The 57,671-nt window shown below is 58.6% G+C and carries 49 protein-coding genes, 1 tRNA gene, 5 pseudogenes and 1 riboswitch (2 of these 56 running past the window's edge); of the genes and pseudogenes, 14 read left to right on the forward strand and 41 right to left on the reverse strand.

Going from position 1 to position 57,671, the window contains the following annotated elements:
* Both LRP59_RS07150 and LRP59_RS07155 read right to left on the reverse strand, forming a co-directional pair.
* A pseudogene (locus LRP59_RS07150) lies at positions 1-130 on the reverse strand (TetR/AcrR family transcriptional regulator) (its annotated part extends 164 nt beyond the left edge of the window); the annotation flags it as partial.
* A gap of 214 nt (positions 131-344) precedes the next feature.
* Positions 345-597 (reverse strand): annotated as a pseudogene (locus tag LRP59_RS07155) (hypothetical protein).
* A 131-nt stretch (positions 598-728) separates the two neighbouring features.
* Between LRP59_RS07155 and LRP59_RS07160 the strand changes: the two are divergent.
* Positions 729-1,289: pseudogene (locus tag LRP59_RS07160) on the forward strand (flavin reductase family protein).
* Between the two features lie 281 nt (positions 1,290-1,570).
* Here LRP59_RS07160 and LRP59_RS07165 read toward each other — a convergent pair.
* The 30 genes from LRP59_RS07165 to LRP59_RS07305 form a co-directional block, all read right to left on the reverse strand.
* Positions 1,571-2,071 carry a hypothetical protein gene (locus LRP59_RS07165; protein WP_002521796.1) on the reverse strand — a complete coding sequence of 167 codons (501 nt, stop codon included), beginning with the start codon at positions 2,069-2,071 and terminating at the stop codon, positions 1,571-1,573.
* A 34-nt stretch (positions 2,072-2,105) separates the two neighbouring features.
* Positions 2,106-2,178: transfer RNA gene (locus LRP59_RS07170), tRNA-Ala, on the reverse strand.
* Between the two features lie 68 nt (positions 2,179-2,246).
* Positions 2,247-2,918, reverse strand: a complete 672-nt coding sequence (locus tag LRP59_RS07175) for a histidine phosphatase family protein (RefSeq protein WP_002521797.1) — start codon at positions 2,916-2,918, stop codon at positions 2,247-2,249.
* Positions 2,915-3,319 (reverse strand): ribosome silencing factor, encoded by a 405-nt coding sequence (gene rsfS / locus LRP59_RS07180; protein ID WP_148378310.1) that lies wholly within the window; start codon positions 3,317-3,319, stop codon positions 2,915-2,917. Before rsfS ends, LRP59_RS07175 begins: the two co-directional genes overlap by 4 nt.
* The gene (gene nadD / locus LRP59_RS07185) at positions 3,316-3,984 is read right to left on the reverse strand and encodes a nicotinate-nucleotide adenylyltransferase (RefSeq protein WP_002533110.1); all 669 of its coding nucleotides are present in this window, start codon (positions 3,982-3,984) and stop codon (positions 3,316-3,318) included. Before nadD ends, rsfS begins: the two co-directional genes overlap by 4 nt.
* Positions 3,984-4,106 carry a hypothetical protein gene (locus tag LRP59_RS12020; protein WP_002521800.1) on the reverse strand — a complete coding sequence of 41 codons (123 nt, stop codon included), beginning with the start codon at positions 4,104-4,106 and terminating at the stop codon, positions 3,984-3,986. Before LRP59_RS12020 ends, nadD begins: the two co-directional genes overlap by 1 nt.
* 47 nt (positions 4,107-4,153) lie before the next feature.
* A complete protein-coding gene (locus LRP59_RS07190; RefSeq protein WP_002513853.1) occupies positions 4,154-5,401 on the reverse strand; it encodes a glutamate-5-semialdehyde dehydrogenase in 1,248 nt (415 codons plus the stop codon).
* Positions 5,402-5,449: 48 nt separating this feature from the next.
* Positions 5,450-6,625, reverse strand: coding sequence for a glutamate 5-kinase (proB, locus tag LRP59_RS07195; RefSeq protein WP_002513854.1), 1,176 nt, complete (start codon positions 6,623-6,625; stop codon positions 5,450-5,452).
* Positions 6,618-8,135 carry a GTPase ObgE gene (obgE, locus tag LRP59_RS07200; RefSeq protein WP_002513855.1) on the reverse strand — a complete coding sequence of 506 codons (1,518 nt, stop codon included), beginning with the start codon at positions 8,133-8,135 and terminating at the stop codon, positions 6,618-6,620. The genes proB and obgE overlap by 8 nt, the downstream gene beginning before the upstream one ends.
* A gap of 103 nt (positions 8,136-8,238) precedes the next feature.
* Positions 8,239-10,002, reverse strand: coding sequence for an MDR family MFS transporter (locus LRP59_RS07205; protein WP_032499686.1), 1,764 nt, complete (start codon positions 10,000-10,002; stop codon positions 8,239-8,241).
* Between the two features lie 94 nt (positions 10,003-10,096).
* Positions 10,097-10,705: a TetR/AcrR family transcriptional regulator gene (locus LRP59_RS07210; RefSeq protein WP_002513857.1), complete on the reverse strand. Its 609-nt coding sequence runs from the start codon at positions 10,703-10,705 to the stop codon at positions 10,097-10,099.
* An 82-nt stretch (positions 10,706-10,787) separates the two neighbouring features.
* A complete protein-coding gene (locus tag LRP59_RS07215) occupies positions 10,788-11,447 on the reverse strand; it encodes a hypothetical protein (protein WP_002513858.1) in 660 nt (219 codons plus the stop codon).
* A gap of 169 nt (positions 11,448-11,616) precedes the next feature.
* Positions 11,617-11,886, reverse strand: a complete 270-nt coding sequence (rpmA, locus tag LRP59_RS07220) for a 50S ribosomal protein L27 (RefSeq protein WP_002513859.1) — start codon at positions 11,884-11,886, stop codon at positions 11,617-11,619.
* An 11-nt stretch (positions 11,887-11,897) separates the two neighbouring features.
* Positions 11,898-12,206 carry a 50S ribosomal protein L21 gene (gene rplU, locus LRP59_RS07225; RefSeq protein WP_002513860.1) on the reverse strand — a complete coding sequence of 103 codons (309 nt, stop codon included), beginning with the start codon at positions 12,204-12,206 and terminating at the stop codon, positions 11,898-11,900.
* 160 nt (positions 12,207-12,366) lie between these two features.
* Entirely contained in the window at positions 12,367-14,991 is a 2,625-nt protein-coding gene (locus LRP59_RS07230; protein ID WP_002513861.1) for an Rne/Rng family ribonuclease, read from the reverse strand.
* Between the two features lie 272 nt (positions 14,992-15,263).
* Complete coding sequence (locus tag LRP59_RS07235; protein ID WP_002513862.1) at positions 15,264-15,998, reverse strand: TIGR03936 family radical SAM-associated protein; 735 nt, start codon at positions 15,996-15,998, stop codon at positions 15,264-15,266.
* Between the two features lie 2 nt (positions 15,999-16,000).
* Positions 16,001-17,953 carry a TIGR03960 family B12-binding radical SAM protein gene (locus LRP59_RS07240; RefSeq protein WP_252236834.1) on the reverse strand — a complete coding sequence of 651 codons (1,953 nt, stop codon included), beginning with the start codon at positions 17,951-17,953 and terminating at the stop codon, positions 16,001-16,003.
* Positions 17,954-17,998: 45 nt separating this feature from the next.
* Entirely contained in the window at positions 17,999-18,415 is a 417-nt protein-coding gene (gene ndk, locus LRP59_RS07245; protein ID WP_032496520.1) for a nucleoside-diphosphate kinase, read from the reverse strand.
* Positions 18,416-18,448: 33 nt separating this feature from the next.
* Complete coding sequence (locus LRP59_RS07250) at positions 18,449-18,835, reverse strand: DUF4233 domain-containing protein (protein ID WP_002533113.1); 387 nt, start codon at positions 18,833-18,835, stop codon at positions 18,449-18,451.
* Positions 18,832-20,277, reverse strand: a complete 1,446-nt coding sequence (locus LRP59_RS07255; RefSeq protein ID WP_002513866.1) for a folylpolyglutamate synthase/dihydrofolate synthase family protein — start codon at positions 20,275-20,277, stop codon at positions 18,832-18,834. The genes LRP59_RS07250 and LRP59_RS07255 overlap by 4 nt, the downstream gene beginning before the upstream one ends.
* On the reverse strand, positions 20,274-20,630 hold the full coding sequence (locus LRP59_RS07260; RefSeq protein ID WP_002513867.1) for an RNA polymerase-binding protein RbpA: 357 nt from the start codon (positions 20,628-20,630) through the stop codon (positions 20,274-20,276). Before LRP59_RS07260 ends, LRP59_RS07255 begins: the two co-directional genes overlap by 4 nt.
* A gap of 117 nt (positions 20,631-20,747) precedes the next feature.
* Positions 20,748-20,990: a preprotein translocase subunit SecG gene (gene secG, locus LRP59_RS07265; RefSeq protein ID WP_175577692.1), complete on the reverse strand. Its 243-nt coding sequence runs from the start codon at positions 20,988-20,990 to the stop codon at positions 20,748-20,750.
* 157 nt (positions 20,991-21,147) lie between these two features.
* Complete coding sequence (gene tpiA, locus LRP59_RS07270; protein ID WP_002513869.1) at positions 21,148-21,927, reverse strand: triose-phosphate isomerase; 780 nt, start codon at positions 21,925-21,927, stop codon at positions 21,148-21,150.
* The gene (locus tag LRP59_RS07275) at positions 21,927-23,135 is read right to left on the reverse strand and encodes a phosphoglycerate kinase (protein WP_002513870.1); all 1,209 of its coding nucleotides are present in this window, start codon (positions 23,133-23,135) and stop codon (positions 21,927-21,929) included. The genes tpiA and LRP59_RS07275 overlap by 1 nt, the downstream gene beginning before the upstream one ends.
* Before the next feature lie 122 nt (positions 23,136-23,257).
* On the reverse strand, positions 23,258-24,265 hold the full coding sequence (gene gap / locus LRP59_RS07280; protein ID WP_002513871.1) for a type I glyceraldehyde-3-phosphate dehydrogenase: 1,008 nt from the start codon (positions 24,263-24,265) through the stop codon (positions 23,258-23,260).
* A 233-nt stretch (positions 24,266-24,498) separates the two neighbouring features.
* Positions 24,499-25,488 (reverse strand): DNA-binding protein WhiA, encoded by a 990-nt coding sequence (whiA, locus tag LRP59_RS07285; protein ID WP_002513872.1) that lies wholly within the window; start codon positions 25,486-25,488, stop codon positions 24,499-24,501.
* Between the two features lie 56 nt (positions 25,489-25,544).
* A complete protein-coding gene (gene yvcK / locus LRP59_RS07290; protein WP_002532171.1) occupies positions 25,545-26,513 on the reverse strand; it encodes a uridine diphosphate-N-acetylglucosamine-binding protein YvcK in 969 nt (322 codons plus the stop codon).
* The gene (gene rapZ, locus LRP59_RS07295) at positions 26,510-27,385 is read right to left on the reverse strand and encodes an RNase adapter RapZ (protein ID WP_002513874.1); all 876 of its coding nucleotides are present in this window, start codon (positions 27,383-27,385) and stop codon (positions 26,510-26,512) included. The genes yvcK and rapZ overlap by 4 nt, the downstream gene beginning before the upstream one ends.
* 18 nt (positions 27,386-27,403) lie before the next feature.
* Positions 27,404-29,422 carry an excinuclease ABC subunit UvrC gene (gene uvrC / locus LRP59_RS07300; protein ID WP_002513875.1) on the reverse strand — a complete coding sequence of 673 codons (2,019 nt, stop codon included), beginning with the start codon at positions 29,420-29,422 and terminating at the stop codon, positions 27,404-27,406.
* A gap of 192 nt (positions 29,423-29,614) precedes the next feature.
* Positions 29,615-31,264, reverse strand: coding sequence for a hypothetical protein (locus LRP59_RS07305; RefSeq protein ID WP_148378304.1), 1,650 nt, complete (start codon positions 31,262-31,264; stop codon positions 29,615-29,617).
* A gap of 177 nt (positions 31,265-31,441) precedes the next feature.
* Here LRP59_RS07305 and LRP59_RS07310 point away from each other — a divergent pair, with 177 nt between their 5' ends.
* Together LRP59_RS07310 and LRP59_RS07315 are read left to right on the forward strand one after the other, a co-directional pair.
* Positions 31,442-32,188: a histidine phosphatase family protein gene (locus LRP59_RS07310; RefSeq protein WP_002513877.1), complete on the forward strand. Its 747-nt coding sequence runs from the start codon at positions 31,442-31,444 to the stop codon at positions 32,186-32,188.
* 15 nt (positions 32,189-32,203) lie between these two features.
* Positions 32,204-32,611, forward strand: a complete 408-nt coding sequence (locus LRP59_RS07315) for a Rieske (2Fe-2S) protein (protein ID WP_002513878.1) — start codon at positions 32,204-32,206, stop codon at positions 32,609-32,611.
* Between the two features lie 14 nt (positions 32,612-32,625).
* Here LRP59_RS07315 and uvrA read toward each other — a convergent pair whose 3' ends face one another.
* A complete protein-coding gene (gene uvrA / locus LRP59_RS07320; RefSeq protein WP_002533116.1) occupies positions 32,626-35,592 on the reverse strand; it encodes an excinuclease ABC subunit UvrA in 2,967 nt (988 codons plus the stop codon).
* 244 nt (positions 35,593-35,836) lie between these two features.
* Here uvrA and LRP59_RS07325 point away from each other — a divergent pair, with 244 nt between their 5' ends.
* Both LRP59_RS07325 and LRP59_RS07330 read left to right on the forward strand, forming a co-directional pair.
* Complete coding sequence (locus LRP59_RS07325; protein WP_002532174.1) at positions 35,837-36,478, forward strand: maleylpyruvate isomerase family mycothiol-dependent enzyme; 642 nt, start codon at positions 35,837-35,839, stop codon at positions 36,476-36,478.
* A gap of 45 nt (positions 36,479-36,523) precedes the next feature.
* Positions 36,524-37,180, forward strand: a complete 657-nt coding sequence (locus LRP59_RS07330; protein WP_002513881.1) for an MBL fold metallo-hydrolase — start codon at positions 36,524-36,526, stop codon at positions 37,178-37,180.
* Positions 37,181-37,188: 8 nt separating this feature from the next.
* Here LRP59_RS07330 and LRP59_RS07335 read toward each other — a convergent pair whose 3' ends face one another.
* On the reverse strand, positions 37,189-38,178 hold the full coding sequence (locus LRP59_RS07335; protein ID WP_002513882.1) for a TerC family protein: 990 nt from the start codon (positions 38,176-38,178) through the stop codon (positions 37,189-37,191).
* Positions 38,179-38,368: 190 nt separating this feature from the next.
* Positions 38,369-40,474: an excinuclease ABC subunit UvrB gene (gene uvrB, locus LRP59_RS07340; protein ID WP_002513883.1), complete on the reverse strand. Its 2,106-nt coding sequence runs from the start codon at positions 40,472-40,474 to the stop codon at positions 38,369-38,371.
* A gap of 661 nt (positions 40,475-41,135) precedes the next feature.
* Here uvrB and LRP59_RS07345 point away from each other — a divergent pair.
* Positions 41,136-41,887: pseudogene (locus LRP59_RS07345) on the forward strand (hypothetical protein); the annotation flags it as partial.
* 1 nt (position 41,888) lies between these two features.
* Complete coding sequence (locus LRP59_RS07350; RefSeq protein ID WP_002532178.1) at positions 41,889-42,263, forward strand: ATP-binding cassette domain-containing protein; 375 nt, start codon at positions 41,889-41,891, stop codon at positions 42,261-42,263.
* Here the strand turns inward: LRP59_RS07350 and LRP59_RS07355 are convergent.
* Complete coding sequence (locus LRP59_RS07355; protein ID WP_002533667.1) at positions 42,162-42,398, reverse strand: hypothetical protein; 237 nt, start codon at positions 42,396-42,398, stop codon at positions 42,162-42,164. The genes LRP59_RS07350 and LRP59_RS07355 overlap by 102 nt on opposite strands.
* Positions 42,399-42,744: 346 nt before the next feature.
* On the reverse strand, positions 42,745-42,984 hold the full coding sequence (locus LRP59_RS07360; RefSeq protein WP_002532179.1) for a hypothetical protein: 240 nt from the start codon (positions 42,982-42,984) through the stop codon (positions 42,745-42,747).
* On the opposite strand from LRP59_RS07360, the gene LRP59_RS07365 reads away from it, so the two are divergent.
* The 7 genes and pseudogenes from LRP59_RS07365 to LRP59_RS07395 all read left to right on the forward strand — a co-directional run bounded on the left by LRP59_RS07365 (position 42,932) and on the right by LRP59_RS07395 (position 52,948).
* Positions 42,932-43,915, forward strand: a complete 984-nt coding sequence (locus LRP59_RS07365) for an ABC transporter substrate-binding protein (RefSeq protein ID WP_002513887.1) — start codon at positions 42,932-42,934, stop codon at positions 43,913-43,915. The genes LRP59_RS07360 and LRP59_RS07365 overlap by 53 nt on opposite strands.
* Positions 43,912-44,955 (forward strand): iron ABC transporter permease, encoded by a 1,044-nt coding sequence (locus LRP59_RS07370; RefSeq protein WP_002513888.1) that lies wholly within the window; start codon positions 43,912-43,914, stop codon positions 44,953-44,955. The genes LRP59_RS07365 and LRP59_RS07370 overlap by 4 nt, the downstream gene beginning before the upstream one ends.
* Before the next feature lies 1 nt (position 44,956).
* Positions 44,957-45,766, forward strand: a complete 810-nt coding sequence (locus LRP59_RS07375) for an ABC transporter ATP-binding protein (protein WP_002513889.1) — start codon at positions 44,957-44,959, stop codon at positions 45,764-45,766.
* A pseudogene (locus tag LRP59_RS07380) lies at positions 45,763-49,595 on the forward strand (cobaltochelatase subunit CobN). Before LRP59_RS07375 ends, LRP59_RS07380 begins: the two are co-directional and overlap by 4 nt.
* 155 nt (positions 49,596-49,750) lie before the next feature.
* Positions 49,751-50,164 (forward strand): hypothetical protein, encoded by a 414-nt coding sequence (locus LRP59_RS07385; RefSeq protein ID WP_002513891.1) that lies wholly within the window; start codon positions 49,751-49,753, stop codon positions 50,162-50,164.
* The gene (locus LRP59_RS07390; RefSeq protein WP_002521818.1) at positions 50,164-51,957 is read left to right on the forward strand and encodes a VWA domain-containing protein; all 1,794 of its coding nucleotides are present in this window, start codon (positions 50,164-50,166) and stop codon (positions 51,955-51,957) included. The genes LRP59_RS07385 and LRP59_RS07390 overlap by 1 nt, the downstream gene beginning before the upstream one ends.
* A 10-nt stretch (positions 51,958-51,967) precedes the next feature.
* Entirely contained in the window at positions 51,968-52,948 is a 981-nt protein-coding gene (locus LRP59_RS07395; RefSeq protein WP_002513893.1) for an ATP-binding protein, read from the forward strand.
* A 452-nt stretch (positions 52,949-53,400) separates the two neighbouring features.
* Here the strand turns inward: LRP59_RS07395 and LRP59_RS07400 are convergent, their stop codons facing one another.
* From LRP59_RS07400 to LRP59_RS07415, 4 genes are all read right to left on the reverse strand, one after another.
* Positions 53,401-53,922, reverse strand: a complete 522-nt coding sequence (locus tag LRP59_RS07400; RefSeq protein ID WP_252236835.1) for an HtaA domain-containing protein — start codon at positions 53,920-53,922, stop codon at positions 53,401-53,403.
* Entirely contained in the window at positions 53,922-54,956 is a 1,035-nt protein-coding gene (locus tag LRP59_RS07405) for an HtaA domain-containing protein (protein ID WP_312845848.1), read from the reverse strand. Before LRP59_RS07405 ends, LRP59_RS07400 begins: the two co-directional genes overlap by 1 nt.
* A gap of 97 nt (positions 54,957-55,053) precedes the next feature.
* Positions 55,054-55,130: riboswitch (cobalamin riboswitch) on the reverse strand.
* Positions 55,131-55,495: 365 nt separating this feature from the next.
* The gene (coaE, locus tag LRP59_RS07410) at positions 55,496-56,182 is read right to left on the reverse strand and encodes a dephospho-CoA kinase (RefSeq protein WP_002513895.1); all 687 of its coding nucleotides are present in this window, start codon (positions 56,180-56,182) and stop codon (positions 55,496-55,498) included.
* A 28-nt stretch (positions 56,183-56,210) separates the two neighbouring features.
* On the reverse strand, positions 56,211-57,671 hold the 3' portion of the coding sequence (locus LRP59_RS07415; RefSeq protein WP_187361744.1) for an amino acid ABC transporter ATP-binding/permease protein. 210 nt of this gene lie beyond the right edge of the window; 1,461 of the gene's 1,671 nt are visible here — the last part of the coding sequence; the start codon falls outside the window, past its right edge; it ends in the stop codon at positions 56,211-56,213.

Genomic DNA, 57,671 nt, shown 5'->3' on the forward strand with positions numbered 1-57,671 from the left:
CAGTAGTGGCGACGCTGATAACGACGGCTTCTTTGCTGCCGAAGTGTCGGTAGAAAGTCATGGCGGAGACGTCAGCGGCCTCGGTAATCTGTTCCACGGTCACACTGTCAAAACCATCCCGGGCAGGGATGCTTCTCTAATGGCGCGACAAGTGGCGAGTTTTTTGCGATCGCGACGGTGTAACGAGGAGCGTGGAAGATGCCCGGGCGGCTCAGTGACCGAAGCTTGACGAGCCGCATGACCGGCTGATTGGTGCGGTCGAGCAATTAGCCTCGGGTGAGGATTAGGCTCGGTCGTCCTCGAACACAATTCTGATTTTCACCAAGCACCATGAGGCTCATGAGCTAAGTCTTGATGCTGCCCCTGGTCCCGGCGTCCTGCCGGGTCGTGTTCCCACTACCCCAAGGAACCCGGGTCACCGCCTCACCATTCGGGATGCGCATCGACCCCATCACCGGAGTAACCAAACTCCACCCCAGCGCTGATGACCGCACCCCCATCATTGCCGCCGCCGACGGCATCGTCACCGCCGAACAACGCATCGGCAACGTCGTCTCCACCGGCTACTCCCCCGGTGGCCACTACAGCTACGCCCACATCGCCGTCAAACTAGGCAACCAGCCATGAACATCTTCCTCGACGTCAACGCCCTCGACGACCAGATCTAATCACGTCAACGCGCACGCCGGCGCGTGGGGCGGTACCACTGCGCGGCGGGATAACCTGATTTGGTGCAAACTGACCCGTTCGCCGTCCTGCCGCTCGATAAGTGGAAGTGACATCCCTCACCCCTTGCCGGACAGATCGTCTACGTGCTCACATGCTCCGCATCGGGTGAACTCGACCTTGCACCCACAAGCTGGGTCCAAATGGCGGGCTTCAACGGGCCGTTACTGAGCTTGGGATGCTCCAAGCAACCTTGGACACATAACAACATCATGACCACCGGCCACTACACGGTGAGCTTCCCCACGGTCGAGCAGACGCGCTGCGCTGGGGCAATCGCACGGACTCCACGTGCCGAACGGGTCGCGGCGAGCGGTCTCACGCCAGTGCCGTCCTCCACAGCCGGAATCCCGCATCTGCGCGAATGCCCGGCTTACTGCGAATGCGGGCTGTACCGCGAAGTCGTGCTCGAAGGCGATGAGGTGCTGATCCTCGACCAGATCCGCCGTTTAGCCGTCCACACCGATGTAATCGGTCTAGGATGGAGCGGGATGTGCTCCCGTCTGGCTCCCGGATTTTTCCTGGAACCCGGAGTTACGGGAACTCTGGCTCTAGAGGACTGACCACTTCTCCCGACAACGAAAAGCGCGGTAATTCGGCAGTTAAACATGCCCCGCACCACAAGCGGAGGCCAAGGCGCACCCGCTTGGCAGACCTTCCTGATGTCCTGCCAGTCCGGGGCTTCTGACGGCAGAACTTCTGCTCATGAGGAGCTTGTTGTGATAAATCTTGTTACTGCTGTGGTGCCAAACCTGCCGTTGTTGCTCCGCTAGATGTGGACATCACCCCGAAGTTCGCACTCGGTGATCCTCGCCAAACGCGCCGAAGCCGAGACCGAACGCACCTACCAGCGCAACTCCCTGAGCCCAGCCCAGGCTGAGCACGTCCGGAAAGTCCTCAACGACGTCTTCGACCAGCTCGAAGGATCCAGCGAAGACGAACCCTGACCGCCCAGCGCGACAAGCTCGAAGCCGAACGCCTCAAACTCGTCCAAGCCCACTACGCCGACGCGATCCCCCTCGACCTCCTCAAAAGCGAACAAGACCGCATCCGCGCCAGCCTCGACCAGATCACCACACGGCTCGACAACCTCACCGACACCTACGCCGACGCCCGAACAGGCTTGGACCAACTCACCGACCTCCTGGTAGATCTCGACGACCTCTACAACAAGTGCGAACCAGCAGAACGACGCATCCTCAACCGAGCCCTGTTCACCCACATCACCATCGACGACGAAGAAAACGCCACCTACACACCCGACGAGACCACCGCCAACATCCTTGCCCACACCAGCATCGACGCCCCGGCGCAAGTCACCGCAGAAACAAAACCACCCCGCCATCAGGCGGGGCAAGTTTCAATTTTCTCATCTTACGTGGAGCATAGGGGATTCGAACCCCTGACCTCTTCCATGCCATGGAAGCGCGCTACCAACTGCGCCAATGCCCCAGAAACCCGCTCGTAAAGCCAGTCCCAAGCATCTCCCGTTCCCGGGCGACTCGTAGAACTTTAGCGGATCATGCCCCCTTTGCAAAATCGACGTCCATGGACATCGGGACACCACAGTTGTAGGCCATGAGGCGCCATGGAGAAAGGAACCCTCTAGCCTCGACGACGTCCTCCGGCAGGTGGTCAACAATCGACCATGAACAGTTATCAAGACCGCCCATGCATCGTGAGGCACCGTAGTCGCCGCCGAGCAGCCAGCAGATTCCGGTCCGCAGCGCGAACCCGTGGGCCACAAGGATGATCGTTCCGCCAGCGTACCGCGCGACAACGTCCTGACACACGGCAACGATTCGATCCCCGACCTCGCTCGCCGTCTCCCCATTGGCGCGCCGGTAATCGATAGGGCTGACCACACCTGCTGCGTACTCAGGATCGTTGCGACGCAGGTCCGCAGCCCGTTGTCCCGACCAACGTCCGACATCGATCTCGATGAGTCGATCATCCAGCTGTACGCCCAATCCAGCACAAGCGCCGATTGCCTGAGCTGTGTCGCGCGCACGTTGTAGCGGAGAGGCAATGATCGCGTCAGGTTCCATCTCGGCGATGACTTGAGCCACTGTGAGTGCCTGACGGCGCCCCACCTCATCCAACGGCATGTCGAGACGGCCCTGGAGCCGACCCTCCACATTGAACGCCGTCCTGCCGTGCCGCACGAACACGAGACGCGTTCGATCGCTCACTGCGCGTCTGTCCCTACATCCGTGGGGGGCAAACAGCTCATCGCCAGGAAGTCGAGATCAACCGACGGGCAGTCCTTCCACAGCCTCTCCAGGGAGTACAACTCGCGCTCCTCCTGATGCTGCACGTGCACCACGATGTCGATGTAGTCGAGCAGCACCCAGCGGTTCTCTCGTTCTCCCTCGCGACGTGCACGATGGGCCTTGTGCTCGTGCATGGCTTTGTCGACAGCATCTACGACCGCCGAGACCTGACGCTCGTTGGCCGCCGAGATGACAACGAAGATATCGGTAATGGCAAGATGCTCCGAGACATCGAGGGCAACGATATCGAAGCCCTTCTTGCCAAGGGCAGCGTGCGCCGCTACGCGGGCAAGCTCGATAGCATATTCAGTGGCGCTCAATGATCCTCCGGAGTGGTCTTGTCGTTGTTGTCGCGGTAAAGACCGCGCTTGTTGATATACCGCACGATGCCGTCCGGCACGAGATACCAGATTGGCATGTCCTCGCTGACTCGATGACGGCAATCGGTTGATGAGATGGCCATCGCAGGCACCTCAAGAAGAGTGACCTTCTCTGCTGGCAAGTGAGAAATGTCCTTAGTTCCCAGCGGCACCCCGGGCCGCGACACCCCGATAAAATGCGCCAGGTCAAACAATTCGTCGGCCCCACGCCAAGTAAGGATCTGACTCAGAGCATCAGCGCCGGTGATGAAGAACAGGTCCACATCACTGCCACGCTCCCGCCGCAGATCCTTGAGAGTGTCGACGGTGTACGTGTCCCCCGGACGATCGATATCGACCCGCGACACCGAAAAAGACGGATTCGACGCCGTCGCGATGACGGTCATGAGGTAGCGATCCTCGGCCTGCGAAACCCTGCGTCCCTTCTTTTGCCAAGGCACGCCGGTGGGAACGAAAACGACCTCGTCGAGGTCGAATCTGGCCGCAACCTCGGAGGCCGCGACGAGGTGGCCATGATGAATGGGGTCGAAGGTGCCACCCATCACCCCGAGCCGGTAGCGGCGTCCGTTGTGGACCCGCGCCAGCCCCAGCTCAACACTTGGCATCAGGAATGCGGCCGACCCTTGCCGATACCACGGACGATAGCCAACGCCATCAGCAGAACCAGCAGCGTCAAGATGCCGACGACGAGGGCCGACGACTCCATCAGGAGAGGAACGATACTCATGACGCCTCAGCCTATCCCACAACCGCCCCACGACAACCGTTAATCGGTCACGGACGGGTCTGACCGTCCCCGCGCAGGACGTAGGTTGTCGTCGTCATTTCCCGCAGGCCCATCGGCCCGCGCGCATGGAGCTTCTGGGTAGAAATACCGATCTCGGCACCGAATCCGAACTCGCCACCGTCAACGAATCGGCTGGAGCAATTCACCAGCACCGCCGCAGCATCAACGCTTGAAGCGAAAAACTCCTGCGAAGACATCGACTTAGTGACGATGGTTTCCGAATGTCCCGAACCATGCTTGGCGATGTGATCGACCGCTTCTTCCAGGTCGTCCACAATGCGCAGCGCAAGGTCCAGGGACAAGTACTCGTTGTCGTATTCATCAGGGGCGGCAGGAACGATCCTCGGATCCAGTCGGATGCTCTCTTCATCACCGTGTACCGTGACTCCGCGTTCGCTCATGGCGTCGACCAATGGGGGTACTGCCGAACCCGCAATTCCTCGATGCACCAAAACCGTCTCGATGGCATTGCACACGCTGGGACGCTGGGTTTTAGCATTGACGGCAATATTGACCGCCATCTCCACATCGGCGCTAACGTCAATGACGAGGTGGCAGTTGCCGGTCCCGGTCTGGATGACGGGAACCTTGGCTCCGGACACGACGGCGTTGATGAGCCCGGCACCGCCGCGCGGAATGAGCAAGTCGACGTATCCTCGGGCAGCCATGAGTTCATCGGTGACCTCGTGGCCACCCTCGACGAGTTGCACCGCCTCACGAATCTCCTCAGGCAGCCGGGATCGCATCGCCGCAATCACTGCCCGGTTGGACTCTAGGGCCGACGAAGATCCTCGTAACAGACACGCATTTCCAGACTTCAAGCAAATACCCGCCGCATCAGAGGTGACATTGGGACGAGCCTCGTAAATGATCCCGATGACACCGATCGGCACCCGGACCTGTTCTACCTTGACCCCCAGCGGAGTGTGCCAGCCGCGCACCACCTCACCGACGGGATCGTCGAGATGAGCAACCCCCTCCAAACCGACAGCCATCCCTTCGATCCGCTCCGGGGTGAGGGTCAAACGGTCGAGGAGAGCTTCGTCCATCCCGGCATCGCGACCGCGATCGACGTCAGCACCGTTGGCAGCAAGAATCTCGTCGACGCCTTTACGTAACCCGATAGCCATTGCCGCCAAGAGGTCGTCTTTGTCGATGCGACGCAGCCGACGCAACACCGTGGCGGAAGATCGGGCAGCTATGGCCTGTTCGATGACTCGCGAGCTCATGGCCATATGGTATTCGTCAGCTGAGCATCACTCACCTGATAACCAGACCGTGAGTCAGGGCGTCACCCTTGACCCGCTACTTTTCTGGTTCCTCGATGACGGCTCAGCTTTACGACGACGACTCAGCACCATGGCATCGCGGTGGATGATCTCGCGAGAGGCCGCCGGGCCCATTTCTGCGGCCAACCAGGCACTCGAACGTCCCCTCATGACGCGCACCTCATCATGGGAGAACTGGGCGATCCCGCGACCAACAACTCGACCGTCGGAGGCCAGGATCGTCACTGGGTCGCCTGCTTGGAAGTCTCCGTGTACCCGAGTCACACCCACCGCCAACAACGAGGAATGACGCTGAGTCAAAGCTTCGACAGCTCCGTCGTCGATGACGATCTGTCCCTGCGGGGTGGCAGCGTCGGCCAACCACAGCAACCGTCGGGGCCGTCGCGTCGCCAGCGGGCGGAAGTAGGTACCCACGGGGGCACCAGCCAGAACGCCCCGGGCATCCACAGCCGCTGCGAGTACCACCGGCACCCCGGCACAGGTGGCCATTCGGGCGGCTTCAAGTTTCGTGGTCATGCCGCCGGTTCCCACCCCCGAACCAGCTTTATGGGTATCGACATCCAATGCATCGATGTCCTCCACAACCTCCACGCGACGAGCATCCGGTGAATCCGGATGGGCGGTGTACAAGGCGTCAACGTCAGAGAGCAGAATGAGGGCTTGAGCGCGCACCAGCTCGGCTACCAGGGCAGCAAGCCGATCATTATCGCCAAACCGAATTTCTCCGGTGGCGACCGTGTCGTTCTCGTTGACGATCGGCACGACGCCCAACCCCAGCAAAGTGTCGAGGGTTGACCAAGCATTGCGGTACGAAGTGGGCCGCACCAGGTCATTGACGGTGAGTAGTACCTGCCCCACCCGCAACCCGTGACTGGCAAACCTCGACGCGTAGTGAGCCAATAAAATACCTTGTCCCACCGACGCGGCCGCTTGCTTGCCGGCCAAAGTGCGCGGACGATGAGTTATCCCCATAGCGGGAAATCCAGTGGCAATCGCCCCGGAACTCACCAGGACGACGCGCCGGCCGACCGCGATGACCTCACTCAGCGCGTCGACCAGGTCGTCAACACGACGAACGTCAATCCCGCCACCAGGAAGAGTCAGGGAGGAAGATCCGACCTTAACCACCAGGGTGGCGGCCCCGCATATGGCTCCGCGCTGATCAGTCACGGCCCTCGAACCACTCCTCTTCGGCAACACGGGCGCGCCACGACTCTCCGCGCAGGTCACGACCGACCTGACCATACTCCTCTCGAGCACGATGATATTCGCGGTCCATCTCCCGACGACGAGTAGCCGAAGGACGCTCGGACTTCAAGCGCTGGTCCTCGCCACGGCGAGACAGCAGCTCAGCACCCGACTCAATCTGTGGGGCAAAGTCGAAAATGACGGCGTCCTCACCACCGACAGCGACAGCGTCACCAGCGATGGCGCCCATAGCCAGCAATTCCTCCTCGACACCCAAACGATTCAGACGATCCGACAAGTATCCGACGGCCTCTGGATTGTTGAAGTCAGTCTGGGCAACCCAGCGAGTCGGTTTGTCGCCGGTCACGCGCCACAGGAACCCGCCTTCGCCGTCCCCCTGACGTTTGATGGAGAAAGCCTGGCGCTCATTCTTGGGCTCGGGTCGAATTACGATGCGCTCCGGCTCGGGCTCAGGCTCGTTGTCGCGGGCCTTCTCGACCAGCTCGGCCATCGCGAATTTGAGTGAATTAAGCCCTTCCCCCGATTTCGTCGATACTCGGAATACCGGCCAGCCACGCTCGGCGACGTCATCGAAGACGATATCGGCTAGATCAGCGGCATCAGGAACGTCAACCTTGTTGAGCACCACCAGGCGCGGACGATCCTCAAGCCCACCGTGGGCAATAAGCTCCCCCTCAATAACGTCGAGATCGCTGACCGGGTCGCGGCCAGGCTCGTAGGTGGCACAGTCAATGACGTGGACGATGGCCCGGCACCGCTCAATGTGGCGCAAAAAATCGAATCCCAGTCCCTTTCCCAGAGACGCCCCTGGAATGAGGCCGGGCACGTCGGCAACGGTATATGTTGTCTCCCCCGCGACGACCACACCTAAGTTCGGCACCAGGGTGGTGAATGGGTAATCAGCAATCTTCGGCTTAGCCCGCGAGATCGCCGCGATGAGGCTGGACTTTCCCGCCGAAGGAAATCCCACCAAGCCGATGTCGGCGACCACCTTGAGCTCGAGCAGGATCTTGCGTTCCTCCCCGGCTTCACCGAGCAGGGCAAAACCAGGAGCCTTGCGAGCCGAGTTCGCAAGAGCTGCGTTACCGAGGCCACCACGACCACCAGCCGCAACGACGAGTTCAGCCCCCACCCCAACGAGGTCTCCTAGCAGCTCGCCTGTGTCAGCGTCAGAGACGACCGTGCCCTCTGGGACGGCCAAGATCATGTCGGATCCATTGGCCCCAGCCTGGTTATCACCGCGTCCGGACTCGCCATTCGTCGCCTTACGGGTGGACTGCCAGTGATAGTCCACAAGAGTCGTCACTTGAGGATCAACGCGCAAGATTACAGACCCGCCATGGCCGCCGTTGCCACCGTCGGGGCCCCCCAACGGCTTAAACTTCTCACGCTTGACAGAGGCGCAGCCATGTCCTCCCTTGCCCGCCACGGCGGTCAGCGTCGCGCGGTCCACGAAGGACGGGATGGCCATGTTCTCTCCTCAGAAAATGGAATCGGGCCTTCCGACCCCAGGACAGATAACCAGTTTAGACGCTAGGACGCGTCACCCCGTCCCCGTGAGACGTCTCGAACCCTCAGACCTGCTCCGGTTGGTCCGATCCGGCGGAGCGTCTCGGCGGGGCGGCTTCGACCTTCATAACATCTGTCGCGCGACGAGCCGACGACTCGGCCAGGCCGTCAGAAAGGTCACCGTGCCCGCTTTCTAACAGGTTTTCCTGACCCTCGACTGCCGGAACCTCCTGGGCACCTTCCATCTCAGCCTCGGACGCGGCACGCATCTGCAAACCGGTGTGGTGGGACAGCGGCACATCCTTGAGCAAGAAGGCCAACAAACCCGCAGCTGCAACCATCGGCGCCATCCACAAAAACAGCGGGGTTAAAGAGTTGACGTATGCCTCGATAATGCCGTTACGAATGAAATCGGGCATCTGATTGACGGCCCCCGGAGTCAGCGAGGCCGCAGCATGGTGCGAGCTCATGGCCCCCAACGCCTTGAGGACCGCGGGGTTCTTGCTCGCGGCCAAGGACGTGAACAGGTCGGTGACGCGGTTGGTCAGGCGGGTGGTGAAAGCCACACCAATAAGAGAGGCACCCAGGCACACACCAATCTGGCGGAAGAAGTTGTTGTGGCTGGTGGCAGTGCCAAGCAAGGTTGGGCGGACGTCGTTCTGCACCGCCATGACGAGTAGCTGGAAGAACATGCCCATGCCCAAACCGAGGACGAAGGTATCACCCATAATGCGCCACACTGGCGAGTTCTCGTTGAGGGTGGACATCAGCACCATGCCACCCGCCGCGACAATCGGGCCGATGATGATGAAGATGCGGTACCGACCGATGCGAGAGGTAAGCAGACCAGTCACCGTCGAAGCCAGCAGGATCCCGATCGTCATGGGGATGAGCAGCAGGCCAGACACGGTAGCCGAGTAGCCATAGGTCATCTGCATATAGGTCGGCAGGTAAGCAAGCACACCGAACATCGCGCCCATGGCCAACATGCCGATAATCGTCGAGACGACGAAAGTTCGATTGCGGAAGAGCTCCAGCGGCAACACCGGATCCTCGACGCGACGCTCCACAAAGGGCAGCAGACCCCATGCCACGACCGTGACGACGCCTAGACCGATAATTTGCCACGACAACCAGTCGTACTGGGAACCGCCCCAGGTGGCGAGCAGCACGATCGCCACGGCGCCGGCGTCCATGAAAGTCAGTCCAAGCCAGTCGATCTTCGCCGCCAGTTCGTGCTTGGGAAGTTTAAGAGCAAAGAGGCAGGCGATCCAGGCCACCACGCCAAGTGGCAGGTTGATCCAGAACACCCAGCGCCAGGAGATCGAGTCGGTGAGCCAGCCGCCCAGAAGCGGCCCAAGCACCGAGGAGACGCCGAACATCGCACCCATCGGCGCCATGTAAGCAGCGCGGACGCGCGGCGGGATGAGGTCTCCGGTAATCGCCTGGGACAAGATCATAAGGCCACCACCACCCAGGCCCTGAATAAAGCGGTAGAAAATGAACGTGATCATGGTGCCGGCGGTACCACAGAGGGCAGACCCCAACAGAAATAGACCAATGGCGATGAGATAAAGCGTCTTGCGGCCAATAAGGTCGGACAACCGGCCGTACAGCGGCATGCCTACCGTGATAGCAAGCGTATACGCGGTGATGACCCATGCCATGTGCTCGACGCCGGACAGGTCACCGACGATGGTTGGAAGAGCCGTGGCGACGATCGTCTGGTCCAAGGAGGACAGGAACATCACCATCATGAGACAGAAGTAGACAACCCAGAACCGACGGTCCGGTCTGAACTTGACAGCGGCAGTAGCAGTTGAGGTCATGTAAGAACTTTCGTAACGATCTGAGGCAGATGGAATGGCGCGTTCGAAGGCGCGCACGATGAGGGCCGTCATGTCTAGACGGCCGGGGCTCGGCTCAAGGCTTGACCGACGACATGTCCGCGCTCAGCCCGGCGGACAACCTGGCCCAGACGTCGACGACGCGGTCGAAGGTGTCGGCCACCTCGGCCGAGCTTCCCCCAGGACGCGCCACGACCGACTGGACGGCGCAGCGTTCTATTGCCTGGACAGTACCAACCAGGGCCAGCACCTCTAACGAATCTTCAGACTTGCCCATGCGCCGAGCGGAAGCAGCCACCAATGCCGCCCGCTGTCCTTCGACGGCCTCCTTGAAGGCCATCCGGAGTTCCGAGCTCTCCCGTCCAATTTTCATGAGGATGCAAAGATCATCGAAGTCGACGTTCGCCGCGCGCCAGCGAGCCTCCAGCAGATCACGAATGAGCGTGGCGAGAGGAGTCTCAACATCCGTGGCAAAGGCATCCAAGGCCTCTTGCGGATAAGAAACGAGAGACGGCAAGTAGACGTCGTATTTGGATGGGAAATGGTTGAAGACGGTGCGCCGAGAGACCCCGGCACGCTCCGCAATGTCATCGACGGTGACGTCGTCGACCGGCTTTTCGATCGCTAGCTCAATGGCGGCACGACGAATGACGCCTTGAGTGCGAATTGCTGTCGGTGAAGCCACAGTAATAATTATGCACCGAGTGCAGGTTTTGCATCAAGTGCATATATTGTCACACCCTCGGTGAACGAGGGCGCCACCGGCGTCATCGGAAAGCGTTCCACGCCTTCCGTAAATACGGCCAAGCTCGCTGAGCGGACTCCCTCCATTGCTCAAGTGAGCCAGTAGCTCGGTGCACCCACCACCCAGCTTTTTGACCGGCCGACGACGCCAACCACACCACCCCGACGACAACGGTCAGCACGCTCACGACAAGCGCCACTGCGACCATGCGGGCCCACATCCCGCGACGCTGGTGAGCTCCGGAGACGCTGCGGTGAGTCCGGGAAAACCACCGCGTAAACAACGCTCCACCTAGGGCAATTACCAGGCTCGTGACAGCAGCCCCGATCATCGTCCCACCGATTCCGAGGCCTCCAACGACCCCAGTAGCAGCTGCAGAAGCACAGGCACCAGCGGCTACCTCATACGGGCGTGGCCACCGATGACGAGCCTGGGGCTGCGGCGCAGCGACCACACCACGATCGTGAGGGTCGCAAGCCTGCGAGGTAACTGACCGGCTGGGGCGAATCGGTGGCAGCGATCCGGTAGGCCTAGGCGCATCAGATCCCGGCCCGATACGATACAGCCACCGTTCGTCCTCGCTGAGTTCCCGGTTGCCCACGATTCTCTGATCTCCCCTCATCATGGCGTTGATAACCACCAAGTCCTGAGAGTAGGTCGATATTCCGTCACTTCCAGTCATGTCGTCCTAGTGACGACCACAGTCGTGCCGAGGGTCCGACGATAGTCGCAATCACCGGCAGAACTCTCAGATAGAGACGAAACGATTAACACACATGCGCCCAACGTGTCTCAGACACAGATTGGCCCCCGCCTCATGGCGGGGGCCAATCACATCTATGCCGTGGGGCTCAGGCCTCGACTGGAGCCTCCACAGGGGTCACGTTGACAACTCTACGACCGCGACGGGTACCAAACTCGACGTTGCCGTCGCGCAGGGCGAACAGGGTATCGTCACCACCACGGCCGACCCCGTCACCAGGGTGGAAGTGGGTGCCGCGCTGACGAACAATGATCTCGCCAGCGTTGACAAGCTGACCGCCGAAACGCTTCACGCCGAGACGCTGGGCGTTGGAGTCACGACCGTTGCGCGAGGAAGACGCGCCTTTTTTATGTGCCATGTCTGTCTACCTCAGCTTTCGATTCCGGTGACCTTGACCTGGGTGTACTTCTGACGGTGCCCCTGGCGCTTCTTGTAGCCGGTCTTGTTCTTGTACTTGAGGATGCGGATCTTCGGGCCCTTGGTCTCGCCGAGAACCTCAGCGGTGACCTTGACCTTCCCGAGCACGTCCTTGTCGGAGGTGACGGACTCGCCATCAACCACGAGGAGCGGGGTCAGCTCGATACTGCTGCCCGCTTCGTCGGCGACCTTGTCAATCTCGACAACGTCACCCACTGCCACCTTGTGTTGGCGGCCGCCACTACGCACGATCGCGTACACGCCTGACCTACTCTCGTTCTCGTCGTACATTTCCGGGGACCGGAACCAGTGGCCCCGGACAAACCTGACCGACGATGCACGTCGGACCGGCTGCTCATTTTACATTTCGTGCGGTGGACGGTCAAAACGACCATCCACCCACACCCTGTGGGCCGAAACCTCACTTGGAGTGGGACTTGCCCGACGAGCCTTTATGACCGCGACCACGACCCTTCGAGCGTTCGCCACCGTCGGCCGGAGCCTGGGAATCGACCGGCTTATCGAAGCGGCGGTAGCCGCGACCGCCACAGGCCTCGCACTGCTCAGTGAAAGCCTCAGCCAGCCCGGTACCGATCTTCTTGCGGGTCATTTGAACTAAGCCCAGCGATGTCACCTCAGCGACCTGGTGTCGGGTACGATCCCGGCCCAGGCATTCGGTGAGACGGCGCACGAGAAGTTCACGGTTGGTCGGCAGCACCATGTCGATGAAGTCAATGACAATGATTCCACCAATATCGCGCAATCGTAGCTGACGCACGATCTCCTCAGCCGCCTCCAAGTTGTTAGCAGTGACAGTGGCCTCAAGGTTACCCGCTGACCCGGTGAACTTTCCGGTATTGACGTCGATCACCGTCATAGCCTCGGTGCGGTCAATGACAAGGGACCCTCCCGACGGGAGGTAAACCTTGCGCTCCAAAGCCTTCGCGACCTGCTCGTCAATGCGGTACTCGGCAAAGGGGTCCTTGTCGGTGTGCTCCCAATGGATTAACCGCGACGCCATCTCCGGAGCCACGTGATCAACGTAGGCCTTAATGGTGTCGTAGGCGTCATCGGGGCCACCATTGCCGGCAATGACAAGCTCGGAGAAGTCCGCAGTGAACAAGTCGCGGATGATACGCACCGTTAAATCGGGCTCGGTGTATAGCATCAGCGGAGCTTTGCTGTTGCTGACCTTGCGCTCAATGACCTCCCACTGAACCTTAAGACGGTTAATGTCACGGACCAGGTCTTCCTCGGTGGCTCCTTCCGCGGCAGTGCGCACGATGACGGAAGCATCCGACGGGATGTTGTTCTCAACGATTTTCTTAAGGCGTTTGCGCTCCGAATCAGCCAGCTTGCGGGAAATCCCCGAAAGGTGGCCGCCAGGCGAATAGACAACAAAGCGTCCGGGTACCGAAATATGGCTAGTCAAACGGGCACCCTTGGCACCCACTGGATCCTTGGTGACCTGTACCAGAACCTGGTCGCCGGATTTTAGCACGTGCTCGATGCGCTTATCCTCGCCCTCCTTGCCATACTTGGCCCAATCAACCTCTCCGGCGTAGAGCACAGCGTTGCGACCACGGCCAATGTCAATGAAGGCGGCCTCCATCGACGGCAAGACGTTCTGCACTTTACCCAGGTAGATATTGCCGATCGAGGAGGTGGCAGAAGCGCGGTCAACGTAATGCTCAACAAGCACCCCATCTTCCAGCACCGCCAGCTGAGAGTAGTCATCAGACTGACGCACAATCATCTTGCGGTCGACCGACTCGCGACGGGCCAGGAACTCCGCGTCGGTGATGACGGCACTGCGGCGACGTCCGGCGGCACGTCCCTCCCGACGACGCTGCTTCTTAGCCTCGACACGAGTCGAACCCTCGATACCGGTGACCTCATCAGCCACCGACTGACGCGACCTCGGCTCGCGCACCTTGATGACGACGTCGCTGGGGTCGTCGTCAGAACCGCTGATGTCCTCGCCACGGCGACGACGGCGACGACGGCGACGGTGAGTGGCATCCGAGCTACTGGACTCAGAATCATTGTCAGAGCTGGTTTGTGAGTCGTCACTATCGCTCGACTCGTCCTCAGACGCACTGTCCTCGGTGTCTTCACTGCGACGACGGCGACGCCCACCGCGACGACGGCGACGACGGTTCTGGCCGTCCTCCTCGGTGTCAGCGACAGTCTCCTCCACCACATCCGTGGTGTCGTAATCAGACTTCTCGCTCTTCTTATCGGAACTGTGGCGGTCCTTGATCTCGCCTTTATCCTCCTCAACCGGGGCCACCTTGTCAGTGCTCCCGGAGGTCTCCGCAGAGTGACTACCAGCCTCGGACGGTCGAGTGGCACGACGGCGACGGCGCTTCGGTATAGCAGCCTCTCCCCCACCGATCTCAGCGGCCAAAGAGTCGAGGATGTCGCTCGCGGAGCGCTCTTCGCCTTCTTTAAATCCAAAGGGGTTAGCTAGGGCACCCTCAACCTTATGGTTACGGGCCCGGGCCTTGGCTTCAGTCAGTGCGACATTGATGGGATCGTCGTCAGCACCATCGCCCTTATTGGTCGCGGTCGTCGCCTCAGTCGTTCCCTCGATCTTTTCTGCGGATCGAGAGGAGCGACGGCGAGTGGCGCGACGACGCTGGGAGGTACCCCGCTCTGCCTCGGTGGACGGCGCGGTTTCAGAAGCACCACGACGGGTACGACGCGGCTTCTCCTGGGTCCTTGTGTCCGCGGACTCGGGCTCCTCCGGCGTCGGCTCTAGGGAGACGACCTTCGGAACATCAGTCTTAACGTCGTGCGGAGTGCTCGTCGCCTTGCGACGTCGCCCCATCGGGGGACGAGGCAGATCAGAAGCCTCCACATCGGAAGTAACAATCGAACCGCCTGATCCTGCAGCGGTAATCGCCACGGGCGCGCCCATCGTCTCGACGGGGGCCGGAGCCCCAGCGGGGCGCGACGCGGCCCGACGACGTCGAGGAGCGGGAATTCCAGCAGTGGAATTCCCGCCAGATTTCAGTGTGGTGTTGTCAGTCTCGTCGAGCACTGTGCTCTCCTTGGCCTTTCGGCACGGTCAGTGCCCACCCGGGTCACGGCCCTGCAGGAGTTCTCCCACGGACGTATGCACACGCCTCGCGCTGTACTGACGGCGTCGTTCCCCGGCATGGGGCAAAAGCTTGCGGTGAGCCCTCGAGTCCCCCGCGGTCGCCTCTCGGCGTCGCGGTATGAACCGTCGAGTGGGGTGGCACCCCGTTCACCTATGCTCCAGTATGTCACGTCCCCTGCCGCGATGCCAGATTTCACACACTCGCTGGCTGCTCACCACACTGTCACGGCAGCACCGGTGAACGGGTCTGCCAGTGCGGTCGACACCCCGCTGGCATCCTCGTTACAAGCCCCTTGGGCCAGCCGCGTCACTCGCGCCGCATCGACTGCCGGACACCTTGTGGCCAAGGCTCGCAGTACATCATCAGGCCGAACTAACGGCGTGACGTGGCGCAGCATAAGACGCACACATCCGTTGGCGACATCTAGACCGATAAGAGCGGCACGGACATCGAAAGTACGCATACCTGACTTCGTCATCCGTTGCACGTCGACGGTTTCGGCAGTCATAACAGCCTCCACCGCCTCCGCTAGCCCCGGCACGTCACCAGCAGGTTCAATCAACCAAGCAGACGCTGTCAACAACTCGGTGAAAGGAGTGCGGTCTGTCTCGACGACCTCCAACACCTCCATTCCCGGTGGCATCTCGCGACCTAAGACCATCAGAACCTTCTGCGGATCGCACACCTCGGCCAGCGCCACTTCGAGGTACTCTGCCTCAGAAGCTGCCCCGGTAGCTGCCGCGTTGGCATAGGAGATACGCGGGTGCGGGCTAAATCCTGACGAATACGCCATCGGGATATGTGCCCGGTTGAGAGCCCGCTCAAAGGCACGAGCGAAGTCACGGTGGGAGGTGAATCTGGCAGTACCCCGCTTGGCGTACCGCATCCTGAGCCGCTGCTGCGGCGGGGCCTGTTGCTCTGGCTGTTGCTGCGCGCGCTTCGACATCGTCACGCCTCCTTCGACGGTGCGAGATCAGGCACCACCGGCGTCAGCGGGATCAGCGGATGTCCCGACGGTCCTACCTGAATCTCGGTGCCCATCTGCGGGCAAACCCCGCAGTCATAGCAGGGATTCCAGCGACAGTCGTTGACGGCCTCGCCGTCCAGAGCATCCTGCCAGTCGTCCCATAGCCAGTCACGATCAAGCCCAGAATCCAAGTGATCCCAGGGCAGTACCTCCTCGTAGTCGCGCTCACGGGTAGTAAACCAACCCAGTGAGACGCCTAGCGGCTCAAGTTCCCGCTCGCAGCAGGCAACCCAGCGATCGTAAGAGAAGTACTCATTCCAGCCGTCAAAAACTCCCCCGTCGCGCCACAAAGCCTCAATGACGTTGCCAACACGGCGGTCACCGCGCGAAAGCAACCCCTCAATGATTCCTGGGCGTCCGTCGTGGTAGCGCATGCCTATCGACCGACCAAACTGACGATCGGCGCGGATGGAATCGCGCAGCACCGACAAACGATGATCAACCTCGTCAGCAGAGGCTTGAGCAGCCCACTGGAACGGAGTGTGAGGCTTGGGCACGAACCCACCAATGGAGATCGTGCAGCGAATATCTTTGCGCCCGGCAGCGGCTCGACCAGTCACAATGACGTGGGACGCCATGTCGTAAATCCCCAACACGTCCTCGTCAGTCTCCGTGGGCAGACCGCACATGAAATACAGCTTGACCTGACGCCACCCGTTTCCGAAGGCCGTAGCAACTGTACGAATGAGATCTTCCTCGGTCACCTGCTTATTGATAACCCGACGCATTCGCTCCGATCCGCCTTCAGGAGCGAAGGTCAGACCGGAACGACGACCGTTAGGGCTCAACTCGTTTGCTAGGTCGATATTGAAAGTATCGACACGGGTGCTTGGCAGGGACAGGGAAACGTTCGTCCCTTCATACCGATCAGCTAGCCCCTTGGTGATGTCGGAAATCTCCGAGTGGTCGGCGCTAGACAGACTCAACAGCCCGACTTCTTCCAGGCCGGTAGCCTGCAGTCCGCCATCGACCATCTGGGCGATGGCGTCGATCGACCGCTCTCGCACCGGACGGGTGATTATACCCGCCTGACAGAACCGACAACCACGGGTACAACCCCGGAAGATTTCCACCGAATAACGCTCATGGACAGTTTCAGCCACCGGCACGATGGGACGTTTCGGATACTGCCACTCGTCGAGATCCATGACGGTGTGCTTGGAAACGGTATAAGGAGCCTCTAGACGATTTGGGGCGACCTTGCCAATAGTCCCGTCGTCGAGGTACTCGACGTCATAAAAGGACGGCACGTAGATCCCACCTGTTGCGGCAAGCCTCACAAGCAGGCCTTCACGACCCCCAGGGCAACCCTCTTTCTTCCAGTCTCGGATGATCTCGGAAATCTCCAAACAAGCCTCTTCACCGTCACCGAGAACAGCAGCATCGATGAAATCAGCTACCGGCTCGGGGTTAAACGCGGCGTGACCACCAATAAGGACGATGGGGTCGGTGTCGGTGCGGTCAGCTTGACGAACAGGGATACCGGCCAGGTCAATGGCGTTGAGCATGTTGGTGTAGCCCAATTCCGTAGAGAGGGAGACCGACATGATGTCGAAATCGCGAACTGGCCGGTGTCCGTCGAGAGTGAACTGGGGGATCCCGGCCGCCCTCATTTGCTTCTCCATATCCGGCCACACCGAATAGGTGCGCTCAGCCAAGATCCAATCACGCTCATTGAGCACCTCGTAGAGGATGGCCACGCCCTGGTTAGGCTGGCCAACCTCATACGCATCGGGATACATCAAGACCCAGCGGACATCAACGTCCTGCCATTCCTTGACGATGCTGTTGTACTCCCCGCCCACATACTGGATGGGCTTATTAACTCGGGACAGCAGCGGTTCAATCCGTCCAAGAAGATCCTGGGTATTCACGAACGGCCATGCTAGGTGGTCAGAGCCAGATCATGGAATCACACATCACACCAGGTGGGGGAACCAGAGGCCGATCTCGCGCTCAGCGGATTCGAGACAATCGGAGGCATGGACAAGGTTATGGTTCTTCTCCGTGCCGAAATCGCCGCGGATTGTTCCAGGCAGAGCCTCAGCGCAGTCCGTTGTCCCGTTCATAGCACGGACAACCGAGATAGCCCTGCGCCCTTCAAGCACCATGGCGACGAGCGGACCCGAGGTAATGAACTCCTCCAACGCCGCGTAATAGTCCCGGCCGACATGCTCGGCATAGTGCTTACGGGCAATCTTAGTGTCGATCGTGCTCAGTTCCATCGCCCGCACGGTCAAACCTTTGGCCTCATACCTACCGATGATCTCACCCATAAGACGGCGCTTCACGGCATCCGGCTTTAACAGGACCAAGGTGCGTTCCTCGTCACTCATGAGCCCCAACATATCGCAGCCAGGATCGACACCTCACCACACCTCGGCGCTTCCGTCGATACGCTTTCCTAGCACCATAATTGATACCCAGATGGCCGCGAAGATGATCCCGACGACGTACATCATCGGGGTGGCCAATCCGAGCAGAATGCCAAAGATTTGGAGAGTCCAGGACAACAGGTACCCCCACGTGCGTGGCACACCAATGGCGCACACAATCGAGACAACCATGCCGACACACCCCAGGATGATCGACGTGACCACGCTGACCCCAGACACAAGGATCATTCCCGGGATGGCCAGTCCGAAGACAATAACCTCAAAGGCCAGGAAGCTCACCACAACCTTCGTCATCGGGTTACCGGCAGGAAGAATGAGGATTCCACCCTTCCCCGCCCCGGGATGCGCGACCAACGTCACCAGCCCCCGTCGTCGCTCATATCATCGTCAGGCAATGGCTCGAGCTGATGCCCCTCCATGGCTTTGACCTGATCCTCAGATAGATCCGGGGTCTCAACGATGGCGGTCTGTGGAGCATCCAGCATGGTGCCATCCGGGCGAAGGATGGCTCGAGCCCGACCCGCCAAAACCACCGATCCGGCAATAAGAACCCCAGCCCCAGGACCACAGGAATCCGCGATGCGGAAAGCTTCCTCGAGCGCTTCGGGGACGTCAGTAACGCGGGTGAGATGATCAGAATCCCAATGGGCTGACGCCTTGTCAGCTAGCTCGTCAACGCTCAGAGCGCGCGGAAGATCTGGCATTGAGGTGACGACAAGGTAGCTCACCGCATCCGAAAGCACCGCCAGCACACCGTCGACGTCTTTGTCCGCCATCGCTGCCACAACGGCGATTAAGGGCTCAACCTCGAACGACTCGCGCACTCCCGCCATAGCGGAGGCGGCGCCGTGCGGATTGTGGAAGGTATCGAGGATAACTAGCGGAGAACGTCGCACTACTTCAAGGCGAGCCGGAGCCTGCACAGCTGCCAGCCCCTGCTCAATAATTGCGGGCTTAAGCGGCCCAGTGAGAGCTTCCACAGCTGCCACCGCCTGAGCAGCATTGTGGGCCATATGCTCGCCAAAAACCGGCAAGAACAACTCTCCTAGAGGCCCAGATGCCGTCTGGATGCGAAGGACTTGACCCCCGATGGCGCTACGTCGATCCAATAAACCCCAGTCTGGGCCCTCCAACAAGGGCTTGACGCCGGCATCGGCACACTGAGCTAACAACACCGGAGCAGCTTCCGCCTCCTGACCAGCAATGACGGGGGTGCACCCAGGCTTAATAATCCCGGCCTTCTCGGCAGCGATCTTGTCGAGACTATCGCCGAGAATATGCATATGGTCCATGGCAACGGGGGTAACAACAGCGATGTTCGCATCAGCGACATTGGTCGCGTCCCAGCGTCCCCCTAAGCCCACCTCAACGACGGCGACGTCCACCGGCGCATCGGCGAAGGCGGCGAAGGCCATCGCTGTCATCACCTCAAAGAAGGTCATCTCGATGCCATCGATGTGCTGAGCGTCAACCAGGCCCACCATGGGCTCAACTTGACGCCACGTCTCGTCAAAGAGATCGTGGCTGACGGGACGACCATCGATGCAGATGCGCTCAGTGACGTCCACCAGGTGCGGGGAGCAGTATCGACCTACCCGCAGACCAGCCGACCGCAGCAAAGAATCAACCATGATCGCCGTCGATCCCTTGCCGTTAGTACCGGCAATCTGGATGACGGGACAGGCCTGCTGTGGGTTACCGAGCAGGTCGAGGACGGCTCGCTCCCGATCCAAACCGGGGCCGATGCGATGCTCCGGCCAGCGAGCCGTCAACTCAGCGACAAGCTGATTATGGCTGCTCAATAGATGACCTCACCATCACGGCGACGTTGACGCAGGTTCTCCAATGCTTCTGCAAGAATCGCAGCGGCCTCGGCCTCGCTGCGACGCTCTTTTACGTAGGCCAGATGGGTCTTGTAAGGTACGATCTTGGGCGGGGCGGGCGGATTCGCCTGGTCGCGGTTAGCCGGCAGACCGCACCTAGGGCATTCCCAGGTGTCGGGGATCTCGGCCTCGGCGGCAAAGGCCGGACGGATCACGTGGTGGTTGGCGCAGAAGTACGAAACGTACTCGCGAGGAGCGGCCTCGCCGCGCTCTGCCTCTCCCATGGGGCCGGCACCGACACGACTTCCACGGATGGCACTTCCACCGGACATTCGTTCACTCTCCTCGAGGGGTCACAAAGCTGCCTGAGGGCAGCACTTTTTAGGGGTTGGGAAGGTCACCGCCTTCCCCTTGCGCTCCGGCGCGGCAGACGGCCGCCTAATTCCGGCTCAGGAATGGCTGTAGAGCACCAGTAGGACGATGATGGAAGCCAGCCACAGCAGGCCCATAACAATCGTCAGGCGGTCTAGATTTCGTTCAGCCATAGAAGTTCCGCCCATGGAGGTCGACACGCCTCCACCGAAGAGGTCTGACAGGCCGCCGCCCTTGCTCTTATGGAGGAGGACGAAGAGGGTAAGGATGACGCTGAGCACACACAGGATGATGGACATCGTCAGTACGGGCCAGGTCATAAGGGGAGCCGAAATCACGTCGTACAGGGTAACCCACGTACCGCCACTTCCCCACATTGGATCCTCGAAATATGCGTGAATCGCGCTCGTAAATCAGAGGTTGAACGGGAACGATCCCCGCACCATCAGGTGCGGGGACCGTCTCGGAACTGCCTGATCAGGCCTCGTAGAAAGTTACGATCTTGGAGAAATCGCCAGCTTTGAGCGAGGCTCCGCCAACGAGAGCGCCGTCGACGTCCGGCTTGGCCATGATCTCAGCGACGTTGGCCGGTTTAACCGAACCACCGTACTGAATGCGCACCGCCTCGGCGGTCGGGGCGTCGTAAAGCTCCTTGACGGCCTCGCGGATGGCCTGGCAGACCTCCTGGGCATCGTCAGCGGTGGCAGTCTCGCCAGTGCCGATGGCCCAGATGGGCTCGTAGGCGATGACAAGCTTGGCGACCTGTTCGGCAGGAATGCCGTCAAGGTCGGCTTTGATCTGGCCAACGGTATGCTCGACGTGCTTGCCAGCCTTGCGAACCTCGAGGGCCTCACCACAGCAGATGATTGGGGTCATTCCATTTTCGATGACCTTCTTAGCCTTGGCATTGACCAGTTCGTCGGACTCGTTGTGGTACTCGCGACGCTCGGAGTGGCCAACGACGACATAGCGGCAACCCAGTTTCGACAGCATGGCGCCGGACACCTCGCCGGTGTAGGCGCCATCGTCGTGAGCCGAAATATCCTGGGCACCGTAGGCGATCGGCAACTTGTCACCATCAATGATGATGGCGACAGGACGGATATCAGTGAACGGCGGGATGACGACGGCCTCTGACTTGGAGGAGTCGTATCCCGCGGCCTTGAGGGCCTCACCGAGATCCTGGACGAGGGAGGTAGCGGCAACGTGGTCGAGGTTCATCTTCCAGTTGCCGGCCATGATCGGGGTACGGGACATCAGTTGTTCTCCTTGAGTACTGCGATTCCGGGTAGCTCTTTGCCCTCCATGAGCTCGAGGGAGGCGCCACCACCGGTGGAAATATGACCGAACTGATCGTCGGCGAAACCGAGGGTACGCACGGCGGAGGCGGAGTCTCCACCGCCGACCACCGAAAGGCCGTCAACCTCGGTGAGAGCCTGGGCGACGGCCTTGGTGCCGAGCTCGAGGCCCTTGATCTCGAAAACGCCCATTGGTCCGTTCCAGAACACTGACTTGGCACCCTTGATCGCGTTGGCGTAAGCCTTCTCGGTCTCCGGGCCGATATCCACTGCCATCTTGTCGGAAGGAATCTCGTCAGCGGGCACGACGCCGATCTGACCGACAGTGCGGGCCTCGAAATCGATGTCGGAGACCACTCGCACGTCTACAGGAAGCAGGATCTGCTTGCCTGCAGCCTTGGCCTGTTCGAGATACTTCGTGCACGCGTCGATCGAATCTTCGTCAAGTAGGGACTCACCGACCTCGAGATCCTTGGCCTTGAGGAAGGTGTACGCCATACCACCGCCAATAACGAGAGTGTCAGCGGCCTTGAGCAGGTTATCGATGACGGCAAGCTTGTCGGCGACCTTGGCACCACCGAGGACGACGACGAACGGCCGCTTCGGATCGGCGGTCAGGCCCTCGAGGACCTCTACCTCCTTGGCAACGAGGGAGCCAGCAGCGCTCGGCAGCAGCTTGGCAACGTCGTAGACGGAAGCCTGCTTGCGGTGCACAACACCGAAACCGTTGGAGACGTAAAACTCACCAAACGAGGCGTATTTCTGAGCGAGCTCAGCGCGCTCGGCCTCGTCCTTACTGGTCTCGCCCTTCTCGAAGCGAACGTTTTCGACCAAGGCGATCTCGCCATCAACCAGCGACTCAGAGGTTTTGGTAGCGGAGGGACCAACGACGTCCCCAGCAAGCTTGACGTCAAGGTTCATAAGCTCACCGAGGCGCTTGGCAACTGGAGCCAGCGAGTACTTGGGATCGACGGCACCCTTGGGACGACCGAGGTGCGCGAGCACGGTGGTGCGAGCGCCAGCCTCATGCAGCTGGGTCAAAGTAGGCAGGGCAGCCTTAATACGACCGTCGTCGGTGATCTTGTCCCCGTCGAGCGGGACATTGAAGTCGCAGCGGATGACGACGCGCTTACCGCGCAAGTCTCCGAGATCCTCAACAGATTTCATGTGGAAGCCCTTTCTTGAAATGGTAGTCGTGAACGATGTGTCGCGGGCGTCGCGGCCCGGGTATAGATGACGGCCCCGCGCCCGCATGGGCACGGGGCCGTCATCAGCTCACGATGGTGAGATCAGGCAAGCTTGCTGGCGACGAGCTTGGTGAGGTCAACCAGACGGTTGGAGTAGCCCCACTCGTTGTCGTACCAGGAGAGGACCTTGACAAGGTTTCCGATGACCTTAGTCTCGGTAGCATCGAAGATTGAGGAGTGCGGGTCGCCCTCAATGTCCTTCGACACGATCGGGTCCTCGGTGTAGGCCAGGATGCCCTTGAGCGGACCCTCGGCAGCCTTCTTAACGGCGGCCTGGACCTCCTCAACGGTGGTCTCCTTAGAGGTCTGGAAGGTCAGGTCAGTCAGAGAGCCGGTCGGGGTCGGAACGCGGACGGCAAGGCCGTCGAACTTGCCCTTGAGCTCCGGGAGGACCAGGGCAACAGCCTGAGCGGCACCAGTCTTGGTGGGGATCATGTTGAGGGCAGCGGCGCGGGCGCGACGCAGATCCTTGTGAGGAGCGTCCTGCAGACGCTGATCACCGGTGTAGGCGTGGACGGTGGTCATGATGCCGCGCTCGATACCGAAGGCGTCATTGAGGACCTTGGCAAGCGGAGCGAGGCAGTTGGTGGTGCAAGAAGCGTTCGAGATGATGTTGTGCTTCGCGTTGTCGTAGTCGCCATCGTTGACGCCCATAACGAAGGTGCCGTCAACGTTCTTGCCGGGGGCGGAGATGATGACCTTCTTGGCGCCGGCCTCGAAGTGGGCCTTGGCCTTCTCACCATCAGTGAAGAGTCCAGTGGACTCGACGACGATCTCGGCGCCGAGCTCCTTCCAGGGCAGGTCAGCGGGGTTGCGCTCGGCGAGAACCTTGATGGTCTTGCCGTCAACGGTGATGGAGTCATCGTCGTAGCTGACCTCACCGGAGAAACGACCCATGATCGAGTCGTACTTTAGGAGGTGGGCCAGCGTCTTGGTGTCAGTGAGGTCGTTGACAGCGACCACCTCGAGGTCAGCGCCCTGCTCAGCAAGGGCGCGGAAGAAGTTACGGCCAATGCGGCCAAAACCGTTGATACCAACCTTGACGGTCATTAAGGGATCTCCTCCAAATGAGGTTTGTGCGTTCAGCACTCGGACATCTCTAAGCATAGCGACTAAGGGCAATGGACAAACCCTAGGGCCCATTACTAAGGCAATGCCACGGGCGAACGATCACCAACACCGATCAGATCATCGCACGAATGATCATAAGGTCGCGCGAATACCTTCCCACGTGGGAGTGGAGCCCGGCTTACGTTTACCCTGTAACCGCGCTGTAATGACCGTCAGCCACGATCATCACGCATCTCGGCAGGAAGGCTCTCCAACGTGGTGAGCTCGCCATTGCTTCGGGCCGTCTTGTCGGCTAGAGCCAACAGGCGACGAATCCGACCAGCAATGGCGTCCTTCGTCAACGGAGGCTCGTGCACCTTGCCCAATTCCTCCAAGCTGGCATTTCGATGCTCGAGTCGAAGTCGGCCAGCTGCTCTCAGATGGTCCGGAACGGAATCTCCGAGGATTTCTAAGGCTCGTTCCACCCGAGCACTAGCGGTAACAGCGGCTCGCGCAGAACGACGCAAGTTAGCGTCGTCGAAATTCGCCAACCGGTTGGCAGAAGCTCGCACCTCCCGACGCAACCGACGATCTTCCCACGCCAGCACGGATTCGTGTGCTCCCATGCGGGTGAGCATCGCCGAGATAGCGTCACCATCGCGAATCGTCACCCGATCGACATGACGAGACTCACGTTGCTTCGCGGTGATGTCCAGACGCCGAGCGGCCCCGACAAGTGCCATGGCGGCTTCCTCACCCGGAGCGGTAATTTCCATCGCCATGGAGCGCCCCGGCTCGGTAAGCGATCCGCGGGCCAGGAAAGCTCCGCGCCATGCCGCGGCCTGGCAGCATCGTCCGCCACCCACAATGGGAACCGGAAGGCCCCGCACTGGACGCCCACGACGATCAAGCAGTCCGGTCAGACGAGCCAAGTCAGCGCCCCCGCGCACCATTCTTATGAGGTAGCGAGTGTTGCTATGGAGTCCAGCGCCATTGACGACCACGAGGTCCGTGTCAAAACCGAACACTTCCTGAATGGACTGACGTAGTCGTCGCGCAGCTCCCCCCGTGTCGACTTCTGCCTCGATCGTAAGGTGGCGATGCTGCACCAGATGGATGCCGCCTGCGAATCGCAGAGTGGCCGCGATCTCGGATCGGCGGCAGCACAGTTTCTGCACCGGCACCGTCGCGAGTTCGTTCTTCACCTGCAGGGTGAGCGCCATGTGGGTCTAGCCTCCGGAAGGGGTAACGGGAATAACAAGGTGATCTTAGGCGACGATCAACGGGGCTGGACCCCCATGATGTTGGCATAGGCCGACGCCAGCCTTAGCGGATCATGCCGGGCCGAGCCGTCACGCATAGCCAGATCGTCAACGACGATTTCGGCACCGAGATTGCGGGCAAACGATTCCAGATGAGGGTCCTGACCGGCAAACCCGCGATCAACGAGAATGACGTCAAAACGCATCCGTGGCTCATGCTCGGCGATGACCTCCAAATGCCGCGCTGGGCTAAACCCATCAGTTTCGTCAGCACCGGAGACATTAAGCGTGAGGATCTTTCGCGCCTTCGACTCCAAAATCGCGTCGACGATCTGCGGCACTAGCAGGTGGGGCATGACGGATGTGAACCACGACCCGGGACCGAGCACGAGATTGTCAGACGCGCGAATCGCCTCCAGCGCCTGAGGACACGCATCTGGTTCGGAAGGTTCTAGCCCCACCTTAAGGACCTCTGCCCGAGTCTTCGCGATGGTAGCTTGCCCAGTGAGGGTGTACTCCTCATCAGGCCGATTGGGGTCAAGACCAACGACTTGAGCACTGATGTCCAGTGGGGTGAGGGACATCGGCAGGACGCGTCCGCGAACGTCAAGAAGCTGGCCCACCATGTCGAGTCCGGAAACCGGGTCGCCAAGTTCTTGCCATAGTCCGGCGATCAGGAGGTTGCCAATGGCGTGACCGGCGAGTTCGCCAGTTCCATTAAATCGAGCCTGCAGAACCTCAGCCCAAGTACGACCTAAGCGGTCATCGGCACATAGAGCGGCCAAGGCGCGGCGGAGATCACCGGGGGGCAGAATGTCGAACTCGTCGCGCAACCGACCTGAGGACCCGCCGTTATCAGCAACGGTGACAACGGCGGTTAGCTGGTCAGTAAGACGACGCAGTGCTCGCAGGGACACGGCCAGCCCGTGTCCGCCGCCAAAGGCCGTAACGACCGGCAGCTTGGAGGGGGTTGACACCATCGTCATTCCTTCCCGAGGTCTCGGTGCAGGACGGCGGTGCGGTGCCCCCGAGCTGCTAACCGAGTGGACAGCTCCTCGGAGATGGCGGTACTGCGATGCTTTCCGCCTGTGCAACCAACGGCCACCGTGACCTGCTTCTTGCCCTCCCGAAGATACCCCGGAGCCATGCCAACCAGGAGTTGTTCAACACGGTCAATGAACTCTGTGGCACCAGCTTGAGCCATGACATAGGAGGCAACGTCAGAAGACAGACCGGTCTTGGGACGCAGCTCAGGGACCCAATAAGGGTTTGGCAAGAAGCGGACGTCAAAGACGAGGTCAGCGTCAATCGGGACCCCACGCTTAAACCCGAAGGACATCACCTGGAATGCCAGCCCTTCGTCAATCCCCTCAGCGAAGGCATGGTCGATGCGTTGGGCTAGCTGGCGGGCAGTGATCGACGTGGTGTCAATGACGAGATCAGCCTCAGCTCGCAGGTCGGACAGCATCCGCCGCTCAAGGGCAACGGCGTCGAGCAGATGACCACCTTGTTGCAACGGTAGCGGGCGACGGCTGGACTCCTGGCGTCGCACAATCGTCTCATCGGACGCTTCCAAGAAGACGATGGCAGGGTCGATGCCGCGCTCGTCGAGCGCATTGACGGCCACCCCTAGGGCGTCAAACATGATGCGGCTACGCACGTCGAGGACCACCGCTAGGCGATCAATGTTATTGGCGGCAATTTCGTCAACGAGGGCCCCCAACATAGCCGGCGGAAGATTATCGACGACGTACCAGCCAAGGTCCTCCACAGCGTGAGCTGCGGTACGACGCCCAGCACCGGAAATGCCGGTGATAATGACAACTCGTGGGATCTTCGTCGTCTGCTCGGTGCTCACGGCTCAAGGGTAGTGCCGTTATCTCCCCGCGGCTGGGCCGTTGGCGTCAACAACCTCACCAGTAGCGGTGTTGATGGCCTCGGCTGGTTTGTCCTGGGACAAAGCCGCGACAACTTCGCCAGCGAGTTTCGGGCCAAAGCCTGACACCTCGGCAATGTCGTCAACGGTAGCCATGCGCAGCGACCGCACCGATCCAAAGTGGGAGACGAGGGCTTTGCGACGGGTCTCCCCTAGCCCTGGCACACTGTCGAGAACGGACTCCACCATGGCTTTGGAACGCTTAGACCGGTGGAAGGTAATGGCAAAACGGTGAGCCTCATCACGCAGACGCTGAAGCAGGTAGAGTCCTTCGGAGGTTCGCGGCAAAATGACCGGCCATTCCTCGTCAGGAAGCCACACCTCCTCCAGGCGCTTGGCCAGGCCACACAACGCGATTTCGTCCTCCAGGCCGAACTCCTCAAGCACCTGCTGGGCGGCATGCACCTGAGGCGCACCACCGTCGACGACGATGAGGTGCGGGGCGTAGGCGAATTTCCGAGGGGCTCCGGTAGTCGGGTCGATAAGGGAACCAACGTCGCCGTCAGGAGTTTGAGCAGCGGCCATAGCGTCACGGTCCTCGATGAGGCGGCGCAGCCGACGAGAAAGCACCTCGTGCATCGCGGTGAAGTCGTCGGACCCCTCAAATCCCTTGATGATGAAACGACGGTACTCAGACTTACGGGGCATACCGTCTTCGAAGACCACCATCGACCCGACGACATTGGTGCCCTGGATATGGGAGATGTCGTAGGACTCCATCCGTAGCGGGGCGCGGTCCAAGCCGAGTGACTCCTGAATTTCCTCCAGAGCGCGAGTACGAGTAGCGAGGTCAGAGGCCCGCTTAAGCTTGTGCTGGGCAAGAGTTTCCTGGGCATTGCGAGTGACGGTGTCCATGAGAGTCGCTTTGTCACCACGGCGCGGGACACGAATCTCAACGTGGGAGCCGCGTTCGGAGCTGAGGATCGTCGACATGACGTCGAGGTTCGTAGGCTCGGCGGAGACGAGCACCAGTGGCGGAACAGCATTGCCGTGCCCATCGTCGCGGACCTGACCGTCACTGGCATTGACGCCGTACAACTGAGTCAGGAAGGTTTCCATGAGCTCGGCCTCGTCGGCATCGTCAGCACGATCAGCGACCCAACCGCGTTCACCACGGATGCGGCCACCTCGGACATGAAAAATCTTGACGCCGACCTCGAGCGGATCGAGCGCCATGGAGATGACGTCAGCGTCAGTACCATCACCAAGTACGACAGCGTTGCGCTCCAAAGTTTTGGATAAAGCGCCCAACGAATCCCGGATCACCGCAGCGCGTTCAAACTCAAGGTTCTCAGAGGCCTCCGCCATCTGGGATTCAAGCCGCTTGACGATTTTCGTCGTCCGCCCTGCCATGAAATCACAGAACTCGTCAGCGATCTCACGATGGGCCTCGGGGGTGATCCGCTCAACGCAGGGAGCCGAACACTTACCGATATATCCGAGTAGGCAGGGGCGTCCTTGGTTCTTCGCGCGGTTGAAAACCCCAGTCGAACAGGAGCGCATAGGGAACACACGCAACAGAGTCTCGACAGTGTCGCGAATCGCCCAGGCTTGGCCAAAAGGTCCGTAATAACGCCACCCTTTGTGGTGCGCACCGCGTCCGACGAAGACGCGTGGATACTCGTCGGTCCAGGTAAAACACAGCCACGGGTAAGACTTGTCGTCGCGGTACATCACGTTGAACCGCGGGTCGAATTCTTTGATCCAGGTGTATTCGAGCTGCAGGGATTCGACCTCGTTCTGAACCACCGTCCACTGCACGTGCGCTGCTGTCGTCACCATCCGCTGGGTGCGTGGGTGGAGAGCCGAGATGTCCTGGAAATAGGAATTCAACCGGTTGCGCAGGTTCTTAGCCTTGCCGACATAGATGACCTGACCATGCTCATCACTGAATCGATAGACACCTGGCTGGGTAGGAATCGTGCCCGGAGCGGGACGGTAGCTGGACGGATCGGCCATGGGGTGAACTCTATGCGCAAGTAGCGAAATGTCACTTCCCACTCACACCACGGACGTGGCTTTAGGGAGCGGCACTGCCGTTGATGCCGCTCAACCGTCCCGCCGACGATCACAGGCACAAAGCCGACCGAGCGGGGCGAAGCCGGCAGGCGTTGCTTGACACCCTCGCAACCCACGACCATACCAAAGCGCTCACCCGAGCCACTGTTCACGTGCCAGGGAACAGGGCGATACATTCGTCTCTCGGCGATGTCGTCGCGTCACAAACCCGCACGGTTGTCTTTCGTGTCCTTCGCAATCCCCCCTCAATAAGCGTTTGACGCGGATACCGCCGATGAGCGCGACGATCCCTGTGAGTATGAAACCGACTGCGAAAAGGCCAAGATTTGGATCAGATACAAGGGCCAGAAGCGCCAGCATCGTCGATATAACGGTCAGAACGAGGACGATGATCTCCAGGCGCTTTTCGGCCGCCTTCTCCAGCTGCTCTCGGCGGCGCTCCTGCTCCTTTCTGGCCTTGTCCATCGCAACATTGTCAATACGTCGGTGCATCTCGACAACTCGCACCAAGGATTCCTGTTCGTCCCGCAATTCCGTAAGCAAGACGGGAGTGCCAAGAACTTTCTGAAACTCGTTCAAGACGAGGGTTGCCTCACGACGCCCGGAAACCTCGGTGAACCACAGCCCATTAAGAAAAGCGGCCACCGAACGCTCACGATCGAGTAGCCGGTCTAACTCCTCATCGCCCCAATGACCCTTCCCCACCAAGACGCGCGCCTCACTTTCGGCATTGCGATCAAGGTAGGTGCGTTGCCGTAGGCACAGAATCACGATGTCGAGCATTCTACTGTGACACAGCAGGCACAGGGCTTCAGCATGCTTGCGGTTACCCTCTTCGAACAGCGCCGACTGGGTCATGACTGCCATGCCAGCTTCCTCGATCCTTACCCACGTCGCATCAAGGCAGAACATCCTGTCGTTCGCAGCATCACTCGTGTCACTAGGTGGGACCCCTCGGTAAATTCCGATCCCACCGGTTGCTAGGTGATACAGCCAGGCCTGTGCCGGAGTCCACGCCTTGTGGTGTCCGAAATAGGACGGGTGCCGCAAGTCCTGCGGATCCACTTCTGCGAAGGTCATGACGAAGATGCGGTTGCAATTAAGAGAGGGCGCCCCGCCAGCACCACAACCGCGATCACGCGAACTAGCCTTCCCACGGCCGCACCCAGCGTTGCCTTGGGAGAAGCCTCCCCATGAGTACAAACATCTTCCTAGACCGATGTCGCTCAGAAGACCAGATAAATACCTCGCACCGTCTCCTCCGGGGCGCTTCAGCCATGCGACAGCCGTTTCGACCACGGCGTCTGTGACGTCATCAAGCCGAAAATGCAGAACGGCGTAGTGGAATGCTTCACCACCCGCGACAGCACCGAGACTATCCTCGTATTCCCGACGCTCAGCACCCAGGTAACTCAGATCTTCGGGAATGTTAAGAATAGACCCTTTATGCGATTGCCGTTTTTCCGCAATCTTCGCGCGAATAGTATCTTCTCTCATTGCATCATAAACGGCGTGACGATACATCCTAACTGCATCCCGAATCCTCCTCGAAAAATAGTATTTGTGAGGCTCATATGCTTGATCCTGGGAAGATTGCAGTATATCTTCACGGATCGAAACGAGAGAATCGAGAACCTCCGCCGGCCCGACGGTCTTCGATGCCATATTCTTAATGGGCTCGGTGACCCATTCTGGCCGATAGGGAACGACGACAGAGAAGGTCACTTTCCGCCACGTTTTCGAGACATTCCTTGCCGAATCATCGACTACCTCGGTCGTCATCGAATACAACCTCCAACGCTCACCAATTCTCATCACCTCTGGCCACGACGAGGTGCCTTCTCAGCTAACGCGGTTTAGGGTAGTGGGAAAGGGTCGACTACAGCCAACCCCGACATCCGAGGTAACGCCGATGCCGGGATGCCGCCTTTCGGCGGGACTCGTCGATAAGCTGGAACTGTGCATCTTCTCCTCATCCGCCACGGCCAGTCCGAGAACAATGCCTTCGCTGCGCAGTCTGTCGAGACTTACCAGCAGGGTCGCAAGCCTGACCCGGAGCTCACCGAGCTTGGACGACGTCAAGCTCAGGCCCTAGGGAACTGGATCGGATCGGTCTCTCCTCGGCCAACGAAGCTGTATGCCTCCCCCATGATGCGTACCATCCAGACGGCTGACCCGGTCGCTGAGGCCCTTGATCTTCCTATCATCATCAATGACCTCATCTTCGAGCGTCCAGGCCCAGTTCAGATCGTTGACGGCGCCGAAACCGGTCATCCAGGATCGCCGCGATCAGCGTTGTCGGCCATCACAGACCGTGCTGTTTTCCCCGAGTCCATCACCGAGGACGGGTGGCGCGAAGCTCGCATCGAGACCGCCTCCGAGGCTGCTGACCGCGCCGGCAGAATAGCCAAGTGGATCCGCGATACCCACAATGATGACGAGTGCATCGCGATCGTCGCCCACGGCGCGATCGGATCCATGGTGTTGCTGCATCTCATCGCCCCACAACTTGCCACTGATCTGCGAAACCACTCCATCGGCAGCGAACCGCACTGGATCGGGCTTCAAAACACCGCCACCTCGATGATCGAGTTGCACCCGGACGGGTACGAAGTTCATTGGATCAATCGCGTGGATCACCTTATCGAAGCCGGTATGGTTCACGGCGCCGTCGCCACATCCACCGGCAACCCCGGTACCCGCTGAGCACGAAGGAGAGAAATGTCCCCCACCCGACGCGAGGTCCTGCGCACCGTTGGAAGTGTCACTGCCTTGGCCGCTACCAGCGCAGTCACCGGATGCAACACCTTCCAGAACTCCAACGACGTTCACACCGGTCCAGCTACCGTCAAAGCAGCTGATGTCCCGGTCGGTGGAGGCGTCGTCATCGATGGCACCAACTTCGTCGTCACCCAACCCACCAAGGGAACCTTTAAGGGATTTGTGCGGGTGTGTCCGCACGCTGGCTGTCAGGTCGACGAGGTCCATGACAGGGCGATCCTGTGCCCTTGCCACGGATCGAAGTTCGCTATAACCGACGGTCACGTCTCCCAGGGCCCGGCTACCTCCGGTCTGGGTAAGGCCACGGTCACGCAGAAGGGCGAAACTCTCACTATCAGCGGTTCCTAACGCCTGACCCTTTCTCAACGCGACTTCTTGCGTGGGCTCGTGGTCTTTTTTGCCTTCCTCCTGGCGGTGGTTTTCCTTTTCCCGGCGTCCGCTGGCGCTTCGACGAGCGCCGCGTCCCCGACTGCTACCTCGTGCCCAGCCAGGATCTCCGAAAGATACTGGCCGGTGTAGGACCCCTCGACGGCGGCAACCTGCTCTGGAGTGCCCTTAGCGACAACGGTTCCGCCGCCATTTCCCCCCTCGGGCCCCATGTCGATGATCCAATCGGCGGTTTTGATGACATCCAGATTGTGCTCAATGACGAAGACCGAGTTGCCTTGATCGACAAGACGTTGCAACACCAGCAGCAGCTTGCGGATGTCCTCGAAGTGCAGGCCGGTGGTGGGCTCGTCAAGGACATACAGCGTCCTACCCGTGGAACGTTTCTGCAACTCGGAGGCCAGCTTGATGCGCTGAGCCTCCCCACCAGACAGGGTCGTCGCGGGCTGGCCGAGCCTGACGTATCCCAAACCAACCTCGACGAGGGTCTGGAAGTGGCGATGGATCGACGAAATCGGTTCGAAGAAGGTGCAAGCCTCCTCGATAGGCATATCCAAGACCTCAGCGATCGTTTTACCTTTGTAATGGACCTCCAAGGTCTCACGGTTGTACCGGGCACCGTGGCACACCTCACAGGGCACATAGACGTCAGGCAGGAAGTTCATCTCGATTTTGATGGTGCCGTCACCCTGACAGTTCTCACAGCGTCCACCCTTAATGTTGAAGGAGAACCGACCCGGCTGATAGCCGCGCATTTTAGCTTCGGGGGTCTGGGCAAAGAGAGCACGGATCTTGTCGAAGACACCGGTATAGGTGGCCGGATTCGATCTTGGTGTGCGTCCGATCGGCGACTGGTCGACGTGAATCACCTTGTCGATTTCCTCGACACCGGTGATCGTCTCATGCTTACCCGGTACCATCCTGGCGCTATGGATACGATGCGCTAGCGATGTGTAGAGGATTTGGTTGACCAAAGTGGACTTGCCCGAGCCGCTCACCCCGGTGACGACGACGAGTTGCCCTAGCGGGAAGGTGACATCCATTCCCTTGAGGTTGTTCTCACGGGCTCCCCTGACAACGAGCTCACGTCCCGTGCGGGGGCGTCGGGTCGCCGGCAATGGGATCGACCTCTTGCCCGACAAGTACGCACCGGTCACGGACCTCTCACTGGCCAGCAGCTCGTCAACGGTTCCTGACACGACGACCTCACCACCGTGCTCACCGGCCCCTGGGCCGACGTCGACAACCCAGTCCGCCATCCGAATGGTGTCCTCATCATGCTCGACGACGATGAGGGTGTTACCGAGATCTCGCAATCTCACAAGGGTGTCGATGAGGCGTCGGTTGTCACGTTGGTGCAAGCCGATGGAGGGCTCATCAAGGACGTAGAGAACCCCGACCAAACCTGAACCAATCTGGGTAGCGAGTCGAATACGCTGAGCCTCACCACCTGACAAGGACCCCGCCGACCGTGACAAGGTGAGGTAGTCGAGACCGACATCGACAAGGAATCGCAGCCGAGCGCGAACCTCCTTGATAACTCGCCCCGCGATGGTGGCTTCCCGCTCGGTCAACGTCAACGCATTGAGGAATTCAGAAGCCTCTCCAATAGACATATCTGAGACCTCGGCGATATTTCGCCCACCGACCGTTACAGCCAGGCTCGTCGGCTTGAGACGCTTGCCATGACAGTCTCGGCACGGTACCTCACGCAGATACTGGCCCCACCGGGAGCGTGCAGAGTCCGTCTCGGCCTCGTCGTAGCGTCGACGCACATAATGCAGCACTCCCTCGTAATTCTGCGAGTAGGTGCGCACCCGCCCGAATCGGTTGCGGTACGAGATCATGACCGGGTCGCCATCACCGTGCAGGACCAGCTTGCGAGCCTTGACTGGCAACTCGGACCACGGAAGAGTCGCGTCAAACCCGTGGTTCTCCGCCAGCCCAGCAAAGACGTGCTGGTAATGGTTCGCCACCCGTGGCCCAGACCAGGGCGCAATGGCTCCCTCAAGCAGGCTCAGACCGGAATCGGGGACGATCAATTCCGGGTCGACCTCGAGTGTCGCGCCCAGACCAGAACAGGTCGGGCAGGCACCCCAGGGCCCATTGAAGGAGAACTGACGCGGCTCTAGCTCCTCGATGTCGATGTCATGCTGATTTGGGCAAGCCATCGTCTCGGAGAACCGACGCTCCCGGTACGGATCAGACAGATCGCGGTCGACGAAATCGACGCCGACGATGCCGTGGGCCAGCCCCAACGCCGTCTCCACCGATTCGGTGAGGCGCTGCTTAGCAGACGGCTTGACTGCAATCCGATCAACGACGACGTCGATGTCGTGCTTGCGCTTCTTATCAAGCGGTGGCACCTGTCCAAGCCGATGAACGTCTCCGTCCACCCGTACTCGGGTGAAGCCATCGGTCGTCAACTGTCGGAACAGCTCGACGTACTCGCCTTTGCGTCCACGAATCACCGGGGCGAAGACCTGGAACTTAGTACCCTCGTCGAGCGCCATAAGGCGGTCGACAATCTGCTGCGGGGTCTGACGGCTGATGAGCTCGCCGCACACCGGGCAGTGGGGTTTACCGACGCGGGCCCAGAGCAGGCGCAGATAATCATGGATCTCTGTGATGGTGCCAACGGTCGACCGAGGGTTGCGGGATGTGGACTTCTGATCGATGGAAACTGCCGGGCTGAGGCCCTCGATAAAGTCGACGTCGGGCTTATCCATCTGACCCAGAAACTGGCGGGCATAGGAGGAAAGCGACTCCACATACCGACGCTGGCCCTCGGCGAAGATAGTGTCGAAAGCAAGGGAGGACTTGCCCGATCCCGACAGACCGGTGAACACAATCATGGCGTCCCTAGGAAGGTCCAGATTGACATTGCGCAGGTTGTGTTCCCGGGCGCCTCGGACGATGATGTGGTCACTCACAGGTGTCATCGTAGAGGCCGCGCAAGACAGTCCCGCAGTTCTGCGCGGCTGGCAGAACGGAACACGATAGCCTTTTCACGTTGCTGTAAAATTGGCTCCATCACCTTCGTTCATCTGGCATGTTCCATCCCATGGCATTAAGTTGGATGACATGAGCGCTGCCCAACGACCCCCCGGTCTGTGCCCCAGCGCTCCCCTGCACGTGATCCGGGCTGCCAAACGTGAAGCCACGCAACGTCTTCTTGGCGCAACCATGGGGCTATCCGACGACGAGTGGCAGGCACCGAGTCGCCTGGCCGGATGGACCCGTGCCCACATCGCCACCCACATAGCCCGTAACGCCGAAGCCTTCGAGGCCGTCACAAAAGCGGTCCTCACCAGTCAGAAAGTCCCCCACCTCTACCCCTCCGACGAACTGCGCGACCGCGATATCGAACGCGGTTCGGAACGCGCCGGGCTGCAGCTGCAAATCGACCTCGATACCACCGCAGGCTCCCTCAACACCACCTTCGACGCGCTCGACGACATGGAACCTGGCACTGCGGTGTGGCTAACCAACGACATCCGCGTCGACGTCACTGATCTGCCAGCACTACGACTCGCAGAGATCGCTCTTCACCACGTCGACCTCGATCTCGGGATGACCGTCGATGACCTCCCCGACGTTTCCGCGCGTACTCTCCTGGAATGGGTCTGCTTCCGCCTGCGAGACCGTCCTGAGGTGCCCGCTATGCGTATCGTCTCTGATTCCGGCCTGACAGACCGCATTGGCGGGGTCGGATTCGCGACCACGGTCCATGGACCTGACGGCGCACTGGCAGGATGGCTATCGGGCCGAGGGGGAACTGAGCGTCTCGCCGGAGCTGACCAGCTCGCCGTCCCAATGCTCATCTGACAGGACAGCTGAAGGATTATCCGCTCGTCCCAGGAAGGAATCGTCATGCCGCTCTACCACGTCGATCCGGGCTCAGAAGCCGCCCTCGTCAGGGTTAACGATGACATTGACCTCATCAAAATCTCGGTAGGCACCATGGACAATAATGCCTACCTCATCCATCCCGGAGCCGGGCCCGCCATCCTCGTGGACGCAGCTGCCGAACCCGGTCGACTCAAAACTCTCATCGGTGACGACGAAGTTGGAGCCGTTATTACGACCCATCGTCATCAGGACCATACCGGGGCTCTCGCGGAGATCATTACTATGACGGGAGCCCAGCCATGGTGTGGAGAACCCGATGCCGAGGCTATTGAGACCACCACAGGAGTAACCTGCCGCACCATGTGGGACGGTGATCTGTTCCGTCTCGGAGATGTAGAACTCGACGTCATTGGACTGGTGGGCCATACCCGCGGATCCATCGCCTTACGTTTGCACGGTAACCCCATCGACCACGTTCTCACTGGCGATTCTCTGTTCCCGGGTAGGCTCGGCAAAACTAGCGGAAGCCGAGAATTCGAAAGTCTCTACACCGACGTCTGCATGAAGATCTTCGCACCCACGTCAGATACGACAGTTATCCATCCCGGGCATGGCGACGCCACAACCGTCGGAGAGGAACGTCCCAACCTTCCACTGTGGCGTGCCCGCGGCTGGTAAGCGTCAGGTCAGGCGTCGGCTGTGGCATCGTCTTTACGACTTTTAATGATACTCGCGACAGTGGTGAGAGCCAGGGTCACGACGATAACGCCCAGCGAAACCCCGATCGAAACCTCACTGCTAAAGCCGAACCAGGCTTGGTCCAGTCCGTAGTGGTGCATCGCGTGGCCAATGAGCTTGAGGGCGATAAAGCCCAAAATCACGGCCAGTCCCAGCGACAAGTACACCAGACGTTCCAACAGGCTTCCAATAAGGAAATACAACTGACGCAAGCCCATGAGAGCAAAGACGTTAGCGGTAAGGATAAGGTACCCCTCGCTGGTGAGACCATAGGACGCCGGAATCGAGTCGAGGGCGAAAAGCAGGTCCGTGGCGCCCAGGGCGACACAAACCATGAACATCGAGGTTGCGAGGGTTTTACCGTTCTCGCGAACGAAAAATTTCGTGCCACGGTAGTCACCAGTAGCCGGAACCGTACGCCTGAACCACGCCATGAAGCGGCCATCCTCACCAGGATCCTCATCGTCGTCATCATCACGGTGCCGATACTCACGCACCTGGTCAATTGCCGAATACAGCAGGAAAGCACCAAAGATGAAAAACACCCACGCCCAGGCCTCAAGAATGGCCTGTCCCAGAGCGATAAAAATACCCCGGAAAACGAGGGCGACGATGATACCTACCAGCAGGGCGAATTGCTGCAATTTCCGTGGGACGTTGAACTTTTCCATGAGGATGAGGAAGATAAACAGGTTGTCGATCGACAAGCTGTACTCGGTCAACCACACTGCGAAGAACTGTCCCCCTGCGGCATGGCCCTGCAGGATCCAGACGCCTAGGCCGAAGAGTACCGCCAAGCCGACAAAGACGCCGACGAAGGTGGCGCACTCCTTGGCGGAGGGGATATGGGGGTTTCGCCCCAGGACGAGAACGTCGAAGAAGAGCAGAGCCCCCATCACGAGGATGGTGATGATCCAGACGTAAGCATGAACGTGCAAATCCGGGCCTCCAAAGGGATAGTCCGGAGGTCTCGTCCGCGCCGGTACGCCACATATCGCCTGACCGGGGCTGTGTAGCCGGACCGTGATGGCACGATCGTGATGACGACCACACTTTTCTCAGGAGTACTCCCCTCCAAGGAGTTCCATACTCGCACACCGGGGCCTCGACCGCGACTCCCGCCCCTGTCTACCGGTTGGCCTCCACCATCTGGCGCAACTCCTTCTTAAGATCGGCGATTTCGTCACGTAGCCGGGCAGCGACTTCAAACTTGAGTTCGCCAGCCGCAGAACGCATTTCGGTGGTGAGATCGACGATGAGCTTGCCTAAATCCTCTTCGGCCATCTTCGAGACGTCGAGTCGCTTGCCTTGGGCGGCTCGCTGCTCGTCAGTGATCATCGAGTTGTAGCCGCGGTGGCCTTTCCCATAGTTGAACTTCTCGAAGAGCTCGTCAGTGTCGGCACCTTCACGAGCCAGCATCTCAGTGATGTCACCAATCTTCTTGCGCAACGGCTGCGGATCGATCCCATGTTCCTTGTTGTAGGCCATCTGGATATCGCGACGACGATTTGTTTCGTCGATGGCGACCTGCATGGAATCAGTGATCTGGTCCGCGTACATGATGACCTGACCGTTGACGTTACGAGCGGCGCGGCCAACGGTCTGGATAAGGGACCGTTCAGAACGCAAAAAGCCCTCCTTGTCGGCGTCGAGGATCGCCACCAAGGAAACCTCCGGGAGATCGAGTCCCTCTCGTAGCAGGTTGATACCGACAAGCACATCGAACTCGCCCATGCGCAACTCCTTGAGCAGCTCTATGCGTTTGAGTGTGTCGATCTCCGAGTGCAGGTAACGGGTGCGAATCCCGTGCTCCATGAGATAGTCGGTGAGGTCTTCGGCCATCTTCTTCGTCAGAGTCGTCACCAAGACACGATCGCCACGGTCCACTCGGGTACGAATTTCACCCATAAGGTCGTCAATCTGGCCATGCGTAGGCTTGACGATAATCTCCGGATCCACCAGACCTGTCGGACGAATGATTTGTTCAACGACGCCGTGAGCTCGTTCGGTCTCGTAAGAACCGGGCGTGGCGGACAGGTATACAGTCTGGCCGATCCGCTGGGTGAACTCGTCGAACTTGAGAGGACGGTTGTCCATCGCGCTGGGCAGTCGGAAACCATGTTCTACCAATGTCCGCTTGCGGCTCATGTCCCCTTCATACATGCCGCCAATCTGTGGGACGGTCACGTGGGACTCATCAATGACGAGCACAAAGTCTTCTGGAAAGTAGTCAAGCAGACAGTTCGGGGCCGACCCGGGAGCGCGTCCGTCGATGTGCCGCGAATAGTTTTCAATGCCAGCGCAGGCACCGACCTGCTGCATCATCTCGATATCGTAGGTAGTACGCATACGTAACCGTTGGGCCTCCAACAGTTTCCCATCACGCTCTAGAACGGCCAGGCGCTCCTCGAGCTCCTGCTGGATGGATGCTACGGCCCGCTCCATACGTTCCGGGCCGGCGACATAGTGGGTAGCCGGGAACACGTAGACCTGCTCGTCCTCGCTGATGACCTCCCCGGTGAGCGGGTGCATCGTCGTGAGGGCCTCAATTTCGTCGCCGAAAAACTCGACACGCAGCGCATTCTCCTCATAAACCGGGAAGATCTCGAGGGTGTCCCCGCGCACCCGGAAGGTGCCGCGCTCCCCCGATATGTCGTTACGAATGTACTGGTTGGTGACGAGGTCGCGCAGCAACTCATCGCGATCCCACTCCTGGCCGACCTCCAGTGGAATCATCCGGTCCACGTATTCCTGTGGCGTGCCCAGGCCATAGATAGCTGAAACGGTTGACACCACGATGACGTCGCGACGGGTAAGCAGGGAGTTCGTCGCGGAGTGGCGCAACCTCTCAACTTCCTCGTTGAGACTGGAATCTTTCTCGATGTAGGTATCCGTCTGTGGGATGTACGCCTCAGGTTGGTAGTAATCGTAGTAGGAGACGAAGTACTCGACAGCATTGTCAGGGAAGAAGGTACGTAGTTCCTGGGCAAACTGGGCGGCCAACGTCTTGTTGGGCTGCATGACGAGCATCGGGCGCTGCAGCTTCTCCGCCAGCCACGCCACCGTGGCCGTCTTGCCAGTACCGGTGGCGCCGAGTAGAACAACGTCCTGTTCACCACTGTTGACCCTCTTCTCCAACTCCGCAATGGCCTGTGGCTGGTCACCAGAAGGCTGAAACTCACTGACGACGTGAAAAGGGGCTACGCGGCGAGTGATGTCAGTGACAGGGCGCATAGCTCCACCATAGTTCAAGCCACCCGCGATGGGATCAGCTGAAAGCGTGCGACCGGCTTCAAGATGTCAGATCCGGAAACCTGCGCACCTGGTCACAATGAGCCTCGCTGGATGCCCCTCACCGGTATCCCTCCCCTACTTTCTTACGGCAGTTGTCACCGTTCTTATGGCATCATTCCTGTTGGGCACGGCAGAAACGGTGCTCCCCCCAGCTGGGCACCCAGTCATCGTTCTCGTCGAGGGAAAACCAGCCCGAAACGTCTCGGCGGTCGGCTCGTGGATGTCCACGTATTCGCAACGACAACATGTGGCAGTCGGGCGCTGGCAGGCCGATCTGAACAATCCGGAATCCTCTCGGGGGCTCTACTTGGTTTCCGCAGCCGGCGGCACTCTCAACCCGCTTCCGAAGGATTACCCGAATCTGTCATCGCAAATAATCACCCATATCGCCCATATGGATCAAGATCAGTCCACCGATCGCAGCGGCAAGTACCTCGTCTACGGCAACGCCGCCGATGCCACCACATTCGCCTCCGGAATGCGTGCATTGGGGTTCCGCTCCTCGATACAAGACCAGGTGGACCTGGCACTGGTTGCCAGCCATAATCCTGACATCATCAAGGCGTACGGCGGGGTGATGGGGGCATTGGTCGCTTTGGTCATGGCGGCGGTGTTCGCCCGGACTCAGCGTTACGGTATTCTTCGTTTGCACGGTCAGTCGTGGCTATACCATGCCAGCCGAGAAACTCTTCATGCAATGTCCGTCGCAGCCATTGGCATGGGAGCAACTGCTTTGATCAGTGTGCCGATCCTCGGCTTTTACAACGGTTTAGCTCAATGGATGCGATGGTTTCGCTGGTCAATCCAGGTATGGATACCATCCATCGCGGTACTCCTCATAGTCGAGATCGTGACGTTGGCCATCGCATGGTCAAACGCAGAAATCCTGGCTCAGGTCAAGGGTCGAATGACCAGTCTCCCGGTGTTCTCCGCTTCGTATCTGCTTCGCTTTCCGGTGGCCATGTTGGTGATACTGCTGATAATTTCAGTCACCCTTGCCGCACGGGAGCTGTGGTGCTATGAGGACCAACAAGACCAATGGACCACGGTCGATCGCCACGGGGGCGGGTCACACTCCGTGGCATCGGCTCGGCTGTCATCGACGCCGCCAGCGAGAAGCGTATGGTTGACGCAGTCGGCGCATGGCTGGGTGACGTGACCGAACACCAGGGTCTCATCGTCGCAAACCTCAGTCCGGTTGACGTTGGTCTTCCTGCGCCGATTCAGCTGTTCATCATCAATGATGAATACTGCCGACATCATCCGGTACCGGCATGCGCTTCCTCCCCCAATGCATCCACCGTCACCGGAACCGTACCTGCATCACTGTCCTCAGTGAAACCCCGCATCCGCCTTGGAACGCGTTAGGCTACCCGGGCAGGAACGAACTCCCGTACACACCCTTAGCGGAGGCGAAAAGCAGCGTGTCGCTTTGACTCGATTACTCCTCAAGCCGAGCCGGATCATCCTGGCTGACGAACCCACGGCGTCACTTAACCAGGACAACGAGGACTTGGTGCTAAATCTTCTACAAGATCTCGCCAATGAAGGCAAAGTTATACTCCTCGCCACCCACAGCGACCGAGTCGCAAGTCGTTGTTCGCGGATGCTGTCACTGCACCACCACTCACTGCCCGACCGCCTCACGCCAAGGGACAGGAGGACTCGCTCTCAGTATCCTCGACCACGTGCGGCCGACTCCGGTGGGCAGGTTCCCGGCCACTGTTAACCGCTGGGCCTGACCCCCCGAAAGCCTCGTACCAGCCGGCCCAACAACGGTACGCAATCCAGCCTCCGTACCACGCACCTCATCAGCTAAACCAACCTCACCAAGAACACGCCACAACAGACGTGAGAAAGGCATCACCGCCGCCCCCCTGTAGCAGCTGACCGACTACAGCATGGGTATGCATAGGCCAGACGAAACCAAACCTCTTGTACCGGCCAGAGCTTGCTCCTTCTTGCTGCGCTTCCGGGAAGTACAACGTCATGACCGTCAACAACTAGAGGTCACTATAAGTTTTCTTCCCGCGACCTAACACCAAATCCATCCCGATCCATCCCGTGCGATCAGTCACTCCACCACAAGCCGGCAACTATCGCTACAGCACGTCTATGTAACTCACAGGAATTGCGGGCAGGACACATACCCACCCAACAGAAACGCCACCAGACAGCCTGAACACCCACCCCCCCAATAAACAAGCAAATTAGGGAGAGATATCATTCATCTCATCGACAACTGGACCGTCGAACAAGTCCGGATGTGGAGAGTTCTTTCTACGGTAGCCCTTCACCCTGACACCCTCTACCGGCCCTAGAAGCCAGAAGAGAGAAATCGCACACATAATAACAGGAGTTGAACAGTTGCACACACACAAAACGGCCTGGAAGCGCATGAGTGCAGCTATGGCTGCAATACTGATCATGGCAATGGTCGGCTGCGGCACTTCAGATCCTTCAAAGGGAGGAGAATCCAGAGCAGAAGAAGCAAAGATGTCCTTCAGTGTAACCGACAGCTTCGGCCATAAAGTCGATTTTATGACAAGACCACAGCGAGTATGCTTGTTGTCTGCGACACTGCTCAGCATTTGGTATGACTTGGGCGGCACGGCGGCATGTACGCCATCCTTAACTGGAAATGAAAAACTTCAACCAGCCCATGCTGCAGCCATAAAGAAAGTCCCCAAGGTCGGCATGATATATGCTGTCAATTTGGAACGAATGCTTGCTACAAACCCAGACCTCGTCATCGCACCTGGAGCCGTGAGTCAGAACGTAACAGACAAACTTTCTTCTCAAGGAATTCCTGTGTTGAACATCAAAACGAGGTCACTGGATGAGGTTCTCCAAACTTATCAAACCCTCGGTAAAGTACTCGGCCACACCAAAGAAGCCAAAAAGCGTTGCTCTCAAATTTCCGCGCAGGTCAAGTCCACCGTCGACAAGATGCCAGCAGACGGCAAACGGGTCGCTATTCTGTTCGCAACAGCCACGTCAATGTCACTAAAGTTAAACAACAGCATCGCCGGATCAATGGCCAAACTTCTCAAGTTGAAGAACATCGCTTCGTCGGCAATTCCAGATGACCCAAATGCCGAAACTGCCACGCTCAGTGTCGAGAAAATAACTCAGCAACAGCCCGATATCATCATGGTCACCTCAATGGTGCAGAACAACGCACTGGCCCGGCAAACAGTGAACAGAGAATTGACCAGCAACCCAGCCTGGCAGGCAGTGGATGCCGTACGAAAAAAGAAAATCATTTACCTCCCTCAACAATATTTTCTGTTCAACGGTGGTCCCAACTACCCAGATTCCGTGGCTTACATGGCAGCTTCTGTACATCCGGAAATCTTTGGAAAACCCATTGAACCATGACAATACCCGCCAAAACAAAAACACTCACATCGACAACAGAGAGAACGTCAAGTAACAGCCATCGAAGGCACCACCTCACGGCAATCGCATTCGTCATCCTTGTTGCGATCATGATCGTCAGCGTCATAACAGGGATCGGGTTCGGTTCGATACAGTTGTCACCTTCTGACGTAGTCAAAGGATTGTTCGGTCCGTCCGATTTCCAATGGCATAGGGTGGTATGGGGAGTGAGATTTCCCCGGGTCGTCCTTGCTGCCCTGGTCGGCATGAACCTTGCAACGTCGGGTGTGATTCTTCAAGCCGTGATGAGCAATCCCCTTGCCGATCCGAGCATCATTGGGGTCTCCTCAGGCGCAGGACTTCTAGGAATAGGCACGCTGCTTGTTTTCCCCGAACGGGCAAACCTTGTACCTGTAATGGCGTTCATCGGTGCGATGTTGGCAGCCATGGCAATCTATGCACTCGCATGGAGGGGTGGCGTTCAACCACTGCGAATCATCCTTTCCGGGGTTGCCGTCTCGGCGCTGTGCGGCGCAGGGATCTCGGCTGTCATGGTACTTATGGCCGACAATGTGCAAGGTGCTCTCATGTTCATGAATGGCAGCCTCGCCATGCGCAGTTGGGCCGAGGTATCCCTCATCTGGCCATACACCGTGGTAGGGATCATTGCCGCCGTTATGCTGTCCCGCAGGCTCGACATCATCACTCTGGGCGATCAAGTTGCACAAGGCATGGGAATGAACGTTCAAGCGAATCGCCTTGTCCTCACTGCCGTGGCGGCCCTCCTAGCCGCCAGCACAGTCAGCGCCATCGGGTTGCTCGGGTTCGTCGGTCTCATCGTGCCGCACATCATGCGGCTGATCGTCGGAAACCGACACGTCATCCTGGTTCCAGCGTGTGTGCTCGCCGGAGCTGCGTTGGTTATGCTGAGCGACACATGTAGTCGGGTCATCTTCGATCCCTTCGAGATACCGGTTGGCATCATGCTCACAGCACTGGGGGTTCCCTTCTTTCTTTTCCTCCTCAGAAAGACATTGTGAGATGGGAAATATCATGGAAACACCTATACTTTCCGGCTCCCACTTGAACGTCACCTTGGGAAATCACAAGATTCTCAATGACGTCTCCGTATCATTCCAAGCGGGAGTTATGCACGCCATACTTGGCCCCAACGGTTCTGGGAAGACCACCCTGGTACGCACGTTATGCGGAGCCCTCTCCCCCGAGTCGGGGAGCGTCAAATTCGATGGAACGGATCTATCCACGATGTCCGCATCCTGTATCGCGCGTCGTATTGCGATCGTCTGGCAGAGCGCGACCGCTCCCTCTGACCTCACCGTACGTCACCTCGTTGGCTACGGGAGATATGCCCACACACCGTGGTGGCAGATAAGGGACACCAGCGCCGACAGCCATGTGGAACAAGCAATGGAGCTGGCCGATGTCACGTGCTTCGCCGATCGACGCGTCACCACTCTCTCAGGCGGAGAGCGACAGAAGGTGTGGCTGGCGGCGGCCCTGGCACAGGAACCCACTGTCCTTATCCTTGATGAGCCCACAACCTATCTGGATGTCACCCATCAACTGCGCGTCCTCGATCTTGTTCGATCTCTGAACCAAGAACAGGGAATCACTGTCATAGCCGTCATGCATGACCTCACTCAAGCCGCCCGTTATTGCGACAGATGCGCCATTCTCAAAAATGGCCAGCTGACGCTCGAAGGGCCACCTGACGCGCTATCAGCCAGGGCCATCGAAGCGAACTTCGACATCGAAGCGTGGATTACGACGGATCCCCAAGACAAGCTCCCAGTCATCCAACCACGTCGCCCCTTGAAGGAAGCACGATGAAAATCACGTTCTTGACTGTGTTTCCCGATCTCGTGAAACATGTTTCCGAAGCCGCCAAGACCATTGATCCAAGCCACGATCTTCTCGAACTGCATTTTTTTAACTCTACCACGAGACCCACTCCAGAAGAACTTGAGGCACTGACAAGAGCTATTCGCGACAGCGATATCCTCGTCCTTGACGCCATGGGTGGTGACCCCCAGTGGATTCGGGCTACGCGATTAACTTTGGACGACTTTGATGGGGCAGTCCTTTCTTGGGGAGCCGAGTTTATCGACAAGGTGAGATTAGGCTCGTTCTCCATGGCGACAGCCCGCAATGCCATAGAAAAAACTGGCAGCCACGCTGATACGAAGCACATGCCGCCAGACATGAAGACGATGCTCGGAAACACGGGAGCCCAAAAGAGCATTAAAGGCATACTGAATAGCGCCAGAAAAATGGTTCCTATCATCACAGAAATGGGGGCATCCACAGACACTGAAGGTGGCATCTCTGGGATAAATCGCGTACGTGCCACAGTGAAAGGGGTGCGAACCACATCAAAATTTATGGCCGACGCGAAGAGATTTTCCGCGCTGGGTAAAGCCTTCCACTCGATGCGAGAACCGCAAGCAGATTTTTTCCTTCGCCATCTGCTTCATTTCGACGGCGGTCACCCAGAGGTCGTTGTGCCCACACCACCCGAGACTCCAGCCCCTGCGAGCGTCGGTGCACCGTGGCCTAGTAGACACTTCCCCACCGTCGAAAAATACCGCCAGGAATGTGACGCCCCACACGGAAGACCCACTGTTGTCCTTCTTTACAGCGGCCTCACATATCCCTACGACAGTAACGATGTCGTACGCGCCTTGATGGATTCGTTACGTAAGGACTGCTGGGTTGTGCCCATCAGCATCGTGGCCGCCGGTGGCGAATCCTTAGAGGCTCTGCGCACACTTCTGAGCGAAGCCGCACCAAAACTTATTATCAGCATGCAGGGCTTCCGCATTGGCGGGGGGCCGATGGGGGTGATGTTGATTCCAGCACAGCCATGCTCAAATCGATCAATGCCCCGATTATGCATCCTCTCATACTCTCCCGATACACCCAGAAACAATGGAACGAATCACGACACGGCCTCGGTCAGAGTGAAGCCATGGTCATGCTCATGTTGCCCGAAATGGACGGTTGTCTGGCCGAGATACCGATAGCAGCGATGACTGAGCCAGCTCAAAACACGATCACGGGAGTCGTCACATCGGTACTCGCACCAATCCCAGAGCAAATTGAAAGATTTGCACGACGAGTTCGCGGCCAATTGAGACTATCGACAACTCCGGCTCCTCAGAAACGAGTCGCGCTCATTGGCTACGATTACCCTGCAGGAGAGGGGAACCTCCTCAACGGAGCCTTTCTGGACGTCAGCGAATCTATGGCGGCAATCATGAGCGAATTGTCGCACCGTGGCTATCAGACCAAGACCCCTAGCGGACAACAACTTCTCAATGACCTATTGGCCCAAGCCGTAAACTCCCCTGAATATTCACAGACTGTACGACCGAAAACTTACCTACGCGCCGATGCCGAACAAGATCTGCCGCACCCGCGTGCGTGGCAAAGTATGGATGAAACACACCCAAGCCCGAGCGACTGCCCTATGACGACTCCTGAGGGCGATTTCATCATCCCCGCAGTCGACTACGGGAACGTCTTGGTCGGTATCCAACCAGGTCGTGGCTCAGTCAAGATGGCTACCGCTGACGCCCACGACACCACTCGTCCCCCACACCCGCAGTACGCCGGTTTCTACACATGGCTGAGCCAAGTCTGGAAACCAGACGTCATCATCCATGTCGGAACACACGGCACCTTGGAATTCCTCCAAGGTAAAGAGAACGCAGTCAGCGCGGAATGCTTCCCCGACATGCTCATCGGTGATATTCCCCACGTGTACATCTATTACTGTGGAAACGCTGCAGAGGGGCTAATTGCGCGTCGTCGCGCACACGCGGTTCTCGTGAGTTATCAACCTCCCGTGATGCAACCCACAAAACTCGACGGCGAGTTAGCAGAACTAGACGATCTCATCTCCGAATACCGACGCAGTGTCACCTTCATGCCCCAAACCAGCGCCGAGTTGCTGGAACAGGTGCACAGACGCGCCACAGCCCTACATCTTCCGACCGATCTCGACGAACTCGAGGTAGAGCTAGCGCGGACCAAGCGTTCGCTTGTCCCCATGGGTCTACACGTCTGGGGACAGGCCTATACCCCGCAGGAGGCTCGACTCATGGTGCGCGGAATGGCCGAGCACGGTTCATTTGACGGTGAACTAGCCCCCGCGCTCTCCCCCAGCGAGCAAGCCAAGGTCGTCGACAAGGTGCTGGGAGAGGTTTCAGACTCACCCAACGAAACGTCTTTACCCGAAGAATCTGCGGAACCCAGAAACCCCGAAGACGAGGCACTCACGCAGGGAATAGAGCACCTGGCGTCTTGGGCACGAAATCTGTACACGCGACTACAACACAATGACGAGATGGAAGGTTTATTCCGCGCCCTCGAAGGATGTCACGTTGATGCACGCTTAGGTGGCGATCCCATACGCGATCCAGAAGTCTTGCCGTCGGGGCATTCGCTGTACCAGTTCGACTTACGGCGAGTACCCACCCCCATCGCAGTGCGACGAGGCCGTGACATCGCCAACCACGTTTGTTCTGCCTACCGCGCCAGCCACGACGGCGCTGATCCCACCACGATCGCCGTCGTGCTGTGGGGATTGGAGACCACCCGTACTCAAGGTGAAACTTATGCCCAAATCCTGAGCCTCTTAGGAGTGCGGTCTTTGACACCACGACGTCCGAACTCTCCGCACTGGGAAATCATTCCAAGCAATAAACTTGAACGCCCAAGGGTGGATGTCGTCGTAACGATCTGCGGGTTTTTTCGCGACCTCTTCAGCAATCTTATCGATGAGTTAGACGACATTCTTCATGCGGTGGCGGCCCTGGACGAACCAGCTGACATCAATCCCCTCGCTGCCCGAACGCGTCAACGGGCACAAGCCATGCGTCAATCCGGCGAACCCGAAGAGCGAATCGAAGCTCTGGCACACGCGCGAATCTTCGGGCCACCTCCGGGCCAATACGGTTCGGGGCTGACCGACATCGTCGATTCTGGACAGTGGCAAAGTCCCGAAGACCTTGCCACGGCCTTCACCGCTGCTTCAGGACACGTCTACACCCGTTATGATCACGGCACCCATGCAGACGGCCTCTATGACTCCCGGCTCAAGGATGTCGACCTCGTATCGCAGACTCGATCGTCCAACGAGTACGAGATCACCGATCTCGACCACTATTTCGAATACTTAGGGGGACTGGGTAATTCAGTTCGCGCCGCCAAGGGTAAATCAATCCCGATCCTTGTGACCGATACCACCCAAGATGAGGTGTACACGACTTCCGTTGGAAGGGCAGCTGCCAAGGGGCTGCGTACCCGCCTCCTCAACAAGGACTGGATGGAAGCCATGCTTGCCCACGGGCATCGTGGAGTCACTGAAATCGAGAAACGAGTCACCAATCTCGTCGGTCTTGCTGCTACGACAGACCAGATCGACGATTGGATGTTCGACGAGGTCTGCGACACCTACATCGATGATCCCGAGATGGTACAACGGCTATCGAAGTTAAATCCGCATTCCCTTGCCAGCATGGCCCAACGCATGGTCGAAGCACACGACAGGTCACTGTGGAACGCTAGCGCCGAGCACCTGGACAAGCTTCACGACCTCACTTTCGACCTTGATTCCAGTTTGGAAGCTGGAACGCAAGAAATCGACTACCCATGAAGAGGCAGTCTCATAAAACCGAGAAAGGAATACTGATGACAAAAACACTTCCATACTTAGCAGTTACCTGCGCGCTTGGGCTTCTCCTCACGAGCTGTTCACAGAGCTCTCAAGGATCGTCTCGTGTTACTCCCAGCGCAGCCCCGGATGCCACCATGACACCGAGTGGAAACGTATCCAAAGATCTCGATGTAAAGACCAAGGTCATCAAGGGAGCAGGACTAGCTATCACCGTAGACAAGAGCAAGCAGCAGGTAACTTTCCAGACTGTCGATCCCAAGACCAAGAAACCAATGAAGGATTGGTACATGTTCAATGAGAAAGCGCAAACGCTTTCTTGGCACAAGTGGGTCTCCGCTATGGGTCAAGCCTTTGACTACACATTCTCCTTAACCACGCACAAAATGACCAAGATCAAAGATTTCCACCATAACGACATCACCCCCCAAGTAAAACAGATGGGATTTTGGAAACCAGCCCAAGACTCAACGAGCGATGCCGAAAAGCGTCTAGCGAAATACTTCAAGAATCGTTACGGAATGACCATCAGGCAGGCTGCCTCCGCTTGATGCCTCGTCATTTCCCCTTTGTAGCGATCGTGGGCCAGTCTGAACCCAGATTGGCCCTCACGCTGCTAGCCATCGATCCAACGATCGGTGGGGTCCTCATCACAGGCCCTTTCGGCACGGCCAAATCAACCTGTGCGAGGTCCTTCGCTGACCTCGTTCCAGGGATCGCCGTGCGTGACGTCACGGCAGGCACTACCGTGGACCGATTGATCGGCAGTATGGATCTCGAGGCTGCATTAACCAGCGGACGACACCGTGATCATGTCGGCCTCCTCACCGAAGCCCAGACCCTGTGCGCCGACGATGTTAACCTCTTTGATGACGCCGTAACAGCTGCCCTGATCAGTCGGCCCGAAGACCTACCCCTCATAGCGACAATGGCCGTAGGGACGGACAACATCCATCCCCAGCTCCTCGACCGCTTTGGTCTGTGTGCGGTGACTGTTCCCTGTCGTGACCCAAAGGACCGGGACCGCATTGTCAATCATCGCCTTACGTTCGACGATGACCCAGACTCCTTCATCGCTACATGCACAGATGCCACCAATGCGGTCGTGAACCGTATTTGTGCTGCTCGAGACAAACTTCCTGATCTGGAATGGACCGACGCTGCACGAAACAAATTCACGGAGCTCTTAACACTAGCGCATGCTCCCGGACAGCGCGCCGATCTTGGTTTGGCTCGATCGGCGACCGCTTACGCGGCGTGGCGGGGGGACAATAATGTCTTCGTCGAAGACGTCACTGCAGTAGCCGAACTTGTCTTGAGGCACCGTCGGCGAGACCCGTCTTCGTCTCAAGCTCCCTCACCGGATCTCAATAATGCTCACTCCCACAGTGGCCCCTCATCGCCGCACGACGGAAACGAGCAACTGGATGAAAAAGGACACGACGACAGCACAGCAGCTCCCCCGAGGGTCATCGCCCCTGAGGAAACCTTTAACGTACTCACATCCACCCCCGCAGCACATGACCGAACTCAACGTCGGGCCCGGGGACGCCGAATGGTCACCCGATCAGCAGATCTTCGGGGCCATGTGATCAGCTCGCAACCGGCTACGCAACCGGTCGATCTGTCACTGCCGGCTACCCTACGAGCAGCTGTCCCCCACCAAAGAGCGCGGCGTGCATCAGGAGAGGGACGTGATGGGTTGTCCGTAGTCGTCAAACGCTCTGACTGGAGACGCAAGGTGCGCGAGAGTCGGACGTCGACTCTCGTCGTATTCATCGTCGACGCAAGTGGATCCATGGGTGCCCGGGGCCGAATGGCAGCCAGCAAGGCAGCAGTTATCGGCCTGCTCCAAGATGCCTACGTAAAACGTGATCGTGTCGCCGTGATCACGTTCTCTGGCAATGACGCTCGAGTGATCGTGCCTGCGACATCGAGTATCGAGCGTGCACAGCGGCTTCTGACGACGATGGCAGTCGGCGGACAGACGCCGCTAGCATCAGGGCTCTCATGCGCTGGAAGACTCATCGAGACAGAGTTGCGACGGGATTCTACCCTTCGCCCCGTCGCCATCGTGGTGACCGATGGTGGCGGTAACGTTGGACTTGACGGTCGGGTGGACCGAACTGCTACCAATCAGGCATTCGATGTCGCACAAACCTTGTCCGACGACACAAGAACCTCGTGGATCATCGTAGATACCTCCGTCAACCGAGTTCATCAAAGGGACTGCGAAGCGCTGTCAGGAATTCTTCATGCGCCTCGCATGACCATCGACGATCTGCAATCCGGAGTTTTCACCCCTTTCATTCGATCCACGAGTCGAGCCCTTCCTTATTCTTAGAGAGATTGACATGAAAAAACCTATCTATCCCTTCGCGGCGATCGTTGGCCAGGAGGAGATGAAGCTTAGCCTTATCCTGTGCACTATATACCCCCGCTTATCAGGAGTACTCATCCAGGGAGACAAGGGAACAGCAAAATCAACAGCCGTCAGAGGAATGGCGCAAATAATGCCTACCATTTCTCAGGTTGACGACGTTTATCATCTAAGTGCTGATGAGCAACGTATCTACGGAGATTCTTTAGGGGTTCCAAGCTCCAAGAATCTACAGCTTCGGCAAGTTCCAGTAGTGGAGCTACCGGTTGGGGTCACCGAAGACAGGGTTGCCGGGACACTTGACGTAGAAACAGCCTTAGTCCGAGGGCAGCAAAGGTTCCAGCCTGGCCTGCTAGCGTCGGCACACCGAGGAATACTGTACATCGATGAAGTCAATCTTCTTGACGATCACATCGTCGACATCTTGCTGGATTCTGCAGCTATGGGAGTGAATACCGTTGAGCGGGAAGGCATGAGCGTGATCCATCCATCCCGTTTCAGCTTGGTAGGAACGATGAATCCCGAAGAAGGCCAGCTACGTCCACAATTGCTGGATCGGTTCGGACTGTGCGTTACGGTCCAGGGAGAGACCGATCCCGAGGTACGGATGGAGATCGTACAACGTCGACTATCATTCGAAGATGATCCTGATGGATTTATTACAGAATGGTCCTCGCATAGCAGACGATTAGCCGAACGCATCGAAAATTCCATGACCCTAGTCCAATCCGTCGAGATTCCAAAAGATATTCTTTCCACAGCGGTACAGATCTGTCTGGATTCCAACATCGACGGCCATCGAGGCGACATCACCATCATTCACGCCGCAAGAGCCTTAGCAGCGTGGGCGGGACGAGACCGAATTATTCAGGCCGATCTCGAAAAAGTCGCCCCCCTGGTCCTCAATCATCGGTTACAATATGCGTCGAGCGTCGCGCGGGCTCCACGCGGATAGACAAGATCAAGCAACAGGACCCCATCGAACACAAAGACCTCGGAGATACAACTAGACGGCATGGGAGGCTCCGGTTATTTGGGGGTCTGGTGGGTCGGGGCTTGGGTCCCTAACGATATCGGTCTTGCCTGGCTTTTCCAGCATACGTGATAGCCCCCTCAACAATGCCCTACGGGCTAATGGAGTGGAGCCCAACGCGATCACAGCCGAACACTCAGTGATCCTGCTGCGACTGGAGGTCTATACGGCAGTCACGATTCCTGCCGAGGCGGCCACGGCATGTGACCTGGTCAATGCTCAATCCTAGTCACATGTGACACTGCAAGCCGAAAACGCCGTCAGCTACCAGAACTACTACGCGGCACCAACCACATACGCAGTAACACATAGGTGGGGGCCAAATGACCCCCACCTATCACTGTCGTCAGCACATGCTGATCAACAAATAATCATCACACACCAGTATTAGGCAGTGACCCATTGCTACCGGATATGATCTGACCTGTCTTAGCATCGACCAGAACATCGTGACATTCCCGCTTCGTCGGAGACGCAGAGCTCTTTTTCACCAGGGAAGCAGAATTTTGCTTCGCCGCGGACGCGGAATCCGATTTATCCCCCAACGAAACAGAGAAGTTGTCCATCGAATGGCCCTTCTTATAGAAACCATTCCACACCTGTACGCCGTTCCCAGTCAAAACAACAGACGTCGCAGTAAAACCAGACCCGGATGGAACAACGGAAACATTCGCAAAGTCAACCCTGCCTTTAAAGGGTGCCATTCCTCCAGCATTCAAGGTAAGCTTCATGACGCCCTTCCCATTCTTCAAAGAAAGGGAAGGATCACTCAGCGATAGATCAAGGAGTCCATGCACCCCCGTAAAGTGAACACCGCCAGAAAAATTAAGGTTTCCCGTCTTCGTGGCCCTATCGTAGCTACCCCCCACTGAACGGGAAGTTGAACCGAGTCCCATCAGCGGAGGCTCCCCCCCGACATCGTCCACTTGCCTTGCATCGGGCCCTTGAGAGCATTGACGAATGAGGTCGAAACCCCCCAGTTCATGCTGCCCTTGCCAACCTTGGCTGGTATAGATGTAGGTGACGTAGCCCTCGACGCCCCAGGGACGACCGTGCACACCTGCTTGCGGATAATCTTGTGGGCACCCGTGGACGGAGCCTCACCAGCAGCAGCTCCCGTCGCAGCATCCGACTGTGGCGCCATAATTGTGTTTTGGTCAGGTTTGGGAGCCACCGTCGGCTTTGGCTTAGCACTCGGCTTAGGAGATACTTTCGGCTTTGGCTTAGCACTCGGCTTAGGAGATACTTTCGGCTTTGGTTTAACACTCGGCTTAGGAGCCACCGTCGGCTCCGGGCGAGAGGATTGAGACCCAAGCTTTAAGGACGAATCGATGTCATCCATGGGCTTTCCAGCTTGATAGAAGCCAGCGAATGCATCGACGGCTTGGCTATTCAGCTTGACATTGGTCCCCACAACCTGAGCTGCATCGTTTTGACCCTGCGTAATAGAGCCGGTCATATCAACGAAAGTTATACGGCCATAGTCAACCAACTGCCCGACCATAGTCTTGGACTTCACAGACATAATCACATGATCATCGCCATTGTTAACGACAATCTCAGGGTCAGCGAGAGTAAGATCCATTCTTCCGCCAACACCGGTAAAATGAACAGTACCGGAGTACTTCACATCTGCCCTCTGCGCAGTGGAACTCAAGCTACCTTTGCTCGCCGGGAATGAAAATGTTTTGCCATTCCAACTTGCGCCGCTACTCGTGGACCATGATCCATGCATCATCATTTTTAGAGCATTCAAAAAATGAGAATTTATGGTCCAGTGCATTGCACCCGATGCAACCTGCCGTTGACTCTGGTCTGCATCAGGTTGATCAGCCCAAGCTGGCCCGGTACTCATGCCTACACTGGCAGCCACCGCAGCCACAGCCGCAAGCCGAACTATACGAGTAGCACGGCTAACAATACTCACCATCGCGTCTACTCCCTTCTGAGGAGCGGAGGCGGGAAACCTATATTCCCCAAGGATCCTCCGCAACCCACGACGGATGTTCCTTTCCACTCATCCTCCCGGTGTTCCGGCTTCCAGATGAATTAACACATCCAGGTCACGGTTGCGGGACAGCGCCGGAATACTCACCGGCTTCCCCAAGGGGACAAGCGCTCAGCATCAGCTGATGGCGTAACTATAACATGGCATATATTCATCACATCGACCCCCCTGAACCACTGACCATTTCCCCTCAACCAAGGCGTTAAGCAAAGAAGTATCCCCTGGATCGCATACTCTTCCCAGGTACTCATAGGAGATATTTTTGCATCAAAATAGATCGATTGATGAACGTTAGTGTATGCAAATATTTTCCATCTCCCATATCCTGGGGCTCTTGTTCTCATGCGGCAGTTATCACACATGTTCGTGGAAATATGGACGCCCTTTATTCACCTTCGCTACCACACAGCGCCAGTAAAACCGCCTGACGAAGAACAGTCACGTTTCTTCCTCATCGCCGATCAAGGGCGGAGAGCTCCCACAATCCGTGACCACACCCGATCGATCTGCTCGGGCAGATCCTCCAGCGGAACGCTGGTATCGATAATGACATCGGCAACCGCCAGACGCTCCTTACGAGAAGCCTGAGCACGAATCCTCGCCCACGCATCGGCCTGACTGCACCCATCCCTCTCGACAACCCGACGTACCTGCTCAGCCGGATCGACGTCGGCCACCATCACGACATCGAACTCGTCGGCACGCCCAGTTTCGACGAGCAGCGGGATGTCATGGACAACGACCACGAGTCCATCGGCGGCCCGGGCTTCCTCGTCGACCCGGTGGGCAGCTTCTTCTACCAGCGGATGAATAATGGCTTCAAGACGGCGACGCGCCTGCAAATCAGCAAACACGATCGACCCCAGAGCCGATCGATTAAGAGAACCATCAGCAACAAGAACCTCACACCCAAAGGCCTCAACGACCCGAGCAAGCCCCTGCGTCCCCACCGCAACGACATCCCGGGAGAGCCGGTCATAATCGATAATGACAGCTCCACGCTCACCCAGCATCTGCGACACCGTCGACTTACCACTGGCAATACCACCAGTCAGACCCACCCGAACAACACCACCGGTCCCGGCGACCCAACCAGCTCGCGCAACATCCCGCGCCGTCGTCTCATCACTTACCACCGTGCGCCTCACATCCCGTCTCCCCCGGGCACCCTGCTAATTATCGACGCAGATGCTTCACAACCCTGCCACGGTCCACCACAACAGTCTCACCACCACAATCGCATTCATGACTAATCTCCACCACAGTGACCCCAGGCAAACACCGCGCCAAATTCACACGAATCTCAACTGCCAAATCAGGATCTACAGACGCAGTAAACTCATCAAGAATAAGGACCCTCGGCCGCTGCAGAATCACCCTGGCCACTGTTAACCGCTGAGCCTGACCCCCCGAAAGCCTCGTACCAGCCGGCCCAACAACGGTACGCAACCCAGCCTCCACACCACGCACCTCACCAGCCAAACCAACCTCACCAAGAACACGCCACAACTCACCATCACCAGCATCAGGAGCCACCAACCTCAAATTGTCAGCAATAGAAGCATTCAACAACTCCACCCGCTGCGAAACCACCCCGATGGATCTGCGCAACGAATCAAGAGTGAACGACGACACCGGATCACCATCCACCAGAACCTGCCCAACATCCGGATCATGATGACGCAACAACAAATTCACCAACGTCGTCTTACCCGAACCCGACGCCCCCGTCACAACGACATGACCCCCAGCCGGAACACCCAAAGTGACATCCTCAAGCACCGCAGGCAACGGCACACCATCCGCGTCACGATAACAAAAACTCACACCCCGCCACCCCAGCGCCGGAGCATGATCCAAACACAATTCCTCCGGCCCATCAACAACTTCCACCGGTGAATAACTCAGACACCACAGACGCCTCGCAGCTGCCAACGAATGATCAAGATACCCGACAGCATCCTCCACACCCCGCAACCCCTCAACAACCCTTAAACCCGCAACCACCAAAACACACACCCCAACACCATCCACACCACCACTCACACCCACAACAGACACCCAAGCGACGATCCCCATCGTGGCGGCCACACAGGAGGCCCGACGCATGGCGGCATAACGGCGGGCTTTGGCGGACCCAGCAGCAATGTCCGCATCGAGACGAGCCATCTGCATAGTCCGGTCGGACTGACGGCCATACCCGACGATCTCCGCGGCACCGAAGACCGAGTCGGTGATGTGAGCAGCCAGTTCGCGTCTCACCCCAAGCATCTCGTGGATGGCGTCCAGACTGGCATGTGTCCCGATGGCCAGCAGGGCCACGATGAGGACGACGAGGATAACGGCTGGAATGGCTACCACAAACCATCCGTATAGGACTCCCCCCGTAACCACAGCGACAAGCGGGGCCACGATAGCTGCCACCACGGGAGCGAAGGTGTGAGCATAGACCACCTCGATGCGATCGACATCGCGAGTAAGACTGGCCAACACATCGCCAGTACGCGAGTGCGAAACAACTGCCGGAGCCTTGGGCCACAGCTGGGAGAAAGCGTAGGTGCGCAATATCTCCAGAGCTTTGAAAGCCACATAGTGCCCGCTGAACTGCTCCAGATAGTAGGCAAGGGCCTGTACAGC

This window comes from Cutibacterium sp. 37298, from assembly GCF_023838685.1.
Lineage (GTDB): Bacteria > Actinomycetota > Actinomycetes > Propionibacteriales > Propionibacteriaceae > Cutibacterium > Cutibacterium acnes.

Bases quoted from the DNA above. Each gene is read 5' to 3' on its own strand.
- LRP59_RS07165 (WP_002521796.1), bottom strand. From the start codon at position 2,071: ATGGCGGGGTGGTTTTGTTTCTGCGGTGACTTGCGCCGGGGCGTCGAT.
- nadD (WP_002533110.1), bottom strand. From the start codon at position 3,984: ATGCCAAGTGTTGAGCTGGGGCTGGCGCGGGTCCACAACGGACGCCGC.
- LRP59_RS12020 (WP_002521800.1), bottom strand. From the start codon at position 4,106: ATGAGTATCGTTCCTCTCCTGATGGAGTCGTCGGCCCTCGTCGTCGGC.
- LRP59_RS07190 (WP_002513853.1), bottom strand. From the start codon at position 5,401: ATGGCCATGAGCTCGCGAGTCATCGAACAGGCCATAGCTGCCCGATCT.
- obgE (WP_002513855.1), bottom strand. From the start codon at position 8,135: ATGGCCATCCCGTCCTTCGTGGACCGCGCGACGCTGACCGCCGTGGCG.
- LRP59_RS07205 (WP_032499686.1), bottom strand. From the start codon at position 10,002: ATGACCTCAACTGCTACTGCCGCTGTCAAGTTCAGACCGGACCGTCGG.
- LRP59_RS07215 (WP_002513858.1), bottom strand. From the start codon at position 11,447: ATGACTGGAAGTGACGGAATATCGACCTACTCTCAGGACTTGGTGGTT.
- rpmA (WP_002513859.1), bottom strand. From the start codon at position 11,886: ATGGCACATAAAAAAGGCGCGTCTTCCTCGCGCAACGGTCGTGACTCC.
- LRP59_RS07235 (WP_002513862.1), bottom strand. From the start codon at position 15,998: ATGTCGAAGCGCGCGCAGCAACAGCCAGAGCAACAGGCCCCGCCGCAG.
- ndk (WP_032496520.1), bottom strand. From the start codon at position 18,415: ATGAGTGACGAGGAACGCACCTTGGTCCTGTTAAAGCCGGATGCCGTG.
- LRP59_RS07260 (WP_002513867.1), bottom strand. From the start codon at position 20,630: ATGTCCGGTGGAAGTGCCATCCGTGGAAGTCGTGTCGGTGCCGGCCCC.
- secG (WP_175577692.1), bottom strand. From the start codon at position 20,990: ATGACCTGGCCCGTACTGACGATGTCCATCATCCTGTGTGTGCTCAGC.
- tpiA (WP_002513869.1), bottom strand. From the start codon at position 21,927: ATGTCCCGTACCCCGATCATGGCCGGCAACTGGAAGATGAACCTCGAC.
- LRP59_RS07275 (WP_002513870.1), bottom strand. From the start codon at position 23,135: ATGAAATCTGTTGAGGATCTCGGAGACTTGCGCGGTAAGCGCGTCGTC.
- gap (WP_002513871.1), bottom strand. From the start codon at position 24,265: ATGACCGTCAAGGTTGGTATCAACGGTTTTGGCCGCATTGGCCGTAAC.
- whiA (WP_002513872.1), bottom strand. From the start codon at position 25,488: ATGGCGCTCACCCTGCAGGTGAAGAACGAACTCGCGACGGTGCCGGTG.
- yvcK (WP_002532171.1), bottom strand. From the start codon at position 26,513: ATGACGATGGTGTCAACCCCCTCCAAGCTGCCGGTCGTTACGGCCTTT.
- uvrC (WP_002513875.1), bottom strand. From the start codon at position 29,422: ATGGCCGATCCGTCCAGCTACCGTCCCGCTCCGGGCACGATTCCTACC.
- LRP59_RS07305 (WP_148378304.1), bottom strand. From the start codon at position 31,264: ATGACGACCGAGGTAGTCGATGATTCGGCAAGGAATGTCTCGAAAACG.
- LRP59_RS07315 (WP_002513878.1), top strand. From the start codon at position 32,204: ATGTCCCCCACCCGACGCGAGGTCCTGCGCACCGTTGGAAGTGTCACT.
- uvrA (WP_002533116.1), bottom strand. From the start codon at position 35,592: ATGACACCTGTGAGTGACCACATCATCGTCCGAGGCGCCCGGGAACAC.
- LRP59_RS07325 (WP_002532174.1), top strand. From the start codon at position 35,837: ATGGGGCTATCCGACGACGAGTGGCAGGCACCGAGTCGCCTGGCCGGA.
- LRP59_RS07330 (WP_002513881.1), top strand. From the start codon at position 36,524: ATGCCGCTCTACCACGTCGATCCGGGCTCAGAAGCCGCCCTCGTCAGG.
- uvrB (WP_002513883.1), bottom strand. From the start codon at position 40,474: ATGCGCCCTGTCACTGACATCACTCGCCGCGTAGCCCCTTTTCACGTC.
- LRP59_RS07355 (WP_002533667.1), bottom strand. From the start codon at position 42,398: ATGCCTTTCTCACGTCTGTTGTGGCGTGTTCTTGGTGAGGTTGGTTTA.
- LRP59_RS07365 (WP_002513887.1), top strand. From the start codon at position 42,932: ATGAGTGCAGCTATGGCTGCAATACTGATCATGGCAATGGTCGGCTGC.
- LRP59_RS07370 (WP_002513888.1), top strand. From the start codon at position 43,912: ATGACAATACCCGCCAAAACAAAAACACTCACATCGACAACAGAGAGA.
- LRP59_RS07375 (WP_002513889.1), top strand. From the start codon at position 44,957: ATGGGAAATATCATGGAAACACCTATACTTTCCGGCTCCCACTTGAAC.
- LRP59_RS07385 (WP_002513891.1), top strand. From the start codon at position 49,751: ATGACACCGAGTGGAAACGTATCCAAAGATCTCGATGTAAAGACCAAG.
- LRP59_RS07390 (WP_002521818.1), top strand. From the start codon at position 50,164: ATGCCTCGTCATTTCCCCTTTGTAGCGATCGTGGGCCAGTCTGAACCC.
- LRP59_RS07395 (WP_002513893.1), top strand. From the start codon at position 51,968: ATGAAAAAACCTATCTATCCCTTCGCGGCGATCGTTGGCCAGGAGGAG.
- LRP59_RS07400 (WP_252236835.1), bottom strand. From the start codon at position 53,922: ATGGGACTCGGTTCAACTTCCCGTTCAGTGGGGGGTAGCTACGATAGG.
- LRP59_RS07405 (WP_312845848.1), bottom strand. From the start codon at position 54,956: ATGGTGAGTATTGTTAGCCGTGCTACTCGTATAGTTCGGCTTGCGGCT.